A 57,671-nucleotide genomic window follows, 5' to 3' on the forward strand; every position below is an offset into this window, starting at 1 on the left:
ACCAGTTTGTCAAGCACTTTTTTCAAAGTTTCTTTTTTAACCGTTTCGCCTTCGTTTTCAGAAGCGATGATTCTTTTCTGTTTTCGTGTCGCTCAGCGGCGACTTGTATATAATAGCACAGCAGACTCACTTATGTCAACACTTTTATTCCTCTTTAATTACATATTTTTATCATCTAATTTGCAATGATATATGCAACACTTAGTGAGAGACTTGGCAATGAATGAAATGAGAAGTCCTTTAGTCTACTTACCATTACTTCCCTCGCCAGCAGAGTTTCCTGAGTTAGAAGAACCAAGCAGACCTGCCTCACTTAACATAGGCAGCGGAATTTGTACATATGTTCCAGGTACATCGCCAACCACTACATACTCGGCAATCGGAACTTGTGTATTCACACTCACGCTTTTACTTACAAGCGGTACTACAATCCGGACCTGTGTTGTAGTCATCAAATAAACCATATGACGTGTTTGATTAATACCGGCTTGTTCAAATTTATCAACAACCTGAACCTGAACCGTTCCCATGGGAATAACAATAACTGTAATCTTTGGTCCCATACTAGCCAAAAGCTGGCTGCCTAAAACCTGTCCGATCGGGATAGATATTTTCTCCTCAGTAATTTTTTGCAAAGCATCTTGCACTTTAATCGTTGTATCAGCAGCCAAACGGTTAAACTCAATCGTATTCGGTTGAATCAACGCAACTCGTCCTTTATTGTCTAAATGAACCTGCACCAAATTTTGCGGATCAATATTCAAACTCGTTCGGTCATTAATAACGCCATTAATCACCTGCGTTGCAATCATGGTTGCTTTTGCTTCGGCAATGGCTAACAAAGTTGGTTTTAAGTGCACCTCGATGAGTCCCACAGTAGCGCCTGACAATAGCAATAAAATAAAGATAACCGCTGGAATAGAAGAAATCCGCTTGCGTCTGGCAAGAGAAAACCGCATTCTTTCTTCCTCCTATTTTTTCTCCCGTTTTCATCCAAAAACCTTTTGCTACTATATATATGGAAATTTGCAATAAAGGTGTTCTTTTTTATAAACAAAAACTGTCAGATTGTTTTTATAGAAATAGGTCATGCTATCTTTAGAAAGAAAAATTGGTTTTATACTTGGTAAAGGAGGTTAAGCTATGAACTATACAACAGATAAATCAGAAAATAATCCCCAAACAACACAAAGCCTAACAAAAACGAATCAAGAAAAGTTAGTTTCTGCTTATACCAACACGCTAAACAACGCCACTGGGCCTCACCATAACAAAGAACAGCAACAAAGTTCCCAGCTTACAACTTTATCACAAGCCTCGAAGTCCAATGAAAATATCTATCTATCGCGAAGCGAACTAATTACTGCCGCCGAATCGCAAATGGCGCCTGTTGTGCCGGAAGCTTCTCTCAGTAAGGAACAAATAAGAAATTACGGACCGCCTCCCACTTGATAAAACAAGCGATTCATTTTGTCCCTTTAGACGAAGCAGCTAAACACTGCTTCTTTTTTTGCCGTTTTTCGGAAAGAGGAAATTCCCTTCTATTTATGTCTCCCTGCTATTTTTTATGATATAATATCTTACAGATTGGCAAATTAGGAGGAAACACATGAGTACTGGCCAAAACGGCGGTTCCCGTTCGGATACACGCCGAAAGAAAAACTATAAACCAAAATATTTCATTATTGGCATTATTGTCTTCGTTGTTATGCTGGCAGGCGCCGGTCTCGGCTTTCTTACAGCAAGCATTAATTCTATGCCTGATCTCAAACATGAGATGCGCCCACCAGCCTCGTCACAAATCTTTGATGCCCACGGTAAATTAATTGCAACAACTCGTTCCGTAGAAAACCGAATTCCCGTACCTTTAAGCAAAATTCCGAAGGATTTGCAAAACTCCTTCATTGCCGCAGAAGATGCCCGTTTTTATAACCATATCGGCATTGATCCGCGCGGAATTTTGCGAGCAGTTTGGGCCAATTTAACCAATCATGCCGTTGCAGAAGGCGGCAGCACAATTACCCAGCAGCTCGCCAAAAATGCCTTGCTCACGCAGGAGCAGACTTTAAAACGAAAAATTCAAGAAGCTGTATTGGCTCTACAAATCGAACGCCAATACACCAAATCGGAAATTCTTGAACTGTATTTAAATCAGATTTATTTTGGCCAAGGCGCCTACGGCGTCCAAGCAGCTGCTCAGGTCTATTTCGGCAAAAATGTCGATGAACTCAACATGGCTGAATGTGCCATGCTTGCTGGCATACCGAAAAGTCCAAACTATTATTCTCCCGCTACAAATTTGAAAGCAGCGAAAGAAAGACAAAATACGGTACTGGATCAGCTTATAAAGTATGAATATATTGATTCAGCTACAGCTAACAAGGCTCGTCAAACAGAAATAAAAATTGTTACTAAAAAACAAGATGACGTGGATGATTTAGCTCCCTATTTTGTCGATTATGTCATTCAACAGCTTATTGATAAATACGGTGCTGATGCGGTCTATAAAGACGGTTTGAAAATTTATACGACCCTGGATTTATCAATGCAAAAAGCGGCAGAGCAGGCCATGACAAAACTGCCAACGTATCGGACTGATAGTTCCGGCATCAAACAGCCGCAAGGCGCTCTTGTAGCCCTTGAACCACAAACTGGCTATATTAAAGCTATGGTTGGCGGCAGAGGCAACGATCAATTCAATCGTGCTGTTTTGGCCGAGCGCCAACCAGGTTCTGCTTTTAAACCTTTTGTGTATGTAGCAGCCATCGAAAATGGCATGACAGCTGGTTCAACCATCGAAGATAAGGCCGTAACCTATGGCAACTGGTCACCACAAAATTATGATCGACGTTTTCATGGCACAGTAACGCTTCGTGCTGCCCTTGCTCACTCTCTCAATGTACCGACTGTAAAACTTGCCAATCAAGTCGGTGTAGAAAAACCGCTCTATTACGCTCAACAGTTAGGAATTTCAACACTCGTTTTAAATGGTTCTGTAAATGATCAAAATCTGGCCATGGCTCTCGGCGGTTTAACCCGTGGTGTTAAACCGATAGAAATTGCTAGCGCCTACGGTGTATTTGCCAATCATGGCATTCACGCTGAGCCCATTGCTATTATGAAAATTGTTGATCGCAATGGGAAAGTCATTGAAGAAAACATTCCAAAAGAAAAAGTAGTCCTTAACGAAAAAAGCGCTTACATTATCACCGATATATTAAAAACAGCAATCACTAGCGGTACTGGCGCTGGCGCTAACATTGGTCGACCAGCAGCAGGTAAAACCGGTACCACCAGCGACTATAAAGATGCTTGGTTTGTTGGTTACACCCCTGATCTCGTTGCTGCTGTATGGATGGGAATGGATAACGACGGCACCTTATCAGGAATTACGGGCGGCGATTTGCCAGCAACAATCTGGCGTGCTTTTATGACAACAGCCGCGGCCAGCTATCCTTCCCGTGATTTCCCAAGACCGAGCGGCGTCAGTGACGGACAGTTAGCCGCTGACAGCTCCTTACGAGAAGAAAGCACAGATCCAAATCAACAAAAGCAACCGGAAAAACCGGGACAAACCACGCCGGGAAAAGATCCTAATGGCTCGCCTAATGCTAATGCGGAAGGAAAATCTTCTTCTAGCACCAATGGAAAATCCGAAAAAGTTCCTGCACCTAATCTGCCGCCACCGCCCGCAAGGCCAGAAGCGCCGAAAAAAGAATAAAAGAAAACACGCGTTTTTACGCGTGTTTTTTTTCTGTTTTGCATATACATTATAAAGTAACCGACGTATCATCCTCGAAGAAGAAGAACAATAAAAGGATAATCAGGATAATCCAAATTCCATTACCGCCACAGCCAAACCCTCTTGCCATAATTTTATCCTCCTTTCCCTGCAATCCTAAAAAAGCTATCCGTTGTATAACAGGCATTTTCACTATATCTTATGATCGCTAAAAATAAAGAGTGCCTACCAAGCAATAACCAAAAAGATTATTCAAATAATTTACGAATATTACGTGGTGCCTCAGCAGCCGACTGCAGTGATCGCATCGTAGAACCAAGAACATCAGTAGCGGTTTTTACTTTCTCGATGGTCGTACTCACATCGGCAATCTGCCGATCAATTCGCATCTGATCCGTATTGGCAAAGGTCATAAGCAACATAAATGCTTGATAGGAAAAATCAGGCTTACGCACGACTTCACGCAGCAACTTAAATGGAGCAAGTCCTTTACGCTTTGGCTTAACTACTGGCTCCGGCTCATAAACTGCGTCCTTCGTCTCTGAAACTAGAGCAGGCAAAAGATTTGCTGTGTCTTCACGGGAAAACTTTTTCTGCCTCCGCCGTCGTATTTTCATCTGAATCCGCCACCTTGCAGTTTCTTTGTTAATCCAATATATGCTGAACTTATTTGAGTGTTCAAAAAAGCTATTTTTTCAACACATAAAAAACATCTTTTGCATAGATTATTTTCATACATAGATATCCATAAGTTTCATTTTCAGAGGAGGAAATCATATGTTTGAGCAGTTCGGTAACCTCATGGAAATGGTGAAAAAGTTACAGCAAAACGTAAATGAAGTGCAAGAAAAGCTGAAAGAAGAACGAATCGTTGTAACAAGCGGCGACGCCCTTACCGTAACGATGAACGGCCAGCAAGATCTCGTAACCATAGAGTTAAACCCCAAATACTTAAGCCCGGAAAATGCACCGTTATTGCAAGATCTGCTTGTCGCTACCATCAATAATGCTGCGGAAAAATCAAGAGAAATCAGTCAATCTGCTGTAGGTCAACTTTCTTCCGATTTAAATATTCCTAAAATCCCCGGACTCTTTTAAAAGAGGTGTTTATCATGCCGACAGGAATCCCCTTTTTCTTGCCGCTCATTGAAAAAATCCTTGATATTGCCGCTGCCGATCCAAAAGACTCGTCCCCCTTAGTAGAACTATTAGCCCTTTCCTGCTTACTTTGTATTATATTGGGCCGCACAGCAAAAAGCGAAAGACTGTCGGCAAAAGAAGAACCGCTCTTAGATCCAGGGGGAAGTACAGCAGCGCCGCTACAAAAAACATTAACTGACTTACTGAAAACAGTGTCTGCATCAGGCGGTTCCCCTGCTTCCAACACAAGCGGCGCCGCCGGACTAGGTAATAACCCAGATCTACTTGGCACACTTTTGCCGCTACTCAGTAATCCACAACTGAAAGCTAAAATGACGCCTACGAATATGGCTGCTATTTTTGGTCTCTTAAATAGTCTCGGCGGCAGTGAAGACCGACCAAAAAAAGAAGAAAAGCCCGCCAAAAAAGAAGCCCCCGATAATCCATCTGACTCTGCTGCCTCTACCACTGAACAATAAAAAAACCAGAGTGGAAAATTTCCGCTCTGGTTTTTTATTGAACAATTCTTTTATTGTTACGACATCAGCCACCGCTTTATTTCAGTTTAACAGCAGTAGCCCCATCGCCGCCTTCATTTAGTTCAGCCACATCGATTTTCTTTACTGATGGATGCTGCTTCAAATATTCTCTCAAGCCTTTACGCAGAGCCCCTGTTCCTTTGCCATGAATGACAAGAACTTCACCAAGTCCAGCCATAATAGCATCATCAATAAATTTATCAATGACCTCTTGCGCTTCTTCCACCGTAGTACCGCGCACATCAATTTGCCGTGCTGCTGCTTGTACAGCAAGACTTACCTTCGGGGGTTTCACGCGGCGCAGCGTCCGACTTTCTCTCGCCGGTTGATTGGTCATGCGACAGTCTGCCAAAGGAACATTCATTTTGAGAATACCTACTTGCAGTAAAAGATCATTGCCATTAATTGCTAAAATAACACCTTTTTGGTTAAGCGATAAAACTTTCACAGTCATCCCTACAGCCAGAGCGGCAGAATCCAAGGGCGGCAAATCAGTTTCATCACTGCTAAAATCATTGACGAGACCTAATCCTTCCGCTAACTTTTGCCGCGACTTATGAATATTTTTCTGCCTAGCATGCTGCTCTTTTTCCGAAAACTGCTTTTTAATTTCTTCAATTACTTCCTCAGCAGTACGACGGGCTTGCCGTAAAATAGCTGCCGCTTCTTTCTTACTCTTATCGAGCGTATCTTTGCGACGTACTGCCAAAGCTGTCCGCTCTTGATCCAGCGTATGCTTTAAAGTATTAATCTCCCGTTCTAACGCAGCCAATTCTTCATTTCGCTGCTCATATTCTACTGTTTTTTGCTCAAGCTTGGCCAAAACAGACTCAAAGTCAGCATGGCTCTGCGTAATAAGCGCTTTAGCCCGGTCAATTAAAACGTCACTTAAGCCCAGTCTGGCGGAAATTGCAAAAGCGTTAGAGCTTCCAGCCCGCCCAATAATCAATCGATAAGTCGGCCTAAGCGTCTCAATATCGAACTCTACACTAGCATTTTCAATTCCCTCGCGGGAAAAAGCAAACGTTTTCAATTCACTATAATGAGTCGTAACAATAGTCCGGCAGTCAAGCTTATGAAGTCGCTCTAATATCGACATGGCCAAAGCAGCACCTTCATCAGGGTCTGTGCCTGCACCAATTTCATCAATTAAAACAAGATCGCCTGGCCTTACCTCATCAAGAATCTTAACTAAATGAGTCATATGCCCGGAAAAAGTACTTAGACTTTGTTCAATACTTTGTTCATCGCCAATGTCAACAAAGATTTGCGGAAAAACCGGCATAGCTGATTCGGCCATAGCCGGAATAAAAAGACCGGCTTGCGTCATCAAAGCAAATAGTCCGACTAATTTTAAGGTAACCGTCTTCCCGCCAGTATTAGGCCCTGTAATTAACAGCGTTTGGAATTCCTGACCTAACCGCACGCTGATTGGCACAACACTATCGCCATCAATTAAAGGATGACGGGCATTGACCAAATTAATATAGCCTTCGCTATTTAATTGTGGTCGATAGGCCTTCATATCAAGACTTAACAACGCTCTCGCAAAAATCGCGTCAAGAGCGGCTGCGGCTTGAGCGCTCTGATAAATCGAATCACTATAGCGCCCGATCTCGCCTGATAATAGTGTTAAAATCCGTTCGATCTCATGCTTTTCAGCAGCTAAGAGCTGTTTGATTTCATTATTAATCGTCACAAGCGCCATGGGCTCAATAAATACGGTAGCACCGCTACCTGACTGATCATGAACAATCCCGGGGAAATGATGACGATATTCCTGTTTTACTGGAATTACATAACGATCTCCCCTGACAGTAACAATGGCGTCCTGAAAATATTTTTGGTATTCAGCGGAACGCAAAATAGCATCAAGGCGACTTTTCACCTGACTTTGCCTTGCCCGCATTTCGCGGCGAATTCGACTCAGTTCACTGCTAGCTTCATCCCGAATTCTCGCCTGCTCATCAAGAACGGCTTCAATTTTCTGTTCAAGCGGCCGCAAGGGAATGAGTTCATCACGGTAGGTAAGCAATGCCTTCACTGGCAGCTCAAGCCGTTCCAAAAAGGCTTTTAGACGACGTAACCCTGATAAAGTATTGCCTACAGCCATAATTTCTTCTGGATCAAGTACCGAGCCCAATCCCGCTCGCCGAACGGCGCTGCGAATATCTAGAATTCCCCCAAAAGGCACCGATGGTTCGCTTACTATGATCGTTCGTGCTTCCTCGGTTTCGTTAAGCCGTTCCTCAACTGTTGCAAAATCAAAAGCTGGCAAAGTCTGCTGCGCCAATTCTTTTCCCCAGGAAAAATGTGTTCTCTGCAGCAGCATGGCCTGAATTTTAGGAAACTCCAAAATTCGTAATATATCTTGATTCATATGACACTCCTTACAAGACACCTCTAAAATAATGCCCCCGTGTAAATTCTTTCGGTTCGAGTGATTCTATCTGCCCATTAAGAAAAGCAGGGTGATTTTCGCCTTGGTCTAAGACCTGCCGATAGAGTTTCGTAATTTTTTCTATCGCATCTGGCGCTAAGTTCTTCGCTTCAAGCCGCACACGATCCACACCAGCAAAAGTAAACTGCGGCAAGTGAGGCAACATACTGAGTTCTTTTGAATTTAAAACATGCATTCGGCAAAATTGATCTGTTTCTACCGGAAACAGAGCATTCATGCGATCCTTTAAATAATACTTTCCATTTAAGCAGGCTTGACGGCATTGTTCTTTGCCTAAGCCGCCCAAAAAGCTGCCAATTACGCAATACTCGGAAACCATCATTTCCAAAGGACCATAAACCAGACATTCGATAGCTGTTGCTTTTTGTCTGGCTAACTTCTCAATCTGGCTAAAGCTAAGTTCCGGCGATAAAGTGACGACTTCAATACCTTGACTTTGCCAAAAATCAAGTGACAATTTATTAAATACATTTAACCCATAATCAGCCATAAGACTAAATTTATGAGGCCGTAGCAGCTCTACTGTTCCGAGATTATTAACAGCGACAGCATCGGGAGCCAAGTCATCAAATAAGAACAACTGTGCTTTAAAAGCAGCGATCTGCCACTCTTTGATAATCCGCGGCGTATTAAAGGTAATTTTCTTACCGGCTTCGCGAACAAGCTTGATGGCCGAACGATAGTCATCGGCGGTTAGGCCTTGATGTCCGTAACACTCGCCGCCAAAGAGAATATGATCAGCGCCCCCAGCCAGAGCTGCTTTTACCTTCGCCACACGATCTACATTGACCGTTAATAGTGGGATCTTTTTCTTGCTTGGTTGCGCTGGTAAATAGAGCGACGGAACACTTTTCACGGCTGCTGCAAGCGGTTCTCGTTGAAATACATTTAGCCGTTCTTGTTCTAACGCTTCAATGGCTTTTCGCCTAGCTTCATTGATTTCACTGACAGGAACCATTACTTCGCCTTGAATATCACAAGTCAGTTCCTGTAGCGAAAACATGGTATTACCAAGACGTTCCACTTGTTTAAAAATCGTCTCCTCCGTTAAGGGACGATTGCGTGCCGCTTGGCCGATAAAGTTTGTTACAGCTTCCCCGCTATAGCCATCTTCATCTGTTAGCATGATCTTTAGCGGTTCTCCCACTGCAGCCCGTACCGTTCCATAAAGAGCTTTTTTCGGCAAAGCCTCTGGTTTGGCAAAAAAGGCTCTCGCTCGCTCCATTAATTTGACGTCAAAAGTTTTGAAAATCCGGTCGCTGCTGCGAACCGTGGCAGGCATATTGATCGTTACAAGTGACTTAGCCGGCGCTGCTTCGACAGCTTGTCCGTCTAAAATAATCTTGTCTACCGTTACATTCACCCTACCGCCAACTTTTACCCATACGTCAAGAACATCGCCCATGGTCAGTCTCTCATCAAGCTGAATCAACGCCTCTTGCTGACTCCTATCATATTCGACGACACGCCCCGCTCTCGTTCCTCTATTATTCGGCCGACGGTCGCTCATCATGGTTCTTCCGAGCTTCTTTTTTAGATAAGCCGTCGTAAAATCACGGTTAAAAACCTGAGCCAATTCACGTTGCTCTTCTTCCCCAGCGGAGTAATTTTGTCCCGCAATGACGCTGTCAATGGCCCGTCGATACGTATCAACAACAACCGCTACATACTCCGGCCGTTTCATACGGCCTTCAATTTTAAATGAGGCTACGCCAGCATCAATGAGCTCTGGTAATAACTCTAATGTATTTAAATCCTTAGGACTTAATAAATACTCGCCAGCATCTTTTCCGGCTAACACATTTTGCCCATTAGCATCAACAAGTTCATAGGGGAGTCGACAAGGCTGGGCACATTTGCCGCGATTGCCGCTGCGCCCGCCGATGAGGCTGCTCATGAGACATTGACCGGAATAACAGACACATAAAGCGCCATGAATAAAAGTTTCGATTTCAACCGGACTATGCTTACAAATATACCGAATGTCCTCTAGCGAAACTTCACGGGATAAAACGACGCGGGAAAAACCATTGCTTGCTAGAAACTCAACACCCGCTAAATTGTGAACTGTCATTTGCGTACTACCATGCAGCGCTAAATGAGGGACAACTTCCTTAGCGATCCTTGCTACAGCAAGATCTTGTACGATAATTGCATCAACCCCAACCTCATAAAGCATACGCAAGTAATCGGCCAATTCTTCTAATTCACCTGTATCAATCAAAATATTCACAGTAACATGCACAGCTACACCGCGTAAATGAGCATAGCGTACAGCTGATCGCATTTCTTCTTCATCAAAGTTCGGTGCATAATGACGAGCGCCAAACATTTTTCCACCTAAATACACCGCTTGCGCGCCGCTTTCTACGGCAGCGACTAAAGCTTCCCAACTCCCTACAGGAGCTAATAATTCAACCATTTTCTCTCTCTCCTTGCATTACAGAAAAAATTGCCTGTGCCACTGACGAAAAATCAGTTATCTGTTCTGCCAGCTTTCGGCTGGCAGGCCCCATAAGCAGCAAAGGAACCTTGTTTATTGTATGGGTTTTCACCGACAAATCTTCAAAGTTTCCGTGGTCACTGACAAGCAACAGGGTACAATCGCCTGCCGCTTCTCGCCAAAATCCCCATAATAGTTCATCTATATATCTTACTATTTTCTCAGCCATCTGCCAATCTTGTTTATGACCATAACGATCTGTTTGAAAATATTCATAAAGTGTAAAATGATGCTGCTGCGTAATCTGCGCCAAATTTCTCCCAGCCTGACAAGGCGATATAATAGGGACATCCGATTCTAAGGCAGCTGCCATTTCATTCGTTATATCTTGATATACGGCTTTTCCTTGTCTCAGTTCCTCAACGGATGCCAGCGGCAATCCAGCGCCTAGCAGCGTCAAAGTCGTTGCAGAATGTCGATATTTTCGGCTGGCAATTAAATTTTCATAATTAGAAAGATAAGCATTTGCCCCCTTCACTCGATAACCGGCTTGAACGAGTTTAGCTAACAGCCCTTCGGCAAAAATTAGCTTTTTAAGCTGTGGCCCCGGAAAGGCTTGCACATGATGACCGATAGCTTTAGCGGCATTAATACCGGTAAATAAAGTTGTTTGACCTGTAGCGCTTTGCGGCAAACCTGCTACTCCCAACGTAGCATCAAGCGGCAGTAAACAAACTGTATCATTAATAATAGGCCGCAGTTCCTCCGTTAAGGGCTGCTTCAACCAAGCAGAAAAAAAGCTAGGAGCAAACCGAACCAGAGGATTTATCGCTGGATCGCTCTTACCTAATCCCAGCCCATCAATAAATAAAAATAAGAGCTTCACTAACATCCCCTCTTTTCTATAGAAAGAGAGAGCCCACTTTTAGTGCGCCCCCTTCTTTGTCACAAAATCATGGACTTCATCTAGCGTGTTTTCAAATTTCCTCCACTTAGCGCCAAATGGGCTAAGTGGGTTTTCCATAATATTTTGCAAGTACACTTCTAAATCTCGCTTCGTTAGCGGCTCACACTCAGGATCTTTAATCACACTAAAAGTGCCACAACTTTCAATTCTTGCCGTCTTAATTACAGGTAGATTCGTAAAATCCATTCCTTGCTTATGAAGTTCCTGGCGAAGATCATCATAGTTAAATTGCGTTTTCACTAAATTCGCTTGTTGAATCTTCCCTTTGTCAATAAGAACAACAGGAGCTCCTTCAAACCATTTCCGCAGCCGCTTGCTCTTTAAAGCAAGCCGTGCTAGAAGTTGTTGCAAGAGCAAAAAAGACACCAAACCTTCAATTCCAGCCAAAACACTTTTATTCGTCTCCATCGCAATAGTTGTAAGCATATCGCCGATTCCAACCATAATGACAAAATCAAAGGGAGACAATTGGCCAACAGCACGATTTCCCATAAGCCGTACTACAATCAAAGAACAAGTAAAGAGAATTACGATCCGCAGAAAATACACTCCAAGTTCATCATAGTCCATGCTACCACTCCTGTCGGAATTAGTATTCCCTGCTATGACAAAGCTATGCGAGTCTTTAACGGTCTTCTTTGATCAGTTCCATAAGCTCTTCATAATCTTCCTTTAAACGCAAATATTCATCAAGCGTATTTAGCGCTGTTAAAACAGCTACCATTTCAGTCGAAAGACGATAATTGCTCTGGGCCAGTTTACGCATGCGATCATCAAGCATTTCTGTAATCATTTTTAGTCTAGTCGGATCGATATCGCCTTTAATGTGATAAGCCCGCCCTAATAATAGAACAGACGTTTTATTTGTTTTTCCGTCCATATACTCACCCTTATTGTAACAAATATTCTAAAGTATATTCGACTAGGAAAAAGCCTTTTCCTGCCCCCGTTTTCAAGGAAAAAAAGAGGAGCCAGCAAAATGCCGCTCCCCACTTTTTCTCAACTTACTCTTCATTCGTCGCTATAGCACCCTTATTTAAAGTACTGTTACGATAGCTATAGCCAAAATATACGACAAAGCCAATGGCGCTCCAGATAAAGAACCGTTCCCAAGTCTCCGCCGGCAAATTATACATTAAATAACCGCAGGAGAAAACAGCTAATGGAGCCACAATCGAAACAGCTGGGCAACGGAAAGGACGCTCTAAATCAGGCCGTACATGCCGCAATACCCACACACCGATAGCGGCAACAACAAAGGCAAAGAGAGTGCCGATATTGGTAAGCTCAGCAATAATACCGATTGGCGTAAAGCCAGCAATCAAAGCAACGACGACACCGGCAACCATGGTAATGATATGAGGCGTACCATATTTAGGATGAACTTTGCAAATGGAAGCAGGAATTAAACCGTCACGTGACATCGCGAAGAAAACGCGCGTCTGTCCATACATCAAAACTAACAATACTGTAGTAATCCCACAGATTGCGCCAGTTCCCACTAAAGCAGATCCCAAATTATAGCCAATTGCGCGTAGTGCATAGGCAACAGGCTCTGCATTATTAAGTTCACTATAAGGAACAACACCTGTTAAAACTGCCGCTACCGCAATGTAAAGCACGGTGCAAACAATTAAAGAACCAATAATTCCAATTGGCAGATCACGATTCGGATTCTTACATTCTTCTGCTGCTGTAGCTACAGCATCAAAGCCGATATAAGCAAAGAAAATAATAGCAGCGCCACCAGCTACGCCAGCAAAACCGAAAGGCATAAAGGGTGACCAGTTTGCCGTATTTACATGAGGACCGGCTAATAGAAGAAATAAGAATACAGCAATAAGCTTCACACCAACAAGAATTCTGTTTAAAGTTGCACTTTCTTTCGTACCGCGCACAAGTAATAAACTAAGAAAAATAGCAATAATCATCGCTGGCAGATTTACGATACCGCCATCAGCCGGTACAGCTGTAAAGGCTTTCGGCAACTCAATGCCGCCAGACTTCAAAAGACCTACTACATAACCAGACCATCCCGCAGCCACAGCACTAGAGCCAACAGAATATTCTAGAACCAGATTCCAACCAACAATCCAGGCAATAATTTCACCAAGCGCCGCATAGGAATAGGTGTAGGCGCTACCAGCAATTGGCACAATCGCTGCCAATTCGGCATAAGCAAGAGCCGCAAAAGCACAAGCGAGGCCCGATAAAACAAAAGAAAGCATGATTCCTGGTCCGGCGTACTTTGCCGCTGCAACCCCGGTAAGTACAAAAATACCGGTCCCAATAATACAGCCAATACCTAAAAGAACAAGATCAAAAGCGGTCAAGCTCTTTTTCAGCCCATTTGCCGCCGCCCCTTCTTTTAGTACGTCAATACTCTTTGTCCGCAAAATGTTCATACGCGTCTCCCCTACCTCCAATAAGTACAGATTGATTCTTCTTGATCGTATCGACAGAGCGGACAAAGGCCAGCTTCGTCCGCTACAGGTAACAGTTTAACACAATCATATAGAAAGGTAAAGAGGAAAATGTGTTTTAGGAATGAACACTTGTGACTATATTCTTGTTTTCGCTTGTAAGGTTTCTTTAAGCGCCGCAACAAGTTTATTGTATTCTGGCTCTACCTCAGCATCAGTAAGGGTTCTTTCATTGCTACGATATACCAGGGAAAAAGCTAGGCTCTTGGCTCCCTGTTCCACTTGCTCGCCAGTGTATACGTCAAAAAGACTAACTTCTTCCAATAAAGGACTCTTTGTTTTACCTATCACATCAAGAACACTCTTTGCTTCTGTAGACTCAGGCAATACAAGCGCCAAGTCACGTGAAATAGCCGGAAATTTCGGCAAGGGAGAATATTTCTTAACTTCACCCATACCCAGTAAAGCTTTCATAACATCCTCTTGACTTAAAGCCGTAAAGTTCAAATCAAATACATAGACTTTCCGGTTAAGACCATAGGCCTGTTGCACTGTAGGATGAATTTCTCCTACATAGCCAATAATCTCTCCGGCATATAAAACAGCGGCGCATTTTCCGGGATGAAAGGAAGCAGTTTGTGCTGCCTCAAAAGAAAAATCTTGAATACCTAAACTGGCAAAAATCGTTTCAACAACGCCCTTGGCATCATAAAAATCGACTTCTTCTTTTCCTTGATTCCACGCTGTAAGTTGTCGTTTCCCCGTTAGAGCCCCTGCTAAACGCTGCGGTTCTTCCGGCAAAACATCTTGTTCTGCCTGCGGCAAATAAATCGCACCTAACTCAAAAATCTTTACATCAAGATTCTTGCGAGACACATTACGCGCTACGGTTTCCAAAAGATTCGGCAACAAAGTAGTTCGTAAATCAGAGAATTCTTCCACGATCGGATTTAATAACGGTACCGTATTTCGCAGCGGATCAGCCGCGTCCAAACCAATTTTGTCAAAAGCGCCAGGATGAATGAAACTATAAGTAATAATTTCGCTGAAACCGTTCGCTGTCAACGAATTTTTTACTTTATCTGCGATCAAAGCCTCATAGCTTTGCCCACCTTGTACCACAGTCCCTTGTGGCGTCGTAGCAGGAACTTGGTCGTATCCCTTGAGCCGTGCTACTTCCTCGGCAATATCAGCCATCCCCGTCACATCAGAACGCCAGGAAGGAACCGTAACAGTAATATCGCCATCACTATCAGGACCGACAACGGCAAAGTCAAGCTTTTGCAAAAGATCTACCATATCACCTACGAGAAAATCAGTGCCAAGATAGTCATTAATTTGCTTGCCTGTAAAGCTAAACTTACTTGGCATAGTAACATTCGGGTAGATATCGACAATGCCAGTACATACTTTAGCCGCCCCCATATCAACAAGAAGCTGAGCCGCCCGGTCGAGTGCCGCCGTAACAGCGCTTACATCAACCCCTCGTTCAAAACGACCTGATGCTTCGGAACGAAGTCCCAGTTTTCTAGCTGTCTTACGAATTCTAGCACTATGAAACGCGGCTGCTTCCAGCACAATTGTACGGCTCTGATTCGTCACTTCACTCAGTAATCCACCCATAACACCAGCAACGCCTACAGGCTGCAGGGCATCGGCAATAACAATCATTTCATCCGTTAATTCTCGTTTCGTATCATCAAGAGTCGTAATCGTTTCACCCTGGTTTGCCAAACGTACTGTAATCTGCTGTTTCGATAGCATAGCATGGTCATAGGCATGCATAGGCTGGCCAAATTCCAACATGACAAAATTTGTGACATCAACAATATTGTTGATGGAACGAATGCCGGCGGAACGAAGGCGCATTTTGAGCCATTCTGGCGACGGGCCAACTTTTACGTCTTCCAGAACCCTAGCAGCAAAACGGGCGCACAGCGACGGGTCAGCAATCGAAATCGAAATTTTATCACTGGCCTTCCCTTCCCCAGTTTCTTTTACATTTAACAACGGCTTTTTCAACGTGCCGCCCGTAAGTACAGCAATCTCTCTGGCTAAGCCAATCATGCTGAAACAATCAGCCCGGTTCGGTGTTAATTCAAATTCCAAAATCACATCATCAAGGCCTAAGACTGTGTGAATGTCTTCCCCAATAGGCGTATCAGCACTTAACAGAAAGATTCCATCTTTTTCTTCGGGCAACAGCGTCTTTTCATCAAGAGCCATCTCTTTGGCTGAACAAAGCATGCCGTAAGAAGGCAGCCCACGAAGCTTACTTTCTTTGATTTTCATACCAGTAGGCAATTTTGCCCCAATTTTTGCTACGGGAACTACTGCGCCTTTTGTTACGTTTTTAGCGCCTGTGATAATAGTAAGAATCTCAGTTTTTACATCTATTTTACAAATACTGAGCTTATCGGCGTCAGGATGAGGATAAATATCAAGTACCTTGCCTGTTACTACGTTTGTAAGATTCTCTCCTAAGTGTTGAACTGCTTCTACCGGAATTCCCGCCATAGTAAGCTGTTCTCCTAGCACATCAGGATCAACCGTAAAATCGACATATTCTTTAAGCCATTTAATCGAAGCCTGCATAATCTTCCTCCTGTTACTTTCTCTTAATACTGTCCTAAAAAGCGCACATCATTTTCAAAGAAGAGTCTCATATCGTCAATTCCATACAAAAGCATGGCAATTCGTTCTACACCCATGCCAAAGGCAAAACCACTGACTACAGCCAGATCATAATTATTTAATGTAAGTACATTAGGATGAACCATACCTGATCCTAGGATTTCTAGCCAGCCCGTTCCCGAGCATACCCGACAGCCCTTGCCGCCGCACATTACACAAGAAATATCTACCTCAGCACTAGGTTCGGTAAACGGAAAAAAGCTGGGACGAAACCGTACAGCTACAGAATTACCAAAAATCTCATGAATAAAGAGCTCTAAGGTTCCTTTTAAATCAGAGAACCGGATATTTTTATCAACAACAAGCCCTTCTACCTGATGGAACATGGGCGAATGAGTCGCATCATAGTCACTGCGATATACTTTGCCTGGAGCAATAATCCGCACTGGCGAATTCGGTTCCTTCGATTGCAGCGTGCGGGCTTGTACTGGTGAAGTGTGAGTCCGCAGCAAAATACTTTCGGTTATATAAAAAGAATCTTGCATGTCCCGTGCTGGGTGTTCCTTAGGAAAATTGAGCATTTCAAAATTATAATAATCCTGCTCGACTTCTGGCCCCTCAGCAATTTGAAAGCCCATTTTCATGAAAATATCTTTAATCCGCGTAAGCGTAAGCGTTAATGGATGTAAATGCCCTTGTAGCGCCTTGCGCCCTGGCAGTGTTACATCAATCTTTTCTGAGGTCAGCCGCGCTGCCAGCGCCGCATTCTTCAATTCGGCTGTTTTTTGATCGAGAATTCCTTCTAATTCGGTGCGAATCTCATTGACGACTTGTCCCATCTTCGGCCGCAATTCAGCACTTAAAGAGCCAAGGCCGCGCAACATTGATGTAAGACTGCCCTTTTTCCCTAAGTATTTCACACGTAGATCCTGCAACAATTCGAGACTATCCGCAGCATGAATCGCTGCTAAAGCCTCTTGTCGCAAATTTTGCAATTGCTGTTCCATATAATACCTCCAAAAATAAATTAGGGTAAAAAAAAAGCCTTCACCCCACCAAGGGGCGAAAGTCTGACTTCCGCGGTACCACCCAAATTACCTCTTTGCTTTCAATAACGCCGAAACCGCGTCTGGCCTAATCTCAGTTCAGCCAAAATGCTCCAAAGTGAACTTCAGACAGCCTGCTTGAGAATTGCTTTCAATCTACGGCAAATTCCTCCCTGTACAAGCACAAGCTTCCTACTCTCTTTATCATCGCATATAAAACTATTGAAGCCGCATTTTTCGATACCATAAATAAGCTACGATAGAACCTGTCTGTTTAAAGACGCTCCAAAAGACTTCAGCGGGGACCATGTGTAACCACACCTTCCTTGCTAGCTTTAGGAATAAATACGATTCGTTATCAGTATAGCATAGGAAAAAGCAAAGTTCAAGACGAGAAGCGGCGCTGCCTGAGGGCTTCATACAAAATTACCGCTGCTGAAATGGACACATTTAAAGATTCCGCTTTGCCAATCAAAGGAATATGGACAAAACCGTCGCAATATTCTTTTACGAAAGAACTCATTCCCTGCCCTTCATTTCCAAAAGCAATACAGCAACTAGGGCGCCAATCTACATTATAATAGGAAACGGCATTTTCTACAGATGTGCCATATAAGGAAATTTTTTCTGCTTGCAGCCATTGCAAAATCAAATCTGCTTCCGCTGATAATACCGAAAGATGAAATAACGATCCCATCGACGCCCTCACGACTTTCGGATTATAAACATCTACGCTCTGAATTAAGAGAACGCCGTCACACCCTGCTGCATCGGCCGTCCGAATCAGAGTACCTAAATTCCCCGGATCTTGTATGCCATCGGCAAGCACCCAAAAGGGATTTGATCCAGCCTTTGGCAAAGCTTGCTCTTTCTGTTTGACTATTGCCACTATTCCCTGGGGTTCACGAGTATCGCTGATTTTAGCCAGCAAGGCTTCCGAAACTTCATAAACATGACTACATTCTTCGGCCTGCTTCAGCAAAGCGGCGCTACGCTCTTGTCCGCCAAAGCTATCGGCAACAAAAATACTCTCACAAAACCAGTCAGAAGCTAAAACCTCTTCCACTAAGCGAACGCCTTCCACAAGAAAAAGGCCCGTTTCTTCCCGATATTTTTTTTGTTTCAACGAAGCAGCAAGTTTTATATTTTGATTTTGAGGACTTTGTATTTTTTCACGCATAGACCTCATGCCTCCTTTAAAAATAGGTTAATCCATCCTAAAAAAAACAAAAGATTGACAAATTTTTCAGACTATATTAGCATAAAAGTAAGAAGAAGTATCTTCTTTACATGGTTTGGACTAAAAAAGTATAAGGAGGGTGTTACTATGGTTCATGTACCCAATACACTTCAAACTGGAATCTATTATGAAGTACAAAAAACGGTTGATGCTGCCGATGTAGCTGCGAACTACGGTTCGCACGAACTCCAAAATCTCCTTGCAACTCCTGCTTATGTCGCCATGATGATTGAAGCAGCTACCCAAGCTGTTGATCCCCTACTCCCTGATGGATTGGTCACCGTGGGACAGTCCATGGAATTTATCCACCAAGCTCCTACCGTTTTAGGAATGAATATTACCGTGCGAGCTACCTTAAACAAATTGGAAGACAATAAACTGTCTTTCATTATCACAGCTCATGATGAGATCGGTGAAATCGGCCATGGAAAACATGTTCGTCTGATCGTAAATCGAGATTCTCTGTTAAAACGTGCTTATGAACGCGCCGGTGTTTACGGCGTTAAGTAAAATCTTGCGACAAAAAAGGGCTTGCTAAGCAAGCCCTTTTCCTTTTATTCTGCTAAGTCTTACCGATTTTCTTTAGCGGTAGCAACAAGCTGAGCAAAAGCAGTCATGTCGTTTACAGCTAAATCAGCAAGCATTTTACGGTTTACTTCTACACCAGCTTTTTTTAGTCCGCTGATCATTTGGCTATAAGAAATACCGTTCATGCGGGCTGCTGCATTGATACGAGCAATCCACAATTTACGGAAATCACCTTTTTTCGCGCGACGGTCACGGCGAGCATAGTAAAGAGCTTTCATTACTGTTTCATTTGCTTTTTTGAACAGTTTGCTCTTGGAACCTCTAAAACCTTTTGCTAATTTTAAAATCTTTTTATGACGACGATGTGCAGTCACGCCTTTTTTTACTCTCGGCATCTGCGATCCCCCATTTCGATTATAAGTTTATTATGCGTACGGCAACATTTTTACTACGCGGTTATGATCGGATTTGCTAATAAGCGTAGCTTTACGCAAATTGCGTTTCCGAGATGGAGACTTTTTCTCCAAAATGTGGCTTTTAAAAGCTTTAGCACGTTTAAATTCGCCAGTTCCGGTTACTTTAAACCGTTTGGCTGCACTTCTCCGTGTTTTCATCTTAGGCATACTGAGAATCCCCCTTAGGTTAATTATGTTGCTTTGGAGCAAGAATCATAATCATATTTTTCCCTTCAAGTTTCGGGTCACGCTCCACATTGACCGTCTCTTTTAATATACCGGCCATTTTGACAAGCAATTGACGGCCGAGTTCAGGGTGAGAAAGTTCACGACCACGGAACATGATCGTCACTTTCACTTTATCTCCGTCAGCTAAAAAGCGCTGCGCATTTTTTAGTTTGACTTCAAAATCATGATCTTCAATGCCTGGGCGAAGTTTTACTTCTTTTACGGTAACAGTCTTCTGCTTTTTCTTTGTTTCTTTATCGCGCTTTTGCTGCTCATATTTAAATTTACCAAAATCCATAATACGGCAGACCGGCGGTTTCGCAGTCGGTGCTACTTCTACAAGATCCAACTGTTGTTCGGAAGCAAGACGGACAGCCTCTCTCGTAAGCATAATTCCTAACTGATCGCCAGTACTACTTACAACACGAACTTCTCTGACTCGAATCTCCTCATTCACCCTCAAAGTATCTTTGCTAATCACCATTCACCTCTTTCAATTCAAATAAAAAACGGGCGGCATAACCCACCCGTTCCACGACGACATTCATCTATGAAATCAACTACCTTACGAACAGTTCGTTGTAAGGTGAGAAGCGGATGGCCTCTGCTTAGTTATTCTCGTTTTGACTTATTTAGTTTACCACTCTTATTTTACACTGTCAACAGTTTTATTGAATTTGTTACCAAGCTTTCTTAGCCGCAATATCAGCCTGAAGGGCCGCGATAAACGCATCGACTTCCTGGGTGCCAATATCGCCTTCGCCCCGTTTTCTGACAGCAACTAGACCACTTTCCATTTCCTTATCACCAAGAACTAGCATATAAGGCGTTTTCTGCAATTGCGCTTCCCTGATTTTATAGCCAATCTTTTCACTACGGACATCAACAGCAGTGCGAATACCTGCTTTCTTCATCTTTGCCGCCAATTCTTTCGCATAAGCAGCCTGGCGATCTGTAATTGGCAGGATTTTCACCTGTACTGGTGAGAGCCATAAAGGGAAAGCCCCAGCATAATGTTCAATCAAAATTCCCATAAAACGTTCCATACTGCCGTAAGCAACGCGATGAATCATAACCGGACGATGTTTTTGCCCATCTTCGCCGATATAAGTTAGATCAAATTTTTCCGGCATCTGCATATCTAACTGAATCGTACCACATTGCCAAGTTCTGCCGATGGAATCAGTAAGATGGAAATCAATTTTCGGACCATAGAAAGCGCCATCGCCTTCATTCACCTTATAGGTCATTTTCCGATCTTCTAAGGCATCACGCAGTGCGTTCGTTGCCACTTCCCATACTTCATCAGATCCCATAGAATCTTCCGGCCGTGTACTAAGTTCCGCATGATAAGTAAGGCCGAAAACGCTATAAACAGTATTGAAGAGATCAATGACTTTTTGAATTTCTTCTTTAATCTGCGACGGCAACATAAAGATATGAGCATCATCTTGCGTAAAGCTTCTTACGCGCATCAAGCCGTGCAAAGCGCCGGAAAGCTCATGGCGATGAACCAGACCGAGTTCACAAGTGCGAAGCGGCAGATCACGATAACTATGATGCTGCGTCCGATATACAAGAATACCACCAGGGCAGTTCATGGGTTTTACGGCATAGCCTTCCCCATCAATCTGCGTAAAGTACATATTTTCCCGATAGTGATCCCAGTGACCGGACTGCTGCCAAAGCGCCTGATTTAAGATGATCGGCGTTTTAATTTCCTGATAATCATATTCATTATGAATCTCACGCCAGAAAGTTTCCAATTCGTTGCGAATAATCATGCCATTGGGATGGAGGAACGGAAAGCCCGGGCCCTCTTCTTGAATACTGAATAAATCAAGTTCCTTGCCAAGTTTACGATGATCCCGTTTGGCGGCTTCTTCGAGCATTGTCAGATAGGCGTCAAGTTCTGCTTTCTTTTCAAAAACAGTGCCATAAATACGCTGCAACATTTTACGTTTTTCATCACCGCGCCAGTAAGCACCAGCCAAGCTCTGCAGCTTTACCGCTTTCAATCGGCCGGTAGAAGGCACATGGGGGCCAGCGCAAAGATCCACAAAATCCCCTTGACGATACAGTGAAATCTGTACATCAGGCGGTAAATCATTGATTAGTTCTAATTTATAGGTTTCACCAAGCTCTTTAAAAATTTGGATCGCTTCTTTACGGCTTACGACTTGCCGCTCGATTGCTAAGTTTTCTTTAACAATCTTCTCCATCTCAGCCTGAATTTTGGCAAGATCTTCGGGCGTAAAGGTATGAGTTGTATCAAAATCATAATAAAAGCCATTAGCAATAGCTGGTCCAATACCAAGTTTTACATCAGGAAACAGGTGTTTTACCGCTTGTGCTAAAAGATGTGAGCCACTATGACGGAGTGCATCCTTGCCTGCCTGGTCTTCAAAGGTAAAAAACTCAATCTTGCCGCCTTTATCTAACTTATGCATTAAGTCCACAGTCTCACCATCAAGCTTGGCTACAAGAACTGCTTTTCCCAAGCCGCGGCTAATCGATTGGGCAGCCGCTAATACGGTTGTACCTGCTTCAAATTCTCTCGCTTGTCCATCTTTCAAAATGAGTTCAATCATTGTTTTTCTACCTCCTAATCAAATACCCTCAGAGACCTTCAGACAAAACAAAAAAACCCTCTATCCCTGTAGGGACGAGAGTTGTTGCCCGTGGTTCCACCCTGATTCTGCGTACCAAAACGCAGGCTCTTCGATTTTGTAACGAAAATCACTCGGCTTCTTATACTCGTTAGGTTCCAAGAAGCAGTTTAGAGGTGGTAATCGCCAAGAAGTCCTGCGAAGATGGTTTCAGCCAAGCCATCTCTCTCTGCACGCGGCGCTTTCTGTGATCATGTCCTCGTCATTACTATTCGTAGCTTTATACTGTAAATTCTAATTTAGTAATTATTATAAAACGCGTAGCCGCAAAAGTCAATGATTTCCCCTACTAGGACGACATAAACTGCAGCCATCACATAAAATCACTCTTCCCTCAAAAACACTTTGAATCGTACTAATAATTTCAAAATTAGCCAAAGCTCCGGCAAAGTGAACCATAACGGTGTATGGCGCGAGTGTCACCAATGCACTAATTAAAGCATCTTGATCGTTCATGGCGCCCGTGTCGCCAACCATATCCAAAAATGTTTCTTCTAAACTTTCGCCCGCTTCATTTAAAATCTGAAAATGCTGATTTTCTAGGACAATAACATGAATCTCTTCGTGTTTCGGCTGTTGGGATTCTACAAAGTACCGCAGTACGCGAATAAACTCCTGATATTCCAATTCCATCATAAAATCGTCCACCGTGCGGTCAATGACCTGAGCCAGCTTTTCGTAGTAAGACTTCAGACGAAAATGCATAAACCCTTCTAGAATTAAATCATGACCATACTCTAAGTACTCAGTCATTTTATCAGCAATATATTGAAACCGAACTGTAGAGGGATAGCTGGTATCGGCAGTCGTGGGGACTTCAATGCGCTTTAACACTTTTTGCAACAAACTTTGCCGTTCAGAGCTGCTAAAATACTCATAGCGTCGTTCAATCATTCGCTGCAATAGCGGCTGCTCAGCAACTGTTACGATATATCTAGCCAAAAGCGCCGTAATTTCTTGTTTCACGAGCCGCTTTACCCGTTCATAGTTACGAAAAGACAATTCCCCTTCGTTGACATGACAGCTAATAAATTGATAGCTTCCTTTCACCTCATTATGGACAGCTACCTTATAACCTTTATAGGCTAAATTAGCACAGACTGCCTCAATTTCGACATTTAAGCTTCGATCACTATCATCAGAATGACGAAGCCCAATTGTCAGTAATTTCACCTCTGCCACCTCCTTCGCTGCTATTATTATATGTCTTTTGCCACGAATGCATACGAAGGAAGAAGGGTCTTTCTACTTTAAGCTTGTTGTTCGGTCTGCTGAATCGCCGCTTCAATAGCATCATACCAGGAATCGCGTTTTCCTATCCCTACGCGCCATACTACATCTTGAATACTACGAATGACTAATACATTAGGAATAATATAAAAAGTTTTTTCTTTTTGTAGTTCGGCAATATGATACAATGACAAATCTGTAGAAAATTTATTCTCAGCATTTTCCAATAAATATCCGACAAATACTAGCCGCTCTGTTGTTAAGTACATAGCACCGTTTAGGACGGAATCTTCTATCGTGAGGTTGCCCAGTCCCTTTTTTACAACCTTTTCACCTTCAAGCAACTTAAAAGAATACATATAAGCGCTCCTTTCTCCATTGACTTTCTATTTTATCATTAAATATATCTTCTTATTCTCTTCGATTTTAACAAAAAAACCGCCGCAAAGAAACCTTGCAGCGGTTTAAAAAATTTTATTTTCCTGATAACGCAGCAAGCTGCTGTACCAAAATATCCTCAAAGCGTTCTGTTTTCTTCTTTTTGCCACTTTCTAGGTTATGAGGAAGATTCGGCTTTTGAAATTCCACTTTCTGAATTGGCAATACTCTTACTAAAGCATCCATTCCTATCGCCCTCCTTGGCTAGGTAATAAATCCCTTTTTAATAGTATCGAAGTCCCAGAAAAAAACTTAAGCTTTTTTTAACCACTTTTTAACTATTTTTTAATTATTTTTCAATTTTTGTTTTAACAGCCATTTTTCCGCAGCCGCTAACAACACATTTTTTTCGTTCACAAGCTCACCGTCTTGAACACGCTGCAGCAATATTTTTAAGCAAGAACCGATTGACTGCGGCTCAGGCGCCCATTTGCAAATCTCTTTACCACGTATAACCAAATCACTCGTATGAACAGGCATCTTACAAGTAACCTCTTCTAGGACCGTCAAAAAATGCTTGGAAAAACGAGCTTGATCCTTGCTGCTCTTTCCTGTCGCAATCGCATCAGCAAAGCAAAGTTGCGCTAATTCTACAAAAGCTCGCTTCAACTCAGCTTGATCACGAAACCGTCCGCTGCGTGCCTCCTCTCGAAGCCAATGCACTAAACTGCGAGAATCATTTTCGACAACAGTACGATAAAAAATCACATGAAACCGCATATGCTTTGCTACCAGCCAAGAAATACGGACGACAAATTTAGGTGCAAACTCCAATCTAGTCAAAATAGCTTTCGCTATAGTAGCCCCCGCTTTATCGTGACCATAATCCGTAATTCGCCCTTCAGCTGTGATGCTTCTCACGCCAACGCTTCCTTTGGCAACATCATGAAGCAAGGCCGCCCAGCGTACCGTAATATCGGTGGATGAAGCAACGACAGCTGCCACCGTATGATACCATACATCAAAAGAATGGAATGCCGGATTCTGTGGGACTCCCAACAAATCTCTTAATTCAGGCAACAGCGCAATCTCATAGACTTGACCTTGCCGCTTGACTTGGCAAGTACACTGAGCCAAGCCGGAATGAACCAAATAATCAAGTCCCACTGCGACCTGACCAGATAGCAACAGCTTATTGATCTCCGCCTTCACGCGCTCTAATGATAACCCTTTCACACGCTCTAAACAACGAGTCATAGCCTCATACGTTTTATCTTCAAGGCGAAAACCTAATTGTGCTGCAAACCGACAGGCGCGAAACAGGCGCAAGGCATCTTCTTGAAACCGTTTTACGGGATCTCCTACCGTTCGCAGTAGTGCCAAGTCCAAATCGTTTCGACCGCCAAAATAGTCAATAATTTTACCGGTCCTAGTAAGAGCCATAGCATTGATTGTAAAATCACGCCTTGCTAAATCCTCTTGTAGCGAATCTGTATACCTTACAGTTTCCGGACGATGGGCATCGTCGCCATAGCACTCTGTGCGAAAAGTAGCAACTTCCCACGTTTTATGTTCAAATACCAAAGCAACAACACCGAAATTCGCCCCAAGCTTTTCAACAATCCGCCAGCCCCTGCGATGGCAAAGCGCCAGCACCTCCTCCGGCTGAGCATTTGTAGCCACATCAAAATCCTTTGGCACAATGCCAAGCAAAAGATCACGTACAGCGCCACCGACAATATAAGCAGCAAAACCAGCCTCTGACAAGCTTTCAACTATAGCTAAAGCCTCTGATGGTATTTTTGCTGGCGAAATAACAGAAACATCTACAAAGCCCATCGGCTGTACCTCCTTTTTCAAAAGGATGTGCTGAATAAGAAAAAAGGAACCATTTAAATGGCCCCTAAAAACGTCCTATTCTGCTGATTTCTTTTTAAAATACCAGAAAGCGGCAATCGCGACAAGGGCAATTGCTGTAATTACACTGGCTTGATGACCATAGCGATTCATAATTTCCCAATTGTAGCCAAGCATCTTACCAATATAAATGAGCGCCACCGTCCAAGGAAAAGAACCGACTACTGTATAAATAACAAATTTGACAAAGGGAACCTGCGCGAACCCGGCTGGTAATGAAATAAAGGTTCTTACTACAGGCATAAGTCTAGCAAAAAATACTGCGGCCAGACCATAACGGTCAAACCAGCGTTGCGCTTGGTCCAAACGCTTCGTTGTAACGAAAAAGTATTTTCCATAGCGAAACACAAAAGGCCGTCCGCCATAATAACCAATACCGTAAGAAACAATCGAGCCAGCCAAACCGCCTAAAACACCGTATATGGTAGCAGGCCAAAACTCTAATCGACCTAAATAGACCAAATATCCGGCAAAACCAAAAATTAACTCGCTGGGTATCGGGATATTGGCGCTTTCCAAAGCCATTCCGAGAAAAATAGCCCAATAACCCCAAATATCAATAAAATAAGTTACCGATGAAAAGAACTGTTCCACTCACTCAACTCCTAACAAAACTTAGACAATCATCACAAGAATTGTATCATAGGATTGAGAGGTGTGTAAATAAATTCACTCTAAGGCAAATTTTTAATAATCAACACTTCATTACCGCGTTGACTATAAAGGACTTTATCGGTCCAAGCCGCCATAATTCCTAAACCCCGGCCGCATTCCGCATCTAGTTTTGTTTCAAACAGCTCTGGGATCGACTGATTGCCAAGTGATTCTATTGCTGCATTACCAAGAAAACCAGGGCCATCATCTTTCACTCGTATCACGAGACGCTGGCCAATCTTCTGGATCGTAACTTTTACTTTTGTACCATAGGCCAGCGCATTATTGAGCGCTTCCCCTAACACAATTTCGAGCTTAGGCCCCTCGCTTCCCGCCAACTTATAAAGCCTTTCCTTCACTTGATCGCGACGCAAGGCCGTATATTCATCTTGAGAAAAATTAAAATGCTGCTTTTTCTCAGGCCAAGCTCTAACTTCAATACATAAAGCGGAGCAATCATCAAAGCGCTGTCCATCCTGACTCAGTCGTTTTAAAGCTTCAACCGTTTCAGAAAACTGGCATATGCCGTTAAAAAAGGAATCTGGCAGTCGCTCATAAATTCCATCGGTCATAAAATAGAACAAATCACCATGCTGCAAAGGAATTGTGACAAATTCAAAATCAGGATCGCTAGTAATCCCAAGATACAAGCCACGCAAAGGCATTAAACCAATATCCGATTGCGTACAAGCAATAATATAATTGATTCCCCCTGTGATATAAGTGAGGGTTTGTTTGGCGAAGTCAAAAGTAAAGGCAATCATGGCTACAAAAGCATTTTCCGGGAAGTATTCTAGACAATACCGATTCAGTTCCAAAAAAGCAGTCGGCGTCCATCCCTGCTCCTTTTCCATCGTTTCATTTAACAAACTGCTGATTGACGCAGTATGAAGCGCCGTAGCAATTCCGTGTCCTGTCACATCAATGATATAACCATGCAATTGCTGCTTTGATCGCGACCATTTATACCCATAATAATCGCCGCTAACAAAATGCAGCGGTTGAAAAACAGTTCGAATCGCTACTAGCTCATTGTTAAACTCTGCTGGCAACAACGATTTTTGCATAGTTCCCGCCAGTTCTAATTCCCCCTGCAAAATCGCTTGTAATTTTTGCTGTTCTGTTACATCGCGATAAGAGATCAAAATAAGGCGTTTCCCGCTATATTCAATTAAAGAAGCAACCCGTTCCAGCTGGATTTTACTGCCGTCTTTGCGACGGCATGAGCGAATCGCAGCAGGCAGTCCGCCAAAACGAGCTAGCATAGCCACAAGACTTTGGAGAGAATCTTCACTAATCATAAGTAAATCAGACAGAGGCATTGACAAAAGTTCTTCACGCTCATAACCAAATACACGGAGCGAAGCATTATTGGCTTCCGTAATGATCTTGGAATTAAAATCTACAACAAGAACCGCTTCCGACGACTGCATCATAAGCGCTTCATAGCGGCGGCGATTTTCTTCTACTTCCGCCGTTATCCGCCTTTGCTCCGTAATATCAGTAATTAAAGTAGCCACATAATAAGGTTCAGGACTATAGGCGGAAATTTGATAGCATTTGTCACCCACTTCCAGAATTCGCTCAAAACTCAAACTTGTCGGCTGCAAAACTTGCGAACCATACTCTTTCAAGCAATCAAAAACCAGCTTCAGTTCATTGCAAGATACCTCGGAAATTTTCCGTCCGCTCCAAGAAAAGCCTGGCACGAGACGACAAAACTGTTCAATAAAAGAATGGTTTACATCGAGAATCTCTCCGTCAATCACTGCTCCATCGCGATCTAACAAAAGCTTACAATAGATAAACGCCTTTTTCATATGATCAAAGAGACCACGGTAGCGATTTTCACTCACCAGAAGCGCTTGATGATTTTCCAAAAGTAAGTCCTCGGCTGCCTGACGTTCACTCACTTCTTCTTCAAGCATGGCATTCATATCAGATAAAGCAATAGTTCGCTCATAGACTTTTCGTTCTAAACCTTCATTTAATTCTTTTAACGTGTCTTCCTTGCGCTTTCTCGCCTTTAGGTCTAGCACTAAAGCTGGAATAATAACAGCAAGCAAACCCAGACTTAAAAAACCTCCAGCAATTAACATCTGTCGCAGACGATTCTTACTTTCTTCCAAAATCAAAGATCGGTCAGCTAGTATTTGCCGTTGATCAGCCGTAATGGCCTGCAAAAGGGCGCGCATTTCATCCATCTGGCGCTTCCGCTCAAACATCATATCATTATCAGATACTTTACCTGGCAAAAGTATTTTCTGATTCCAGTCTGTTTCCAGTCTTTCTAGTTCCGTAATACGACTCTGCAACAAAGGGTCGTCTATCACAAGACTTTTTATGTCCATTAAATGCTCTTCAAATTCAGCTTTTCCTTGTTGATAAGGGCTTAAAAAAAGCGGTTCCTCCGTCACTAGGTAGCCGCGAATTCCTGTTTCCATATTGATTAGGCTCACCAAAAGCCCATCAGTGTGCTGCATAATTTGATAAGTATGTCGATTGCAGTCAAGTATTTTCGACTCTTCTTGACTATTGTGATAGGCATAACCGATCATAACTACAATCGAAAAAATAACACCAGCAAAACCAATATAAAGTTTTCGCACAACCGATGTATTAACAACAATATAGCGAAATGGCGACATACAAGCCCCTCCTCTAAAGCTATTTTTCGCTATATCTAGGAAAAAACCTCTTTATTATACAAGATTCTACAAACAAGAAAAGCTATCAGCTAGAATGCCTTAAAAGACGCGGCAATACTAGGCTGACAGCTCTTTATCAAAATGTCTACATCATGAAAACACTACCTTAACCAAGAACTTCTGCCAACGAAAAATAAGGGAGATTCAGCCCCTTAGCCACTGCTTCATAGGTGACTTTTCCTTGATACACATTGAGTCCTTTCGCTAAAAAAGCATCCTCTGAGAGCGCCTGCTCTAATCCTTTACCAGCAATAGATAAAGCAAAAGGTAGGGTAGCATTCGTCAAAGCTAAAGTCGATGTTCTGGCCACAGCCCCCGGCATATTCGCCACGGAATAATGTAAAACGCCATATTTACTATATACGGGCTCGCTATGGGTCGTCACCCTGTCAATTGTAGCAATCGATCCGCCTTGATCAATTGCCACATCAACAATCACAGATCCTTCGGCCATTGTCTGAACCATTTCTTCGCTAACGAGTTTCGGCGCTTTAGCACCAGGAATCAATACGGCCCCAACGAGAAGATCAGCCTGTTTCACCCACTGAGCAATGTTATAGCTATTTGACATAACAGTAACAATTCGACTGCCGAAAATATCATCAAGATAACGGAGGCGATCTAGCGAGCGATCAATGATTGTTACTTTAGCTCCCATACCAACGGCAATTTTTGCCGCATTCGTACCAACAATCCCGCCGCCGATAATCACAACTTGGCCAGGGGCCACACCAGCTACCCCGCCTAATAAAAGCCCTTTACCGCCATAGTGTTTTTCTAAAAATTGCGCACCGACTTGAATCGACATCCGTCCGGCAATTTCGCTCATTGGTGATAACAGCGGCAGCGTACGATTAGGTCCCTCAATGGTCTCATAGGCGACTCCAGCAACTTTTTTTGCCAATAATGCTCGCGTCAATTCTGGTTCTGGCGCCAAATGAAGGTACGTATAAAGGATCTGCCCTTCATGAAAGAGCTCATATTCCGGTGCTAAAGGTTCCTTAACTTTAATAATCATTTCCGCATCATCAAAAAGCTGCTGTTTATTCTTATAAATAACAGCGCCAGCTTTTACATATTCTTCGTCGGCAAAACCGCTGCCGACTCCTGCACTTACTTCCACCAGTACTTTGTGGCCAGCTTCCTGCAGTGCTACCGCTCCTGCTGGCGTCAAGCCCACGCGATTTTCATTATTCTTGATTTCTTTTGCTACTCCAATGATCATCGTAAAACCTCCCTTATGATTAAAACGTCAAGCTCCCCATCTACCTATATTAAATATTCGCAAAAACCATGCCAAAAAAAGTAGCCGTTTCTAATAGACAAAAAAAGCCTTTGTAAGGAAAAGTTTCCAGACTCCGGAACTAAAAAATTCCACTGGAATTTTTAGTTTCCAAAAAGGACTTTTGCTATGATTTAGCTAATTAGCACCTTAACGTAAAAGAAAAGAGTGATATCCTTGCGCTTAAAGCTGCCAAATATCGACCGTGTCGGCTTGATTCTTGATTTATCGCGTTGTCTCGCCGAAGAGCATATCAATATCATTTCCATGGAAGTTGAATTAAAAACAATTTATTTAGAGGTGGATATCACAAACCCTGACGAAAAAGAGAAAATCATGGCCAGACTACAAGAAATCGAGGGTATTTTAACAGTCAGCGAAATTGATCTTATGCCGCACCAACTAAAAGCGGAAGAAATACGCGCCGTCCTTACGGCCATTGGCGATGGCATTTTAAGCATTGATCAGCAGGGACGCGTTACCCAATATAACCCAGCCGCAGAACGCATTCTCCGTGTACCAGCCCACAAAGTAATCGGTCACCCCTTAAGCAATTTTCTACCAAAAGATATGGCCATTTTTGCGGCACTGCGCGCCGGCCATGTTTACAACAATCAGGAAGTCATCTTAGAAAAAACGAACAGTCATTATCTAACAAGCGGTCGACCCATTTTCGATCAGTCAGGACGCATTATTGGCGCTGTGGCTATTTTAAAAGATATCAGTGATGTTCGAGCCCTCGTCCAAACCGTAACCGCGCAACTCCCCTTGACCTTCGAGGAAATTACCTATAGCAGCACAGAAATGCAGCAAGTCATTACCTTAGCAAAAACCTATGCCCGCAGCGATTCGACCGTATTAATCCGTGGGGAAACAGGTACAGGCAAAGAGCTCTTTGCCAGAGCTCTTCATGCCGCTTCACCGCGCAGCCATAAAATTTTTATTCCCGTCAACTGCGCCGCGATTCCTGATACGCTCTTAGAAAGCGAATTATTCGGTTATGAAGAAGGCGCTTTTACTGGCGCCAGTAAAGGCGGCAAGCAAGGGCTGTTTGAATTAGCCCAAGATGGAACCTTATTTCTTGATGAAATTGGGGAAATATCCACCCATCTTCAGGCAAAGTTACTCCGTGTGCTTCAGGATAAAAAAGTCCGCCGACTAGGAAGCCCTCGCGAAAATTCAGTAAATGTACGAATTTTAGCGGCCACCAACCGGAATTTAGAAGAAATGATTCAAAAAAACCAATTTCGTGAAGACCTTTATTACCGCTTAAACGTAATTCCCTTATTTATTCCACCGCTGCGTGCCCGCCCTGAAGACATTCCTCAGTTAGCGCAAGTATTTTTAGATCGTTTTTCAACTCGTCTGCAAAAACAAGTAGACACCATTAGCGAAACAGCTCTCCAAAAGCTTCTTGCTTATAATTGGCCTGGCAACATCCGAGAATTAGAAAATGTAATAGAACGAGCGATCAACATTGTGACAGGAAATATTATCTTATCTGATCATATTATTCTCCACCATACACTTCCACCGGTATATGCAGCAGCAAATCAAGCAAAGAAAAAAAACAAGCTGCTAAAAGCCCAGCTTGACGAAACAGAAAAAGAAGTGTTACAGCTTGCCCTGAAGGAACATCATACTTCTCGACAGCTCGGCCTCGCACTAGGCTTATCCCATACAGCTGTATTAAAAAAATTGCGTAAACATAACTTAATACCCCTTAAAGAATAAACCGGCAGAGAGATCTCTCTGCCGGTTTATTACCACACTACTATTCGTTGCCGCTAAAAGAGCGGATATAAGGCGCAATGAAAGCATAATCCATTGCTTTCATCGTCACAGGCACCTTATCAATCCCAATAACACTGGCTAACTTAAATCTCGCACAAGATTCAAACGACGCTTTATAAAGCTGCGCCGGACACTGTTCCCAACATTGATCTTGATAGGGGCACATCGTCATCCCTCCAACTAAAACCACCTGTATAGCTTACTTTGGTCACAGGGAAAACAGTGATGTCCTATTGCTAGTATATGCGCCATTGTAAAAAATAATCAAAAACAAAAAAACTTCCCTATATAAGAGAAGTTTTTCTGCATTCATTCATGATTTGTAACACCGCTCGGCACATGGCCTGTCGGTACAACACGCGCTGCATTCACACAGTAAGTATGTTGATCATCAAAGAAAATATGTGGTGCAAAACTTTCTAATATATCAGCCTTATCAAGACCGCCAAGGAAGAAAGCCTCATCAACACTAATTCCCCAGGCACGCAGCGTTTTTATCGCCCGCTTATGAGCAGGCGCGCTCCGCGCTGTTACGAGAGCCGTTCGAATCGGTCGCTTATGAAACGGCTTATAAGCAGCCTGCAGACGATTCAAAGCCGCTAGAAAGGCTTTAAACGGACCTGGCGCTAACGGAATTTCTGATTTTTCCGCTTCGCTTTTTTTAAACTCTTCCAACCCCTGCTCCACATTGACACGTTCCGCTTCATCACTAAAAATTACGGCGTCACCATCAAAAGCGATACGAATTTCCCCATCGTCAGCGCCGTTTTTTTCTTTTTGCTGTAAATAGCCGCCGGAAAAAATCGTCGCACTGGCATAACCGTTTTGCAAAGCCAGCTTTACGTCCTCTGAATTCGCTGATAAAAACAGATCGGCTTTAAAAGCCTTTAAATACTTGTAAGGCGGGCGCCCTCGCGTAAAGGCGGCACGGGTAATATCTAATGAGCGCGTTTCAATGGAATTAAATACCCTAAGACCTGTATTCGGATCATTTTTCGAAAGCAAAATAATCTCAACCATATTTTGGCCTGTCTGCGGGTCTTTCAAGGCTAACAGTCGTTCAATCAGCGGAAAAGCTACGCCGCAGGCAAGTAATTCATTCTCGCGATCCATTTGAAATTTAGCATAGGCTTCTTCGCCCTTCTCTTCAAAGACCCGATTGCTTTCATCAAGGTCAAAAAGGGCGCGCGAAGAAATTGCAATCACTAATTTTCCTTCAAGCGTAACTGCCATACTGATCTCCCCTGCTGTAATAAATTACAATTGACGAGCTACCTGTTCAACCTGAGTAGCTGATGAGGCTAGCGATTGCATCGAAGCGGCAATTTCCTCTGTTGCAGCTGCCTGGCGTTCCGCTACTGTCACATTTTGATCAACTGTATGTTTCAAATTTTCGCCTTCAGCTTTAATTTTATTTAATATCACTTTAATATCCTTAACTGCATCAGCACTATTTACAGCCATCTTACGAATTTCCTCTGCTACGACGGCAAAGCCTCGGCCGTGTTCACCAGCTCTAGCAGCCTCAATGGCGGCATTTAAGCCAAGCAAATTCGAATTTGCTGCCACATCGCTAACAAATCGTAAAATTTCATCAGTATTTTTTACTTCTGTCGCTACTTTTTCGCCGATCTGTCCAATCGTTGCCAAGCCTTGCGACAAATGAGTGGCCGTCGCAGCAAGTTCTTGCGTTGTTGCTGTCATTTGTTCTGACGTCGAAGCAATGGTTTCCGCTACTTCCATTAAACCTTGCTGATTTTTTAAGCTAATGCCAAGAGCAATGCCCCCAACTAACTTTCCGGCTTCAAGAATTGGAAAAGCCGTTGCCTTAATCGGCACTCCATAAAGGTCTTTCGGAACAATCTTGCTAACAGGTCTCCCTGTATTCATGCAATCGCCCAAAGCTCCGCCTTTAGCAGCGCCAGTCCCTTCTTTTACCTGCATATCAAAGGTTTCTGCTGGAACAAATTTTACAATAACACCTTCGGAATTACAAACCATAACACAGCAGTCTAAAGGAATGATTTTTTGCATCATTTCCGCTGCTCCCACTAATGCGTCAAACTCTGATATGCCTGCCATTTTTCCACCTCATAGAGTAATAGATTTCTACTTCATTATAACATAAAGGCATACTAAATTTTACTTTACTGCTAAAATTTGCAGAAATACAACTTATGGAAAATGACTAGATATAGAGCAAAATAAAAAGGCCTCCGAAGATCGGAAGCCTTTTCTTTGAATAAATTATAACTGACGAGCTACCTGCTCGACCTGAGTAGCTGATGAGGTTAGCGATTGCATGGAGGCGGCAATTTCCTCTGTTGCCGCTGCCTGCCGTTCCGCCACCGTCACATTTTGATCGACCGTATGCTTCAAATTTTCGCCTTCTGCTTTAATTTTATTTAATATGACTTTAATATCCTTAACAGCATCTGCGCTATTTACAGCCATCTTGCGAATTTCTTCCGCTACGACAGCAAAACCACGGCCATGTTCGCCAGCTCTAGCAGCCTCAATGGCGGCATTTAAGCCAAGTAAATTCGAATTTGCTGCTACTTCACTGACAAACCGCAAAATTTCATCAGTATTTTTCACTTCTGTCGCTACTTTTTCGCCAATCTGTCCAATCGCTGCTAAGCCTTGCGACAAATGAGTAGCCGTAGCAGCAAGTTCTTGCGTTGTTGCTGTCATTTGTTCTGACGTCTCAGCAATTGTTCCCGCCGCTTCCATTAAGCCTTGTTGAGTTTTTAAGCTAATGCCGAGAGCAAAGCCTCCGACTAGTTTTCCAGCTTCTAAAATGGGAAAAGAGATTGACTTAATTGGCACACCATAAAGTTCTTTCGGAACAATCTTAGTGATAGGCTTCCCTGTGCTCATGCACTCTCCCATAGATCCGCCTTTAGCAATGCTAGTCCCTTCTTTTACCTGCATATCAAAGGTTTCTGCCGGAACAAATTTAACAATCATTCCACCAGAATCACAAACCATAAGACCGCAATCTAAAGGAATGATTTTTTGTATCATTTCTGCTGATTTCACTAATGCATCAAACTCTGATATGCCTGCCATATTTGCACCTCGCAAAGTAATAAATTTTGCCTTTATTATAACATAAAGGTATACTAATTTTTACTTTACTACTAAAATTTACAAAAATATAATTTATAGAAAATAGTCGTGTAAAGCAAAGAGACTTTCAGATAAAAATCTGAAAGTCTCTTCTTTGTTGGTGGGATTAACTGGACTCGAACCAGTGACCCCCACGATGTCAACGTGGTACTCTAACCAACTGAGCTATAATCCCATAATATTCACTTGTGTCAGAACACTTTTATATTATAAAGGATCTACCTCATAAAAAGCAAGCATTTTTTATGTAAATTTTATAAAAGGAAAACCCCTGCCGCAGCAAGGGTTTCTTATAAGCTTAGTATAAAATTTGGTTGGCAATAACAAGACGTTGAATCTGGTTTGTACCTTCATAAATCTGCATGATTTTAGCATCACGCATATAGCGTTCTACAGGATATTCTTTAGAATAGCCATAACCGCCAACAATTTGTACGGCATCTGTCGTAATCTTCATCGCTGCATCGGCGGCAAAACATTTTGCCATCGCCGCTTCTTTCGAAAAAGGCATATTTTGATCTTTCAGCCAGCAGGCTTTGTAAACCATTAATCTAGCGCCTTCAAGCTGCATAGCCATATCGGCAACCATAGCTTGTACTAATTGGAAAGATGCAATGGCTTTGCCAAACTGTTGCCGTTCTCTAGCATATTTCACAGCAAAATCAAGAGCGGCCTGAGCAATTCCTACAGACACAGCACCTACAAACGGACGAGCAGCATCTAACGTTTTCATCGCAATTTTAAAGCCCTGACCTTCTTTACCTAAACGGCGGGAAGCAGGTACTCTAACATTATCAAGAATCAGTTCACATGTATTGGAAGAACGAATTCCCATTTTTTCTTCGTGCTTGCCAACGGAAAAACCAGGCGTATCGCGGTCAACAATAAAAGCAGTAAGTCCACGAATCCCTGCTGATTTACGGGCATTCGCAAAAATAACAAAAATATCAGCAATGCCGCCGTTAGTAATAAAACACTTCGTACCATTTAAAATATAATCATCGCCATCTTTGGTAGCAGATGTTGCTACACTACCGGCGTCAGAGCCTGCTCCAGGTTCTGTTAAAGCAAAAGCAGCAAGTCTTCCCGAATTTAAAAAATCAAAGAAGTATTTTTTCTGCTCATCATTACCATGAATTAAAACTGGATACGACGCTAAGGCATTAGCAGCGATTGATGTTGCCACACCAGCATCGCCCCGGCCGAGTTCTTCATAAAGCATTGCAATCGTAAGCGCATCAAGACCTGGTCCATCAAACTCTTCTGGAACTGTTAAATTTAATAAACCAGCGTCATTCAGTGTCTGAATCAGTTCAGGTCTCAGTTCTGCTTTTTCGTCCATTTCCCGGGCGTAAGGAATAATTTCTTGAGCAACAACATCCTGCACCATACGCAGTAAGGCTGTTTGATCTGACGAAAGCTCAAAATTCATAGGAAACCTCCTAAATCGTAATCATACGGAATATGTAAATAAGCCAATATGCTTTATTGTAACAAAAGTTTACCGCCTATGGCAAGTAAAACCAGGCCGACTCCTTGGCGGATCACAAAGTGATTTTCTTCTAACCCAAATAGTCCAAAATGATCGATCACTAAAGCGGTCAAAACTTGCCCGACTATAATCGCTGTCGTTGCCGTTCCTACGCCAACGTTCGGAATACTTGCAGCCACAAGATAAACAATAAGTACCCCAAGCAAACCACCCAAGTATAAGTACCAAGGTACATTAGGCAGAGAAAAAGCTCCCTTACCAAGACGAAGGCCAAAAAGAGCTACACTTAGCACGATAAGACCAGTAGCATGAACAATGAAAGCCGCCTCTAACAGACCAACGACTTTACCTAAAGCTGCATTTAACGATCCCTGCACCGCCATTAGAATGCCTGATAAAAACGCAAGTATCATAAAGCGTCCACACTCCTACCATTTCTTACGAAATAGTATAGAAGCTTGGTAAACTTTCTATTCAGCTTATTCTAACCCTTTCAACCACTGGACCACAGCAACTCTAGCTTGGTCGGCTACTTCTTTAAACTGATGATCACCAGAGCGAATAATAACCAACTTTTTCGGCTCTAAGGCCGTTTCGTACATTTTATGAGCCTGCTGGACTGGTACGACTTGATCTTGATTTCCATGCAGCACAAGTACAGGTACCTCTCCCAATTCTTGCACATAACGAAATAAAGGATAATTGACAAAATCCTGTATAAAATCAGGCGTCAAGGTAAGTGAGCCGGTATCATCGCTTACTGTAATATTTTCACCCGCTGCTAATTTATTGTAGTCATCACCTAAAGCAAGGCGAAAGGTTTCCGGTAGATCGCCTGGCGTTGCCCACAGACACAACGCTTCAATCGCTTGATCTTGATGAGCAAAAGCTAACGAAGCGCTGCCGCCCATGCTGCGGCCTAAAAGATATAGTTTAGACCCAAGATTCTGCCGTGCATACAAAGCGGCATATCCGAGTTCCTCAATTTGACAAGACAACTTTTGACAAGGCGTGAATTTATAGCGAAGCACATGAAACCCGAGCTGAGCAACGGCTTCCGCTAATAGTTCAGCCCGACTTGTCCCATCAATCGACCCGTTAAAACCGTGAGAAATGATAAATACTTTCTCAGTTTTCGCCGAAGCTTCGTGCCAAATTCCAGCGAGTTCCCCAGTGTCGGTAGGAATCACAATTTCCTTCAATCCAGTTCATCCTCCTCAATGAATCTGCCTACGACAAAAAAAGTTCCGCGGCTTTTCGCTAACAGCTTGCCTTCTTCGCTAAAAATACCAGCGTCTACTACAATGGTGCTTTTCCCATGATGGAGCACTTCCGCCTTTGCCGAAATAGTCCCCCCTGGCCTAGCTCCCTGCATTAAGTTAATATTCATATCGACAGTAACGACTTTACTACCAAGGGTACCGCAGGCAACACCCATTGCTGTATCTGCTAGCGACGCCAATGCTCCACCATGAGCAATTCCATGCAGATTCGTATGTTTATCCATTACGACAGGCATGGTCAAGACCGCTTTACCACTTTCCAGTTGAACAAGCCGCATCTCTAACAACTGTACAAAGGGGTTTCGATCATAAATAAATTCCAAGTTTTCTTTCAAGCGGTCCATATACGCGTTCAAAGGGAATCCTCCTTATAAAATGGTGAAATGATAAAAAAAGAAACAGGCAAAATGCCTGTCAGTCACAAATGTATACAGTCACAATCTGCCTTCCAAAGGAAAGAGCTTCACCATGACTATCAAAAGCCAAATCAATAAAATTACCTCTTATGCTGCCGCCTGTATCATCAGCCACAGCAAAACCATATCCTGGTATATAAAGACGAGTTCCCAGCGGAATCACATTCGGATCCACTGCTACAAGGCCTCGCCGCAGTAAATGCCCCTGCGAGGTGTAGCTTCCGTTTCCGGGATCATAAGCTGAATAGCCTGTAGCATTCATTACTATCGATCGGTTATATCGGCTAATATCTGTACCTGCACGTTGTAAATAAAGAATCGTATCACGATTGATGACTCCATTTGCCGGTAAGTTGACACTGCGCTGAAAAGCAATCACTGCGTGAAGCGTCATGCCGCCAAAAACCCCATCAATCTCTCCCGTGTAGTAACCGGTTTCGGCAAGTAACTTTTGCGCATAATGCACATCATTGCCCCGCATTCCCCGTATAAGCGGCGTATCGCCAGGAGCGGCGAAAGTTACTGTCGACGAAACGAAAAGGACCAGGAATACCCATAGTACCACTAAAGCGTTTCTCATCGATTCACCTCTCTTTTTGCGCCCTCCAAAGTATTTCCATCTAAAAAAATGAAAAAACTTCAAAAGCGTCTAGCCTCCGAAGTTAGCTGTCGTGCATTGCCATGCATAAAAACTAACTGGGGCTGCTGCCTCCGGGGTTAGCTGTCGGATTCGGGCAAAAGAGAATAGTCAGAACGCCCTACCGCATATACGCGGATTCACCCCTATCTATATCGGTTCCCCCGTACTTATTTTTTAAAATAAGATTCGGCTTTTATTATTTTACTATAAAATTGTAAATTAGTCAATTTTCCCGCTATTGGAATCCCATTTTTTTCCTAAATACCTAGTTTTTCTGCTAAATTTTTATCCACAATTCCATTAGAAAGAAAACCGTTAGCTTCTTGATATTGTTTGACAGCGTCTTCTGTAGACCGTCCAAAAATCCCGTCGGCTCGTGATAATAGATAGCCCATACTTTGCAATTTAAGTTGCAAAATTGCCACATCAGGGCCTGTCATTTGATATTTTAGAACACGGTTGACTTTTTTGCGTCGATCTTCAATCCGTACAGTTGTGCCAATCGGGACTTTTTCAAAAAGCTCTTCCACATCTTTATTGCGCATACGAATGCAGCCGTGGCTCGTGAATTGACCGATAGACCAGGGTTGATTCGTTCCGTGAATGCCATAGGTACCCCAAGGTACATTCAGTCCCATCCAACGTGTCCCGAAACCGCTGCCCCAATTATAATCCTTCCAAACAACAACCCATTCGCCAATCGGCGTCGGCGTGGAGCTTTTCCCCACAGCAATGCGGTATTTTTTGATAAGCTGGCCATTATCATAAACTTCTAAAATCCGTTCCGCCACTTTAATTACTAAACTGACGGAACCGCTTGGTTCGATCGGCCCTGTCTGATCTTCCAAGGTAAAATCTAGCTCATCGAAATAGTCATAGCTTACAATCCCTAGCGCAAAGGTTACTAGCAGTAATAAAACCGTTCCATAAAATAGAGTCGGTCTTGTCAAACGAACTGTCATTGCCCTCACTTGGATGCCCCCTTGAAATTGCTATTCAAAAGATCATATGCCAAAAGACAATGCCATATCCCCATAAAAAAAGAAGCCGGTATAAATACCGACTACTTCAATACATAAATTTGTACATTTTTGATGCCATAATCTAAGGCATCCTGACGATTCGGGAAAAATAAGTCAATATGGTTGCCCTTGATTGCACTTCCCTGGTCATTGGCAATTCCATAGCCATAGCCTGGAATCCAAAGTTTGGTTCCCATCGGAATGACCGCAGGGTCGACAGCAACGATTCCCTGATGCAAAGGATTGCCAAAATAATCATAATTTCCCCAATGCCCATTATCAAGCGTACCGGGACCATAGGCCGTAGTCATCACCGAAAGAACCTTACTGTAATCGCTCGGCGCGCCAACAGGTGCTGAAGTAGACGATCCTGTTGCAATAGACGGCTCCAGTTTGGTTTGCCCAAAAAGCTGTGTCAAAGCTTGAATACTATCTTTATAAGGAGCTAAAACGCTACTGACTTCCTTAATAAGTTCGGTTTGGACCGATTGCTGCAAGACCTCGCTCACTTTATTGCCGCTTACTACCTGAGGTAAAGCAGCAGCCGCTTGGCCGCTCGGGATTTGACTTGCCGCAACAGTTTGCGCGAGAGTCGTAAGAATATCTGCCTTTTTACCTTGCTCCAGCTTTTGTTTTAAATTTAGGATCTGTTCAATGCTCTGCACGGTCTGATTGGAAGCCTGCCCAGCCAATAAAGCCACAAGCTGATCCGCTGGAGCGCTTGCCTGAGCCTGCTCTAGGGCCAGCACAGAAGTAGAACAATAGACCATAGCAGTAACTAAAATAACATGTATAGTTCGTTTCATTCAGGCACTCCTTTCACACAAATTTAATACCATCATACCATTGAGTTTACATAAATACTAGACGGTAATATTTCTCATGTGTAAAAGGAGTGCTTGTTTTTTAGCTGTTCAAACTATTTCGCTTGTTCATATAGCGCTTCTGTCAAAATCTCTACGCCATATAAGATATCTTCGGTTGCGGCGTATTCTGCCGGATTATGGCTGATCCCTTCTTTGCAGGGAATAAAAATCATAGCGGTCGGCGTAAGTTTTGCCATATGCATGGCATCATGACCAGCGCCGCTGTGCATTTGACGATAGGCCGCTTTTTTGCGGCGGCAGATTCCCTCTAACAGACCAATCATTTTTTTGTCAAGCTGTACAGGTCGATCAGACGTAAGCACATCAATCGCCACAGGCGTCTCCTCTTCTTCTGCCAAGTTGCTGATAAAATCTTTCAAATCCTGAATTGAAGTAAGAATACTTTCCGAATCAACGCCGCGAATATCAATTCCCAGTTCCACTTTTCCTGGCACAATATTCATTGCACCAGGTAAAACCGTTGCCATCCCTACTGTTCCAACCGTCCCGCAATAAGACTGTTCTAACGCAATTTCCCGCACAGCTAATATAATTTTCGCCGCACTAACTAAGGCATCACGACGACATTCCATAGGTGTCGCCCCAGAATGGGCCGCTTGCCCCTCGATGGTTACTTTAAGACGCGTTGGTGCTGCAATGGCCGTAACAAGACCAATCTTTTCCTTGGCCGTTTCTAAGATAGCGCCCTGTTCAATGTGAAGCTCTAAAAAGCATTTAAATTCATCACGGCTTCGGGCAGCACTGCCTAGATTCTCAATAGAAAGCCCTTGTGTAGCGAGAGCCTCTGGCAAAGTAATACCTTGCTTATCTACAGCCTTTTTCCAAGTATGTATCGGCAGAGATCCAGTCATTACTTTACTGCCAATTGTGGCAAACCCAAAGCGTCCGGCTTCTTCACAAGCAAAGACAATCACTTCTACTGGATGGGTAAGTTGACCTTTCGCCTGAAGTTTCTTCACGGCCAACAGCGAAGCAACAACCCCCGCTACGCCATCATACTTTCCGCCTGCTGGGACAGTATCAATATGGGATCCTGTAGCTACGACTGGAGCCGTTGCATCGCTCCCTTCTAGCCGGCCAATAATATTACCGGCAGCGTCACGGCGAATCGTTAATCCTAAATTCTGCATTTCTTTTATAATATACGCGCTAGCTGCTTGATCGTGCTGTGTATAAGCCAGACGAGTCACGCCTTCTCCCGGTTCACTAAAACCAGCCAAAGCCTCTATGCGTTCTTCTACCCAAGCTTTATCCATATAAGCGCCTCCTTGCATTAATGCCTTTCTTTTATTATAAACTGAGAAACATAGTATAAGCAAAATAAAAGATACCGATTAAGCCAAACGCGCCGCCCATATACCAATAAGCAGCCGTCTTATTGATGGACGCCAGTGATGTTAATAAAATTCCGACTTGCAAAAAAATCAAAGCTTGTCCAAACATACTGTTAAAAACTTTGGCCTGATCGCGCTCTTGTTCAAACTTTTTGGCATCAGCCATGATCTCGTCTTTTTCTTTTGAATAACGCTGAACTGTCTTATCATATTCAGCTATTTTTTGCTGCAGTGCTTCATTCGAAAATTGCCCCAACACTAACAGCATCATATCACGTTGTGTCTGATATTCCGTCTCTTTAATTCCCTTAGCTTGATAAAAATTCCACTGATCTGACGCTTGATTTTGCATGAGAACCATTTTATTACCATACCCAGCCGCTTTGAACGATGCCAGAGTAGCTACTACGGCTAATATAACGGTAGTAATAGCAATAAGCGTTGTCAGTTTCTCTTTTACATAATATTGATGCCATTTTCCTAGGTTCATACCTATCGCCCCTTTCTACCACTTTTATTTATTCTACCATAGCTAAAGCGCTTCTTTAAGCGCATGAAGCTGACTTTGATGGAGCCGTGCATAAAAACCTTCTAGTTGCAACAATTCTTGATGCGAGCCGGATTCTACAATCTCCCCTTGGTCCATAACGAGGATTTTATCAGCTTGTTCAATCGTAGATAGTCGATGCGCCACTACGAGCATCGTCCGTTCCTTAGACAACCGCGCAAAAGCTTCTTGGACTAGTTTTTCTGTTTCACTATCAATACTTGATGTCGCTTCATCAAGAGCTAAAATTTGAATTGGCCGCAATAAAACCCTTGCTAGCGATATAAGCTGTCGCTGGCCTGCTGATAACAACGCGCCTTGATAACCAATCAACGTTTCATAAGAATCGGGCAGTCGTGCAATAAAGGCATGGGCATTGGCCTGTTTCGCCGCTTCGACAGCTGCCTCGCGGGAAATCGCATTATCATATAGCGCAAGATTTTCATAAACAGTTCCTTTAAATAACCGAACTTCTTGAAAGACAATACCAATCGTTCTTCTGAGCACTGCCAAGGGAATATGGCGAATATCCACCTCATCCAAGTAAATAGCGCCTCGCTGCGGTTCATAAAAGCGAGCCAGCAAGTTAACTAAAGTTGATTTGCCGGAACCGGAAAACCCGGCAATACCGACAAACTCTCCTGCTTCCAGTGAAAAGCTCACATCTTTTAACACCCACTCTTCGCCCTCATAAGCGAACCATACATTTTCAAAACGAATGCGTCCTTGAAAATAGCAATCCGGAGACTCATCTTCATGATTTTCTGCCGGTTTATCCCCTTCAAGCAAAGCCGCAACTCGCTCTGCCGCCGCTAACGCCGATTGCAACAGATTATATTTTTCCGCAATATCTTTTATCGGCCAGAAAAACATTTCCACATAGCGTAAAAAAGCAACAAGAACTCCCACTTCCAGAGGACCTTTCTTATGGAGGAAGCCGCCATAAGCCAACACACATAAGACAACAGCCGTATAAATGAGATCAACTAGCGGACGAAACAAGGCAAACGTACGAACTTCCTGCAATCCAGCCTGTACATAGTCTTCACTAACAGACTCAAATTCCTGCTTCGTGCGTCGGAAGCGGGCAAAAGCCTTCACGATCATAATATTGGCGCTATATTCCTGCAAAAAACCATTTAACGCTCCGGTTTTCGCTCGTACCTGGCGATAGGCGGCCCTAGCATACTTTTGATAAGTTAGCGCCAACACAGCCATAATTGGCAGGGCAATCACAGCTACACTAGCAAGCTGCCAATTCATCCAGAACATAGCAATTAAGATACCAGCTAAAATCAATATATCGCTGATAAACGCAACAATAACATCCGTATAGAGGTCACGAATGGCATCGGTATCATTTGTAACTCGTGTTACAAGTTGCCCCACCTTTTGTCGTTCTAGTTCACTAAACTTCTCATAAATCAGATGACAGAATACTTTTTGCCTAATCTGATAAATAATAAGCTGACCAATATACTGCAAAATATAGTTTTCACCATAGGAAAGAACCACACTACCAACAATTGTCAAACCATAAAGCAGTGCGGTTTCCTGTAAACCAGCCAAATTCAGACTCGTAATTTGACTATCAATCGCTAATTTCAGTAAGTAAGGGCGGTAAAGTTCTAAGGCTGTTCCCGCCAAAATCAACAAAACAGCTAAAATAATCCAGCCAGTAAAGGGCGCGGCAAAACGCGACAAAATGGCAATCATTTTTCGATCGCTAAAGGTCTTCACAGACTTTCACCATCCCCGACAGCGAGTTCTTCCGTTAACAGCTGCTGCTCATAAATTTCATAGTAAAGACCGCGCCGCGCCACAAGTTCTTCGTGCGTTCCTTGCTCTTTAATTTCACCTTGGTCCAAAACTACAATACGGTCACAGCGTCTTACAGCAGCAATCCGCTGCGAAACAATCAATGTAGTCCTGCCCGCTGTAAACAAGTTCATATTTTTCAGCAGTCTGGCCTCGTGTTCATAGTCAAGCGCTGAAAAAGCGTCATCTAAAAGTAAGAAAGGCGCATCCTTAATAATAGCTCTAGCAATTGCCACTCGCTGCTGCTGTCCGCCTGAAAGCTGCTTTCCTCTTTCACCAAGCTCTGTATCGACGCCTTCTGGCTTGCTGTCAATATCCTCCGTAACGACAGCTAACTCGGCAGCGCGCAAAATATCAGCTTTACCATGTTCTCGATCAAAAGCAATATTTTCGCCGATCGTTTTAGAAAAGAGGCTATTGTCTTGTGGTACATAAGCAAAAAAATTTCTAAGATCACTAAAGGAATAACTATGAATTTCTTTGTCGCCCAAAAATATGGTTTCTGCTGGCGGCTCGTAAAGGCGAAGCAGCAGTCGAAATAAGGTGGACTTTCCCGCACCAGTCCGACCAACTATTCCTACCTTCTCACCAGGCAGGATCGTAAGATTTACATTTTTCAAAATAAGATGCGGCGACTGTTCATAGGCAAAGCTTACATTTTGCAAGGTAAGAATGGGCGCCGAACGATTCTCACTTGCGCCAGAACTGGTTGGTAATGGTGGTTCCGTTTCCATCTGGCCCAAAGCCTCTAAGAGGCACTTTTCTTCTGCTTCATAGACTGGCTGATCTAAAAAATCACTAATTCTTTCCATGGAAGCCAACCCGCGTTGCGCCATATTAATCAAAAATCCCAAGCCCATAACTGGCCAGATAATAAGTCCAAGATACCCAATAAAGGCTGTCAAATCACCGACAGTGAGCTCACCCGCCATAATTAGACGTCCGCCAAAATACAAGGCGATAGCAAAACAGACAAAAGGCAGAACATGCGTAACAGGCACATAGGCTGCCTGAATATTTGTTAAGCTCATACTGGCGGCAACAAACGAACGATTCTTGTCAGCAAACCGTTCGGTCATATTTTTTTCAACAGCAAAGCCTTTTACGACTTTAAAGCCTGCGAAAATTTCTTGTGAAAAGTCTGTTATGTCACTAAAAGATTCTTGCACACGACGAAAACGTTGATGCACTGACTTTCCCATATACGTAGCAATACATAAAATCACAGGTAGAGGTAAAATCGACCATAGCGAAAGTTCAAAATGTATTACTTTTGCCATTACGACAAACGAAGCAAACCCCATAATAACGGCATCGACAAACAAGATACTGCCAAGTCCCAGAGCGACACGAATCGCTGTAATATCATTCGTCATAAGCGCCATAATATTGCCAGGACCCTTTTGATCATAATACGCTAAAGGCAAACACAGTCCGTGGAGGAAAATCCTCTGACGCAGATAGGCCTCCAATCGCCGCGTTGTCCCTAAAAGCAGCTGCCTGTAGCAATAACGCCCCACAAACATCAGTAGAGCTGTCACTGTAAGCCACATAATATAGACTGAAAGTTCCCCTGAGTTCGTAAGAAATGTATCGATACTTTTGCCAATAAACCGCGGTATAGCCAGTTGCAAAATATCAACACCGATTAGCAGTAGTAAGCCAAAGGAATAAGGCAGCCACTTAGAGCGATAGAACGGTTGCAGCAAATGAAAGGCTTTTGTATATTTCATATTTTTATCCATATAAAAACAATTAGGCGATTCTAAAAGGAATCCTCTTTTATCGCCTAAGAAAAACACTGCTTTGATTACAAAATAGTCTCCAAGCAAAAACTTCGCCTTAATAACAATTATCGTTTACACATTCCTATTATTATGCTAAACTATGAAATATGGATATAAAATACAATTCTGGAGGTTTTCATAATGGAAAAACGTACAGGAATTATTACATTTGCAAAAAATCCCTTAACCCTTGTTGGCACGCCTGTAGCTGTCGGCGCAAAAGCACCTGACTTTACGGCCTTAGCACCAGATCTTTCCCCCGTTTCGTTGAGTGCTTTTAAAGGCAAAGTTGTTATCATTAGCAGCGTCCCTTCCATTGATACGCCAGTTTGCGATATGCAGACCCGCCGTTTTAATGAAGAAGCTGGAAAACTTTCCGATGCAGTTATCATCACAATCAGCAACGATCTTCCCTTCGCACAAGCTCGCTATTGCGGCGATAAAGGCATCGACAATGTGAAAACCCTCTCGGATCACCGTGATCTCAGCTTTGGCTTACAATATGGCCTCGTTGTTGAAGAACTGCGCCTGCTTGCTCGTGCCGTTACGATCATTGATAAAGACGGCGTTGTCCGCTATAGCGAAGTCGTACCAGAAATGACAAATCATCCTGACTATGATGCCGCCTTGGCAGCAGCAAAAAAACTTCTATAATTTTTAAAAACACAGAATAAAAATCAAAAAAACTATTGCCATCTATAGTTCACTATGTTATAATACTTTTTGTTGATGTGATGCGGAAGTAGCTCAGTGGTAGAGCATCGCCTTGCCAAGGCGAGGGTCGCGAGTTCGAATCTCGTTTTCCGCTCCAATGAAAATAATGCCTGATACTTATGTATCAGGTTTTTTTATGTCTAAAATTCTTATTTATTCCTCCCTAAAAAAACGTACAGATACAAAAAAAAGAAGCCCGCAGGCTTCTTTTTTATTACTCATTTTTAATTAAAAAGCGTCAACTTACAGTTGGTTTGCTTTATAAGAAGCGTAAAGATCTTTTAATTCTTCAATCAAAGCTCCAATCTCAATCTGCAAATCAGAAGCAGTCTGATAATCGCCGTCAGCCATAGCTTCTTTCATACGAGTAAAGAGGCATTTCTGAGCTAAGCTGTCTTTCGCCAAGCTGGTACGCATCGTTTTAATTTGTTCCCAGTAGTAAAGGTCCATATCATTTGCAGTCTCAGCTGTATGAAGACAGGTAAAGGATTGGATTAGCGTCAAATATTCCGGAATAATGCGGTTCAGAATTTCGGTCTTCCAACGAGTCAATGCGCCAGCAACAAACGCATCAATAATTGCCTGAGATAAAATATCGCCTTGTTTCAATACAGCTACTTTATCAGGATACTGTTTCAAAGCTTCGAGATTTTCCCATACAGTAGCAGGCGGTTTGCTAAAGAGACGATCTCTTTCTTCTGGCGTATAATCTTCGAATACGTCATGTTCGCTGCGATATGCACGGTCTTTTTCCAGATAGAAGCCTTCGGTGCCAGCATCTTTGGAAAGTTCCGCCAAAATTCCTTCTGTCGTTTTGCCACTTGTTACACAAGCTTTAATGCCGTCAAACATACTCAGATAGAATGCAGCCATTGCTACATAGGAGTTCGTGTAAGGATTTGGGGCGCGAACTTCAAAGCGAGTTGCCAACGGATTATCAGTACGAACAAGACCAGCAAGAATTGTACGGTTACGCGAAGGAACAGCCGGGCTGTGACCCAAAGAAGTTACGATGCAAACAGGTGCTTCGAAACCAGGTTTCAAACGGTTCAAGGAATCGTTTGTGGAGGAAACGAAAGGATTGATTACTTCGTAGTTTTTCAAGATACCCATGATAGCGCCATAACCAACTGCGCTGAGGAAGTCTTTTTTCATATCTTCCGGAGCGTAGAGATTTACGAATTTACCGGATTTCAGTTTTGCACCAATGCCAAGGTGAGTATGTTCCCCACTACCAGCAACGCCAATGATTGGTTTTGCTTTGAATGTAACTTCCAAACCGTTTTCACGGAATACTTCTTTTACAATAATACGAGCTTGCAGTTCATTGTCAGCTGCCTGAAGCGCCGTAGAGAATTTCCAGTCGATTTCAAGCTGTTCTAAAACATAAGCCAGATGGCCCGTTTCATCAATTTTAGCTTTAATGCCGCCAACTTCTTTATGGCCCATTTCTGGTTCCATACCATATTTAGCCAACATATCCATCGCTTGCTCTAAAGCAGTGCGGACTTCACCACGAGTTCTCTGCCAATATTGTTCCTGCATAACCTGAGAAGCCGACATTTCCTGTACATCAGCGCGGTTAGCCGGAGTTTTTACCCAAAATTCAAGTTCAGTACCAGCGGTGAATACAATTTCCTCAATATCGGCCAAGTTAACATGGCTTAAGCCTGCAACATTAGGATATTTTTTGAAAAGATCCATCATGCCTTCTCTTACGTATTCCATGGAAAGAGCTAAAATAGAACGAGAATCAACACGTTTGCCTTCATGCACTAAGAAGGAAGGAATGCGAAGCGTACCAATCGGTTTGCCTGTTTCTTCATCAATGTGTTCAAAGTTGTAATCAACAAACCAGTTTACATCACGGTCAGCGATCATATCAACTTTCGCATTATTTAAAGTAGCAATGCCTGTAAGTACCACGGAAGAACCGTCAGTCTGTACAGCCGTGCCTGCAAAAAAGTCAGCAATATCTTTTTGGAAAGTTGACATAGGAATTTTTTCGTCAGTGTCATTACCGGCAAGGTCGACACCAACAAGAGATGCAAATTGAATTTCCGGATGATTCTTCAGAAGTGCAACTAAATCTTCATTACTGTACTGGCTTGGTTTGATTACATAGAGTAAATCTTTAAGCATTTCCTTCACCTCTTCAAAATTTTATCAAACTAAAAAGACAGAAATCCCCCTTGCATCAATACAAGGGGGTCGCCATTGACCAAAAAATATTTTTCTTATCAATGATTATACCACAAATAAGCATTTTGTCTAGCTATAAGCAAGTATTTTTTATCTTTTTGATAAAAATAGTTGTTATTTTTTCGTAAAATGCAGACAGTCTTCGCCGGAAGAAAGCTTTACTTCGATGCAAGGCTTATTGCGCGTTTTAAAGCGAAAAGCCCGGCAGCCGTAGGGAAAATGCTTATCGTAAGTAATATAATAGTGACAGCAATAACGGCAGTCAACAACTTCCTCAGTCATCTTTTCCCCTCCAGTCGCCTTTTATTGTATCATATCAACACTCATAATCACATAAGTATATGTTGAGTTTTAAATACAGAGACCATTAGCTTGTCGCTATAATATAAATTTATAATAGTAATCGTTTTATTCTGTTATACAAAGTAAATTTTTAAAGCTATAATGTGGAAACACAAGCACCAAATAACGCCACAAGCTCGCAGGTATTGTGGCGAATTGGTTAAGATAGGATTATAAGTTTCGGGGTGATTCGCAATGAAAGCAGCAGGCATTGCATTTTTTGAAAAGCATGCAATAAAAAACTTATTTGAAAAGTTAGAGCATGGTGGGATACGGTTGCGGTTTTGGGATGGTGAAGAAACGATTTATGGTGATGTCCTGCCGAAAGTTACCATACAATTTAATCGGCCACTTGATAATCTAAGTTCGCTTCATGATCCAGCGATGACGTTTGGCGAGGCCTACATGGATGGCGTTTGGGATTATGAAGGGGATTTTGATGAATTATTACGCTTGCTGAAAAATTCGTCGTTATTTACTCCAAAGAACAAGGTCATGGCCAAGGGCTTACGCCTGGCTGGAAAAATGGTAGAGCGTACACAGGCAAAACAGAATATTGCACACCACTATGATTTAGGCAATGACTTTTTTTCTTTATGGCTTGATAAGAGCATGAGCTATTCGTGCGCGTATTTTAAACAGAGTACGGATTCTTTAGAGCAGGCGCAAATGCAAAAAATCGAACATATATTAAAAAAAATAAATTTAAAACCCGGTGAAAAACTCTTAGATATTGGTTGTGGCTGGGGCTGGCTAATTATTAAGGCAGCGCAGCTGTATCAAGTGAATGCGCTCGGTATTACACTTAGCGAAGAACAATACTGCAAAGTACAAGAACGAATCAACCAGCTTGGGCTGGAAAAACTAGTCAAAGTGGAGCTGGTGAACTATTTAGATCTTGATGAAACAAGATACCAGTTTGATAAAATCGTTAGTGTTGGGATGTTTGAACATGTAGGAAAAGAAAATATTCCCTTGTATCTTAATAAAGTCAATCGTCTATTAGTGGACGGCGGCCTATCTTTACTGCACTCAATTACTTCTTTTGAAGAATCACAAGAAAATAGCTGGATAAAAAAATATATCTTTCCTGGTGGTTATGTACCATCTGTACGAGAAATTTTGCAGCAATTTCCAGAAAGAGATTTTCACTTACTGCATACCGAAAGCTTGCGGCTACACTACGCATTAACGTTAGATCACTGGTATGCTAGGTTCTCTGAGCACACGGAAGAAATACAAAACCAATTTGGTGAACGGTTTGTCCGGATGTGGCGCTTGTATTTAAAAGGCTGTGCAGCGGCATTTCGCGTAGATGGACTGGATATTCATCAATTTCTATTTTCTAAAGGGTTAAATAATAATTTGCCATTAACGTATTCTCGTTTAGGGTAAAACAAAAAAGTTCTATTTGATGATTAAGGGACTATCGCATGATCAGATCGATACATGCGATAGTCCTTTTTTGCTATTACCGATGTTTTAACGCGCAGCAAGGATTTATCATAGACAAGCCGAATTCATTACCAATAAGCAGATGACACGACTAGCAGCTTTGTGCCAATAGGGGGAAATCATGGCAGAATTACCTAGCATTCAACAATTGGAGAATTTTATTATTTACGGCAAAGTTAGAAATTTTACCGCTGCCGCAAAGCAGGCCAATATTACCCAATCCGCCTTTAGTTCCCAAATAAAAAAACTGGAAGAGCTTGTGGGCATTCAACTTATCACCCGCTCGAACAAGGGCAGTGATTTAACCGAAGCTGGCGAACTATTTTTAGTACAAGTACAGAAAATAATGGGTGAACTATTTGACTGTATGTATGATATGAAAAAATTGAGCGGTACCAAGGTCACGTTGGCAATTGGCGCCTTAATCGCACTTGGTGATGTTTTAATGAATCAGCATTTGGCGTACTTTCAGCAGCATAATCTAAATATCACAATGAATGTATATAATTTAGAAGCGCATGAGCTGTTTAGATACTTAGCTGAAGGTAAGCTTGATATTGTATCGACCTTTCTTTTGCCGGAAAACAATATGGGGAAATTCGAAAAAGTTTTCTTCTGTAATGATAAAATGGTCTTTTATGCACCTAACATTAAGACTGCGCACCAGAATATTTCCGTAGAGTCGATAGCGTCATACCCATTAGTACAGTATTCACCGCACTATTTAATGAATTCATTTGTAGAAAATTATTTTCAGATGCATCACTTTTCCCCCATGGTTAGAGCATGGCTGTCAACGCCTTATGCCATTATGAATTATTGTGAACAAAATGAAATGGGAGCCCTTTTATCCGAGCGATTATTGAATGCCATGGGGATTTTTAATGGTTATTATGAATTGGCAGAGCCGTTTAATCTGCAGTGTTATTTATTGTATAAAAAGAATAACCCTAAACATAAGGCAATTAAAGTATTTATTGATTATATTCTAGACTTTTACAAAGTAAAGTAAGACTCACTAGCAAAAAACCAGGCCAGTAAGGGTCTGCTGAACGCGCAAAACGGCAAGGCCGGAATTCTCCAAAGCCTTGCCGTTTTTGTATATAGTTGGTGCACCAGAGAGACTCGCTCCCCCTCATGACGCGGTTTAGAAAGTATGATTTTTTTCTATTTGCTCTCTACCTTTTTACTGAAGTTTAATAAAATCAGCATTTTCCCATTTGTCATTTTCTCTATTTTACATATCTGCCAATTTCTAATTTTAGGAACCATGGGCATCTAAGCTTCGCTGTTTGTCCATTCGCTCCTGTATTTATTTTTCCGCTACGAGATCCGCCAAAATTTGTTCGATTCTCGTCCATGCTTTATCTGCCGATTCTTTATGGTAGCTTTTAGAAAACGGATTAGCAAAACCATGCTGACCAGCTAGCTTTTCCGCTTGAACATTTTTGATGGTGCGTAAACATACAAGCAGATCATCAACAACAAATGATTTCTCTATTTCAGGAAAAAATAATACCATATCACATTTAGGCTGCACTCTAAGATAATCACGAATTCTCGAACCATAAAAAGCAATACATAAATCGCACAAACCCGTTTGCGCTGCCAGCCATGCAAGCGTTGCACCAATGCTATAGCCTAACACATATACATTTTTATAATAAGGCCTAACACTAGTAAGAACCCTATTTACTTCTTTAAATGCCTCTTCAAAACCAATACTGCTCATAAAGTAATTATATGCTGCCTGCTCTTCCTCTGTAGCATATGCTTCTCTACCATTAAGAAGATTAGGTGCAATAGTATCAACCCCATAACTTTGCAGCTTTTCACATACATCAATTATATGTTTATTGACTCCGTAAACTTCATGGAGAACAACAATAATGGTATCCTCAGTATTATGATTATGACTTTTCATAACTATATAAAGCTCCCTTATCTTTTTGAAAACTATCTTTAAAATGCTGTTTCATTTTTGTCTTATATTGCAAGGAGAAGCACTGTAAAAAAACGCCCCAACTACATAATTAAATTATATCATTAGAAATATAAGAATAAAGGCTGCTTAATTCGGCACTAATGAGAAAAAGTATGATCCTCACATTGATATCAACTTGGGCAGCAAAGATAAAAAAACTCCAAGGATTTTCCTTGGAGCCGTCGATGTATCTATGTTCCACATTATGCAAATCATGTTTTTAGAAAACCGCGCCTCAAAAAGCAAGGCGCGGTTAAAATTAAAACTATTAAAATTCACTGAATCATAGCTTATAAAGTTTCGGTACCAAACAGCGGCGTTGACAAGTAGCGTTCGCCCGTATCTGGCAACAAAACTACAATCGTTTTGCCGCGATTGGCTTCTTCTTTTGCCAACTGGGTTGCCGCAAAGAGAGCGGCGGCGCTAGAAATTCCAACAAGAACGCCTTCCGTCTTAGCAAGGTCACGCGCTGCCTGGAAAGCCTCTTCCGTTTTAATCGGAACAATTTGATCTACGATCTTGAGGTTCATTACACTCGGCACAAAGCCAGCGCCAATACCTTGAATTTTATGCGGCCCCGGTTTATTACCTGCTAATACTTGGCTGTCAAAAGGTTCTACGGCAACAACTTTAATCTGGGGATTCTGTTCTTTTAATACTTCGCCTACACCGGTAATTGTACCGCCCGTACCAACACCAGCCACGAAAAAGTCTAACTGACCATCTGTATCAGCTAAAATTTCTTTGCCTGTCGTTTTGCGGTGAATTTCTGGATTTGCCGGATTTTCAAACTGTTGCGGAATATAGGAGCCTTCAATGGATTCACCCAATTCCAAAGCTTTATTAATAGCGCCTTTCATGCCTTCTGCGCCGGGAGTTAAAACAAGCTGCGCGCCTAATGCTTTTAACAAGTTGCGCCGTTCCACACTCATGGTATCAGGCATAGTTAAAATCACTTTATACCCTTTTGCCGCACCCACGAAGGCTAAACCAATTCCGGTGTTGCCGCTAGTCGGTTCTACAATCGTCGCGCCTGGTTTTAATTTGCCGCTTTGTTCCGCTGTTTCAATCATGGCTAAAGCGATGCGGTCTTTCACGCTGCTTAGCGGATTAAAGTATTCCAATTTAGCTAGAATCCGTCCAGCAAGACCTTTTTCAGCGTCATAATTTTTCAATTCTAATAAGGGCGTATTCCCAATCAGTTCTGTAATATTCTGAGCAATTTTTGACATAAGAAACAACCTCCTAAAATTTAAACTTTACATTTCATGAGTTTACATAAGAAAAACAGCTTGCGATCAACGGCTTTCGTAATAAATAAAAGGCTAAGGATAGACCTACTCATCAAGTAGATAATTCCTTAGCCTTCAGTCTTCTGATCAGCTATTCTTATTATGTATTTTTACTTATCATACTATGAAACAATCGCTTTGTCAATTAAATTCCATCGCCATAAAGGTTTTCCCAGGAAGCATAGCGTTGCTTTTCTGTCCGTTCTACCTGCACAACCTTGCCAGCCTTTACGACAATTACAATCTGTCCGAACTGCATACTCGCTACAGCCTCGCAAATTTTCTCCCTAAGCTTCTCATTGCGTACCTTTGGTTTTACTTCTTTCATATTACGCCCCTCCTTAGGAGTGTAAGCGGATCTTATCTAGTTTATCCATTTGAATTACACGGCCATCCTGTACAATCAACGTCAGCGAGCCAAATTCAATATCTTCAATGGCCGCTTCAATCCGATCTAAAGATTCTTCTGATAAAGCCGTACTTTTTATATCGCTGGCGACCGCTTTCGTCTCTTTTCGTTTAGCCATGGTTTCTCTCCTCTACTTTGGGCGCCTCATCTAATCCTAGTAATAATTCGCCGTCTCTCGTATCAAGTTCCTCTATTTTACTGAGTTTACGATTAATCAGTTCCGAGCGGCTCTTGACATTTTCCACGGTTGTCTGCGCCTCATTTAACTTCTTTAGCGATTTATTCAACAAATCATTGAAGATTCCGTACTGAGACTTAATCGCCCTTAGCAGCTTCCAGACCTCGCTCGATTTTTTCTCTATCGCTAGAGTAGCAAAACCTAAACGCAAACTGTTTAAAAGCGCCGTCAAGGTAGTCGGACCAGCCAGCATTACCCGATAATGGGTTTGGCAGTATTCTGCAAGCCCGGGGCGACGCAAGACCTCCGCATAAAGCCCTTCCGTTGGCAAAAACATAATTGCAAAATCCGTCGTATCTGGTGGCGAAACGTACTTGTCATGGATCGTCTTAGCATCAAGCTTTACACGATTTTCCAACGCTTTGGCGGCTTCTTCCACAGCAACTGCATCCGCTCTTTCTGAGGCCTCCACCAGCTTTAAATAATCTTCTTGGCTAAATTTAGCATCAATGGGCAGCCAGATAGCTTCATCACCGTCAGCTTTACCAGGAAGTTTAATGGCAAACTCCACACGAGCATCACTATTTTTCTTCGTTGCCACATTTTTAGCATACTGCTCGGCGGACATAGTCTGTTCCAATAAATTGCCTAGTTGTACCTCGCCCCAAGTTCCTCGAGCCTTTACATTATTCAATACTCGGCTTAAATCATTGACACCACTGGCTAAAGACTGCATTTCCCCCATGCTTTTATAAAGAAGCTGCAATTGATCGCCAACTTGTTTAAACGAAGCATCAAGTCGGGTTGCTAAAGTAGCTTGTAGCTTTTCATCCACAGTCTGACGCATCAAATCCAGCTTTTGCTCGTTGGAATTTTGTAATTCCTTCATCTGTATTTCTAAAGTCGAGCGAATCCGCTCCTGCTGCTCATAGTTTGTTTTAAGCAGTTCATTCATTCCTCCGACAACACGTTCCATCTGCCGTGACTGACTCTCAGCAATACCAGATAGCTGCGCACTCATTAGAGTGCTAATCCGCTCAAAATTACTGCCAACTTCTTCACGCAGGCCCTTATGCTGAGCTTCCCGCTCCTGCCGCAACAGAACTTTCTCATCATTTTCCAGCTTACTATAAGTCTCAAACCGCATGGCTAATTCTTGAAGTCGTTGCTGCATCTGTCGCTGCGCTCGGCTCGAACCGCTTGTCATGACGAGAAAAATAAGAAATAGTAAGAGAAGCAAGTTGGCCCCTAACAGCCCTAGTATCATTGTATCCATTCTGTCTCTCACCGCTCCTTTGTCTACCCATTATATACTAAAAAAGAGTATAAGAAAAGGAGCTCCGCCCTCGGAGCTCCCTAACCTACAGCAATACTTCAACGAAACAATCAGCCTCTTTCGCTAGCAGCTAGCTTCATGCTCTGCGTCTTACGCCAGTAACCAAAGGCAACTACAAAAGCCGTCAGCCCTACTTTGAGCATAATATGGTAATGCGCTAAAAGTACGCCCACCCGCTTATCGCCTAAAATCATTTCAGCCGCTGCATAGCCAAGAATCGCAGCACCCACATAAATAATAACTGGGTAGCGGTCCATAAGTTTCATAAGCAGTTGAGATCCAAATACAATCATCGGAATGCTGGCCAGAATGCCGAAAATGATTAAGAGATATTTGCCGTGAGGCGCTGCCTGCGCCATTGCAGCCAAGGCCAGCACGTTATCAAGACTCATAATCACATCAGCGATCAGTATAGCTTTAATCGCCGCTATAACACCTTGCACTTTTGCCGTACCTTCTGGTACTTTTTTATCGGTCTTCCCAGCTAAGTGAACCGCAATCCACAGCAAAGCCAAACCGCCTAAAAACTGGAGATAGGGAATTTCCAGCAAAAAAGAAGCGACAAAGACAAGGAAAATACGAGCAAAAATGGCGCCAACACTGCCCCACAAAATAACCTTCTTGCGTTGTTCCTCTGACAAGTTTTTACTTGCCATAGCAATCAAAACAGCATTATCGCCACCAAGCAACACATCAATTAAAATAATGCCGCCAAGAGCCAGCAGCCATTCGCTTGAAAAAAACATTACATCCATAGCCATGTCCTCCTAAAATAAATTTAAACAATACAAAAAGCCAGACTTTTGCCTTACGGCAAAGGTCTGGCTAAACATACTCATGTCAGTAAAGCCGGTGGCTAACGCCACGTAATGACGACTTTACTTCAGGTTTCCCTGAAAGCTACTCCCCTTTGGGGTAATGTA

54 protein-coding genes, 2 tRNA genes, 2 riboswitches and 3 other annotated features are annotated in these 57,671 nt (G+C 42.7%); of the genes, 10 read left to right on the forward strand and 46 right to left on the reverse strand.

Annotation, left to right across the window (positions count from 1 at the left end):
- Window positions 1-245: 245 nt before the first annotated feature.
- Window positions 246-959 (reverse strand): sporulation protein YunB, encoded by a 714-nt coding sequence (yunB, locus tag AC0MXB_RS14640; RefSeq protein WP_474040467.1) that lies wholly within the window; start codon window positions 957-959, stop codon window positions 246-248.
- Between the two features lie 184 nt (window positions 960-1,143).
- On the opposite strand from yunB, the gene AC0MXB_RS14645 reads away from it, so the two are divergent.
- Together AC0MXB_RS14645 and AC0MXB_RS14650 are read left to right on the forward strand one after the other, a co-directional pair.
- Window positions 1,144-1,452, forward strand: coding sequence for a hypothetical protein (locus tag AC0MXB_RS14645; RefSeq protein ID WP_474040468.1), 309 nt, complete (start codon window positions 1,144-1,146; stop codon window positions 1,450-1,452).
- Window positions 1,453-1,609: 157 nt separating this feature from the next.
- Entirely contained in the window at window positions 1,610-3,721 is a 2,112-nt protein-coding gene (locus AC0MXB_RS14650; protein ID WP_474040469.1) for a transglycosylase domain-containing protein, read from the forward strand.
- A gap of 269 nt (window positions 3,722-3,990) precedes the next feature.
- Here the strand turns inward: AC0MXB_RS14650 and AC0MXB_RS14655 are convergent, their stop codons facing one another.
- Window positions 3,991-4,359, reverse strand: a complete 369-nt coding sequence (locus AC0MXB_RS14655; RefSeq protein ID WP_474040470.1) for a hypothetical protein — start codon at window positions 4,357-4,359, stop codon at window positions 3,991-3,993.
- 160 nt (window positions 4,360-4,519) lie between these two features.
- Here AC0MXB_RS14655 and AC0MXB_RS14660 point away from each other — a divergent pair, with 160 nt between their 5' ends.
- Together AC0MXB_RS14660 and AC0MXB_RS14665 are read left to right on the forward strand one after the other, a co-directional pair.
- Window positions 4,520-4,840, forward strand: coding sequence for a YbaB/EbfC family nucleoid-associated protein (locus AC0MXB_RS14660; protein WP_474040471.1), 321 nt, complete (start codon window positions 4,520-4,522; stop codon window positions 4,838-4,840).
- A 14-nt stretch (window positions 4,841-4,854) separates the two neighbouring features.
- The gene (locus AC0MXB_RS14665) at window positions 4,855-5,361 is read left to right on the forward strand and encodes a hypothetical protein (RefSeq protein WP_474040472.1); all 507 of its coding nucleotides are present in this window, start codon (window positions 4,855-4,857) and stop codon (window positions 5,359-5,361) included.
- Window positions 5,362-5,437: 76 nt separating this feature from the next.
- Here the strand turns inward: AC0MXB_RS14665 and AC0MXB_RS14670 are convergent, their stop codons facing one another.
- The 9 genes from AC0MXB_RS14670 to AC0MXB_RS14710 all read right to left on the reverse strand — a co-directional run bounded on the left by AC0MXB_RS14670 (window position 5,438) and on the right by AC0MXB_RS14710 (window position 18,575).
- Window positions 5,438-7,801 (reverse strand): endonuclease MutS2, encoded by a 2,364-nt coding sequence (locus AC0MXB_RS14670; protein WP_474040473.1) that lies wholly within the window; start codon window positions 7,799-7,801, stop codon window positions 5,438-5,440.
- Window positions 7,802-7,811: 10 nt separating this feature from the next.
- On the reverse strand, window positions 7,812-10,304 hold the full coding sequence (locus AC0MXB_RS14675) for a U32 family peptidase (RefSeq protein WP_474040474.1): 2,493 nt from the start codon (window positions 10,302-10,304) through the stop codon (window positions 7,812-7,814).
- Window positions 10,297-11,211: a metalloenzyme gene (locus tag AC0MXB_RS14680; RefSeq protein ID WP_474040475.1), complete on the reverse strand. Its 915-nt coding sequence runs from the start codon at window positions 11,209-11,211 to the stop codon at window positions 10,297-10,299. Before AC0MXB_RS14680 ends, AC0MXB_RS14675 begins: the two co-directional genes overlap by 8 nt.
- 39 nt (window positions 11,212-11,250) lie before the next feature.
- The gene (locus AC0MXB_RS14685; protein ID WP_474040476.1) at window positions 11,251-11,862 is read right to left on the reverse strand and encodes a DUF421 domain-containing protein; all 612 of its coding nucleotides are present in this window, start codon (window positions 11,860-11,862) and stop codon (window positions 11,251-11,253) included.
- Window positions 11,863-11,917: 55 nt separating this feature from the next.
- Window positions 11,918-12,172 (reverse strand): cell division protein ZapA, encoded by a 255-nt coding sequence (locus AC0MXB_RS14690; RefSeq protein WP_474040477.1) that lies wholly within the window; start codon window positions 12,170-12,172, stop codon window positions 11,918-11,920.
- A gap of 124 nt (window positions 12,173-12,296) precedes the next feature.
- A complete protein-coding gene (locus tag AC0MXB_RS14695; RefSeq protein ID WP_474040478.1) occupies window positions 12,297-13,697 on the reverse strand; it encodes an amino acid permease in 1,401 nt (466 codons plus the stop codon).
- A 156-nt stretch (window positions 13,698-13,853) separates the two neighbouring features.
- The gene (pheT, locus tag AC0MXB_RS14700) at window positions 13,854-16,310 is read right to left on the reverse strand and encodes a phenylalanine--tRNA ligase subunit beta (RefSeq protein WP_474040479.1); all 2,457 of its coding nucleotides are present in this window, start codon (window positions 16,308-16,310) and stop codon (window positions 13,854-13,856) included.
- Window positions 16,311-16,333: 23 nt separating this feature from the next.
- Window positions 16,334-17,356, reverse strand: coding sequence for a phenylalanine--tRNA ligase subunit alpha (pheS, locus tag AC0MXB_RS14705; protein ID WP_474040480.1), 1,023 nt, complete (start codon window positions 17,354-17,356; stop codon window positions 16,334-16,336).
- A gap of 48 nt (window positions 17,357-17,404) precedes the next feature.
- Window positions 17,405-17,612, reverse strand: a binding site (T-box leader).
- Between the two features lie 168 nt (window positions 17,613-17,780).
- A complete protein-coding gene (locus AC0MXB_RS14710) occupies window positions 17,781-18,575 on the reverse strand; it encodes a TrmH family RNA methyltransferase (RefSeq protein ID WP_474040481.1) in 795 nt (264 codons plus the stop codon).
- 147 nt (window positions 18,576-18,722) lie between these two features.
- Here AC0MXB_RS14710 and AC0MXB_RS14715 point away from each other — a divergent pair, with 147 nt between their 5' ends.
- Complete coding sequence (locus tag AC0MXB_RS14715) at window positions 18,723-19,145, forward strand: thioesterase family protein (RefSeq protein ID WP_474040482.1); 423 nt, start codon at window positions 18,723-18,725, stop codon at window positions 19,143-19,145.
- Window positions 19,146-19,204: 59 nt separating this feature from the next.
- Here the strand turns inward: AC0MXB_RS14715 and rplT are convergent, their stop codons facing one another.
- The 11 genes from rplT to ald form a co-directional block, all read right to left on the reverse strand.
- Window positions 19,205-19,558 carry a 50S ribosomal protein L20 gene (rplT, locus tag AC0MXB_RS14720; protein WP_474040483.1) on the reverse strand — a complete coding sequence of 118 codons (354 nt, stop codon included), beginning with the start codon at window positions 19,556-19,558 and terminating at the stop codon, window positions 19,205-19,207.
- Window positions 19,559-19,588: 30 nt separating this feature from the next.
- Window positions 19,589-19,786, reverse strand: a complete 198-nt coding sequence (gene rpmI, locus AC0MXB_RS14725) for a 50S ribosomal protein L35 (protein WP_474040484.1) — start codon at window positions 19,784-19,786, stop codon at window positions 19,589-19,591.
- 19 nt (window positions 19,787-19,805) lie between these two features.
- The gene (infC, locus tag AC0MXB_RS14730; protein ID WP_474040718.1) at window positions 19,806-20,309 is read right to left on the reverse strand and encodes a translation initiation factor IF-3; all 504 of its coding nucleotides are present in this window, start codon (window positions 20,307-20,309) and stop codon (window positions 19,806-19,808) included.
- A gap of 32 nt (window positions 20,310-20,341) precedes the next feature.
- Window positions 20,342-20,462: a sequence feature (ribosomal protein L20 leader region), on the reverse strand.
- Window positions 20,463-20,526: 64 nt separating this feature from the next.
- Window positions 20,527-22,437, reverse strand: a complete 1,911-nt coding sequence (gene thrS, locus AC0MXB_RS14735) for a threonine--tRNA ligase (protein ID WP_474040485.1) — start codon at window positions 22,435-22,437, stop codon at window positions 20,527-20,529.
- A gap of 67 nt (window positions 22,438-22,504) precedes the next feature.
- Window positions 22,505-22,730, reverse strand: a binding site (T-box leader).
- A 58-nt stretch (window positions 22,731-22,788) separates the two neighbouring features.
- The gene (ytxC, locus tag AC0MXB_RS14740; protein WP_474040486.1) at window positions 22,789-23,688 is read right to left on the reverse strand and encodes a sporulation protein YtxC; all 900 of its coding nucleotides are present in this window, start codon (window positions 23,686-23,688) and stop codon (window positions 22,789-22,791) included.
- A gap of 77 nt (window positions 23,689-23,765) precedes the next feature.
- Complete coding sequence (locus tag AC0MXB_RS14745; RefSeq protein ID WP_474040487.1) at window positions 23,766-24,104, reverse strand: GRAM domain-containing protein; 339 nt, start codon at window positions 24,102-24,104, stop codon at window positions 23,766-23,768.
- Window positions 24,105-24,219: 115 nt separating this feature from the next.
- Entirely contained in the window at window positions 24,220-24,369 is a 150-nt protein-coding gene (locus AC0MXB_RS14750) for a hypothetical protein (RefSeq protein WP_474040488.1), read from the reverse strand.
- A 99-nt stretch (window positions 24,370-24,468) separates the two neighbouring features.
- Entirely contained in the window at window positions 24,469-25,962 is a 1,494-nt protein-coding gene (locus AC0MXB_RS14755; RefSeq protein ID WP_474040489.1) for a CCA tRNA nucleotidyltransferase, read from the reverse strand.
- 75 nt (window positions 25,963-26,037) lie between these two features.
- The gene (locus AC0MXB_RS14760; protein WP_474040490.1) at window positions 26,038-26,634 is read right to left on the reverse strand and encodes a DedA family protein; all 597 of its coding nucleotides are present in this window, start codon (window positions 26,632-26,634) and stop codon (window positions 26,038-26,040) included.
- Window positions 26,635-26,714: 80 nt separating this feature from the next.
- The gene (locus tag AC0MXB_RS14765) at window positions 26,715-29,342 is read right to left on the reverse strand and encodes a CHASE3 domain-containing protein (RefSeq protein WP_474040491.1); all 2,628 of its coding nucleotides are present in this window, start codon (window positions 29,340-29,342) and stop codon (window positions 26,715-26,717) included.
- 166 nt (window positions 29,343-29,508) lie between these two features.
- Window positions 29,509-30,627 (reverse strand): alanine dehydrogenase, encoded by a 1,119-nt coding sequence (gene ald, locus AC0MXB_RS14770; RefSeq protein WP_474040492.1) that lies wholly within the window; start codon window positions 30,625-30,627, stop codon window positions 29,509-29,511.
- 225 nt (window positions 30,628-30,852) lie between these two features.
- Here ald and AC0MXB_RS14775 point away from each other — a divergent pair, with 225 nt between their 5' ends.
- Window positions 30,853-32,418: a sigma 54-interacting transcriptional regulator gene (locus AC0MXB_RS14775; protein ID WP_474040493.1), complete on the forward strand. Its 1,566-nt coding sequence runs from the start codon at window positions 30,853-30,855 to the stop codon at window positions 32,416-32,418.
- Between the two features lie 40 nt (window positions 32,419-32,458).
- On the opposite strand, the gene AC0MXB_RS14780 is transcribed toward AC0MXB_RS14775, so the two are convergent.
- The 16 genes from AC0MXB_RS14780 to AC0MXB_RS14855 all read right to left on the reverse strand — a co-directional run bounded on the left by AC0MXB_RS14780 (window position 32,459) and on the right by AC0MXB_RS14855 (window position 46,782).
- Window positions 32,459-32,644 carry a hypothetical protein gene (locus tag AC0MXB_RS14780; RefSeq protein WP_474040494.1) on the reverse strand — a complete coding sequence of 62 codons (186 nt, stop codon included), beginning with the start codon at window positions 32,642-32,644 and terminating at the stop codon, window positions 32,459-32,461.
- Window positions 32,645-32,787: 143 nt separating this feature from the next.
- Window positions 32,788-33,711, reverse strand: a complete 924-nt coding sequence (locus AC0MXB_RS14785; protein WP_474040495.1) for a 5'-nucleotidase — start codon at window positions 33,709-33,711, stop codon at window positions 32,788-32,790.
- 24 nt (window positions 33,712-33,735) lie between these two features.
- Entirely contained in the window at window positions 33,736-34,560 is an 825-nt protein-coding gene (locus AC0MXB_RS14790; protein WP_474040496.1) for a methyl-accepting chemotaxis protein, read from the reverse strand.
- Window positions 34,561-34,725: 165 nt separating this feature from the next.
- Window positions 34,726-35,550, reverse strand: coding sequence for a methyl-accepting chemotaxis protein (locus AC0MXB_RS14795; protein ID WP_474040497.1), 825 nt, complete (start codon window positions 35,548-35,550; stop codon window positions 34,726-34,728).
- Between the two features lie 158 nt (window positions 35,551-35,708).
- Window positions 35,709-35,785: transfer RNA gene (locus AC0MXB_RS14800), tRNA-Val, on the reverse strand.
- A 123-nt stretch (window positions 35,786-35,908) separates the two neighbouring features.
- On the reverse strand, window positions 35,909-37,042 hold the full coding sequence (locus AC0MXB_RS14805; protein WP_474040498.1) for an acyl-CoA dehydrogenase family protein: 1,134 nt from the start codon (window positions 37,040-37,042) through the stop codon (window positions 35,909-35,911).
- 53 nt (window positions 37,043-37,095) lie between these two features.
- Entirely contained in the window at window positions 37,096-37,515 is a 420-nt protein-coding gene (locus AC0MXB_RS14810; protein ID WP_474040499.1) for a DMT family transporter, read from the reverse strand.
- 66 nt (window positions 37,516-37,581) lie between these two features.
- Entirely contained in the window at window positions 37,582-38,304 is a 723-nt protein-coding gene (locus AC0MXB_RS14815; protein WP_474040500.1) for an alpha/beta hydrolase, read from the reverse strand.
- Entirely contained in the window at window positions 38,301-38,741 is a 441-nt protein-coding gene (locus AC0MXB_RS14820) for a PaaI family thioesterase (protein WP_474040501.1), read from the reverse strand. The genes AC0MXB_RS14815 and AC0MXB_RS14820 overlap by 4 nt, the downstream gene beginning before the upstream one ends.
- Before the next feature lie 58 nt (window positions 38,742-38,799).
- Complete coding sequence (locus AC0MXB_RS14825) at window positions 38,800-39,381, reverse strand: 3D domain-containing protein (RefSeq protein WP_474040502.1); 582 nt, start codon at window positions 39,379-39,381, stop codon at window positions 38,800-38,802.
- Window positions 39,382-39,492: 111 nt separating this feature from the next.
- Window positions 39,493-39,643, reverse strand: a riboswitch (cyclic di-AMP (ydaO/yuaA leader).
- Window positions 39,644-39,698: 55 nt separating this feature from the next.
- Window positions 39,699-40,403 (reverse strand): L,D-transpeptidase family protein, encoded by a 705-nt coding sequence (locus tag AC0MXB_RS14830; RefSeq protein ID WP_474040719.1) that lies wholly within the window; start codon window positions 40,401-40,403, stop codon window positions 39,699-39,701.
- A 101-nt stretch (window positions 40,404-40,504) separates the two neighbouring features.
- The gene (locus AC0MXB_RS14835; protein WP_474040503.1) at window positions 40,505-41,269 is read right to left on the reverse strand and encodes a 3D domain-containing protein; all 765 of its coding nucleotides are present in this window, start codon (window positions 41,267-41,269) and stop codon (window positions 40,505-40,507) included.
- A 113-nt stretch (window positions 41,270-41,382) separates the two neighbouring features.
- Window positions 41,383-42,606, reverse strand: coding sequence for a M20 family metallo-hydrolase (locus AC0MXB_RS14840; RefSeq protein ID WP_474040504.1), 1,224 nt, complete (start codon window positions 42,604-42,606; stop codon window positions 41,383-41,385).
- A gap of 34 nt (window positions 42,607-42,640) precedes the next feature.
- The gene (locus tag AC0MXB_RS14845) at window positions 42,641-43,174 is read right to left on the reverse strand and encodes a DUF4337 domain-containing protein (RefSeq protein WP_474040505.1); all 534 of its coding nucleotides are present in this window, start codon (window positions 43,172-43,174) and stop codon (window positions 42,641-42,643) included.
- A gap of 42 nt (window positions 43,175-43,216) precedes the next feature.
- Entirely contained in the window at window positions 43,217-44,971 is a 1,755-nt protein-coding gene (locus AC0MXB_RS14850; RefSeq protein WP_474040506.1) for an ABC transporter ATP-binding protein, read from the reverse strand.
- Entirely contained in the window at window positions 44,968-46,782 is a 1,815-nt protein-coding gene (locus AC0MXB_RS14855) for an ABC transporter ATP-binding protein (RefSeq protein WP_474040507.1), read from the reverse strand. The genes AC0MXB_RS14850 and AC0MXB_RS14855 overlap by 4 nt, the downstream gene beginning before the upstream one ends.
- A gap of 195 nt (window positions 46,783-46,977) precedes the next feature.
- Here AC0MXB_RS14855 and tpx point away from each other — a divergent pair, with 195 nt between their 5' ends.
- The gene (tpx, locus tag AC0MXB_RS14860; RefSeq protein ID WP_474040508.1) at window positions 46,978-47,490 is read left to right on the forward strand and encodes a thiol peroxidase; all 513 of its coding nucleotides are present in this window, start codon (window positions 46,978-46,980) and stop codon (window positions 47,488-47,490) included.
- Window positions 47,491-47,572: 82 nt separating this feature from the next.
- Window positions 47,573-47,647: transfer RNA gene (locus AC0MXB_RS14865), tRNA-Gly, on the forward strand.
- Between the two features lie 146 nt (window positions 47,648-47,793).
- Here AC0MXB_RS14865 and AC0MXB_RS14870 read toward each other — a convergent pair.
- Window positions 47,794-49,692, reverse strand: a complete 1,899-nt coding sequence (locus AC0MXB_RS14870) for a glutamine synthetase (protein ID WP_474040509.1) — start codon at window positions 49,690-49,692, stop codon at window positions 47,794-47,796.
- Between the two features lie 174 nt (window positions 49,693-49,866).
- Window positions 49,867-50,034 (reverse strand): uracil-DNA glycosylase, encoded by a 168-nt coding sequence (locus tag AC0MXB_RS14875; RefSeq protein WP_474040510.1) that lies wholly within the window; start codon window positions 50,032-50,034, stop codon window positions 49,867-49,869.
- Between the two features lie 255 nt (window positions 50,035-50,289).
- On the opposite strand from AC0MXB_RS14875, the gene AC0MXB_RS14880 reads away from it, so the two are divergent.
- Window positions 50,290-51,489 (forward strand): class I SAM-dependent methyltransferase, encoded by a 1,200-nt coding sequence (locus tag AC0MXB_RS14880; RefSeq protein WP_474040511.1) that lies wholly within the window; start codon window positions 50,290-50,292, stop codon window positions 51,487-51,489.
- Window positions 51,490-51,670: 181 nt separating this feature from the next.
- On the forward strand, window positions 51,671-52,561 hold the full coding sequence (locus AC0MXB_RS14885; RefSeq protein WP_474040512.1) for a LysR family transcriptional regulator: 891 nt from the start codon (window positions 51,671-51,673) through the stop codon (window positions 52,559-52,561).
- 300 nt (window positions 52,562-52,861) lie between these two features.
- On the opposite strand, the gene AC0MXB_RS14890 is transcribed toward AC0MXB_RS14885, so the two are convergent.
- The 6 genes from AC0MXB_RS14890 to AC0MXB_RS14915 form a co-directional block, all read right to left on the reverse strand.
- Window positions 52,862-53,473 carry a dienelactone hydrolase family protein gene (locus tag AC0MXB_RS14890; RefSeq protein WP_474040513.1) on the reverse strand — a complete coding sequence of 204 codons (612 nt, stop codon included), beginning with the start codon at window positions 53,471-53,473 and terminating at the stop codon, window positions 52,862-52,864.
- 350 nt (window positions 53,474-53,823) lie between these two features.
- On the reverse strand, window positions 53,824-54,765 hold the full coding sequence (gene cysK, locus AC0MXB_RS14895; RefSeq protein ID WP_474040514.1) for a cysteine synthase A: 942 nt from the start codon (window positions 54,763-54,765) through the stop codon (window positions 53,824-53,826).
- Between the two features lie 205 nt (window positions 54,766-54,970).
- A complete protein-coding gene (locus tag AC0MXB_RS14900; RefSeq protein ID WP_474040515.1) occupies window positions 54,971-55,153 on the reverse strand; it encodes a DUF2292 domain-containing protein in 183 nt (60 codons plus the stop codon).
- Window positions 55,154-55,166: 13 nt separating this feature from the next.
- Window positions 55,167-55,352: a YezD family protein gene (locus tag AC0MXB_RS14905; protein ID WP_474040516.1), complete on the reverse strand. Its 186-nt coding sequence runs from the start codon at window positions 55,350-55,352 to the stop codon at window positions 55,167-55,169.
- Window positions 55,345-56,688, reverse strand: a complete 1,344-nt coding sequence (locus tag AC0MXB_RS14910) for a DNA recombination protein RmuC (RefSeq protein ID WP_474040517.1) — start codon at window positions 56,686-56,688, stop codon at window positions 55,345-55,347. The genes AC0MXB_RS14905 and AC0MXB_RS14910 overlap by 8 nt, the downstream gene beginning before the upstream one ends.
- A gap of 110 nt (window positions 56,689-56,798) precedes the next feature.
- Window positions 56,799-57,503 (reverse strand): TerC family protein, encoded by a 705-nt coding sequence (locus tag AC0MXB_RS14915; protein ID WP_474040518.1) that lies wholly within the window; start codon window positions 57,501-57,503, stop codon window positions 56,799-56,801.
- Window positions 57,489-57,669, reverse strand: a riboswitch (yybP-ykoY riboswitch). (Overlaps the previous gene by 15 nt.)
- Between the last annotated feature and the right edge of the window lie 2 nt (window positions 57,670-57,671).

It is taken from the genome of Pelorhabdus sp. sgz311001 (assembly GCF_055901755.1).

Excerpts from the sequence above, each read along its gene's own strand:
- AC0MXB_RS14790 (WP_474040496.1), bottom strand. The coding sequence starts at position 34,560 with ATGGCAGGCATATCAGAGTTTGACGCATTAGTGGGAGCAGCGGAAATG.
- AC0MXB_RS14785 (WP_474040495.1), bottom strand. The coding sequence starts at position 33,711 with ATGGCAGTTACGCTTGAAGGAAAATTAGTGATTGCAATTTCTTCGCGC.
- AC0MXB_RS14690 (WP_474040477.1), bottom strand. The coding sequence starts at position 12,172 with ATGGACGGAAAAACAAATAAAACGTCTGTTCTATTATTAGGGCGGGCT.
- AC0MXB_RS14890 (WP_474040513.1), bottom strand. The coding sequence starts at position 53,473 with ATGAAAAGTCATAATCATAATACTGAGGATACCATTATTGTTGTTCTC.
- AC0MXB_RS14650 (WP_474040469.1), top strand. The coding sequence starts at position 1,610 with ATGAGTACTGGCCAAAACGGCGGTTCCCGTTCGGATACACGCCGAAAG.
- AC0MXB_RS14795 (WP_474040497.1), bottom strand. The coding sequence starts at position 35,550 with ATGGCAGGCATATCAGAGTTTGATGCATTAGTGAAATCAGCAGAAATG.
- AC0MXB_RS14885 (WP_474040512.1), top strand. The coding sequence starts at position 51,671 with ATGGCAGAATTACCTAGCATTCAACAATTGGAGAATTTTATTATTTAC.
- AC0MXB_RS14655 (WP_474040470.1), bottom strand. The coding sequence starts at position 4,359 with ATGAAAATACGACGGCGGAGGCAGAAAAAGTTTTCCCGTGAAGACACA.
- tpx (WP_474040508.1), top strand. The coding sequence starts at position 46,978 with ATGGAAAAACGTACAGGAATTATTACATTTGCAAAAAATCCCTTAACC.
- AC0MXB_RS14825 (WP_474040502.1), bottom strand. The coding sequence starts at position 39,381 with ATGAGAAACGCTTTAGTGGTACTATGGGTATTCCTGGTCCTTTTCGTT.
- AC0MXB_RS14870 (WP_474040509.1), bottom strand. The coding sequence starts at position 49,692 with ATGCTTAAAGATTTACTCTATGTAATCAAACCAAGCCAGTACAGTAAT.
- cysK (WP_474040514.1), bottom strand. The coding sequence starts at position 54,765 with ATGTCAAAAATTGCTCAGAATATTACAGAACTGATTGGGAATACGCCC.
- AC0MXB_RS14755 (WP_474040489.1), bottom strand. The coding sequence starts at position 25,962 with ATGGGCTTTGTAGATGTTTCTGTTATTTCGCCAGCAAAAATACCATCA.
- rplT (WP_474040483.1), bottom strand. The coding sequence starts at position 19,558 with ATGCCGAGAGTAAAAAAAGGCGTGACTGCACATCGTCGTCATAAAAAG.
- AC0MXB_RS14715 (WP_474040482.1), top strand. The coding sequence starts at position 18,723 with ATGGTTCATGTACCCAATACACTTCAAACTGGAATCTATTATGAAGTA.
- AC0MXB_RS14665 (WP_474040472.1), top strand. The coding sequence starts at position 4,855 with ATGCCGACAGGAATCCCCTTTTTCTTGCCGCTCATTGAAAAAATCCTT.
- AC0MXB_RS14915 (WP_474040518.1), bottom strand. The coding sequence starts at position 57,503 with ATGGATGTAATGTTTTTTTCAAGCGAATGGCTGCTGGCTCTTGGCGGC.
- AC0MXB_RS14695 (WP_474040478.1), bottom strand. The coding sequence starts at position 13,697 with ATGAACATTTTGCGGACAAAGAGTATTGACGTACTAAAAGAAGGGGCG.
- AC0MXB_RS14840 (WP_474040504.1), bottom strand. The coding sequence starts at position 42,606 with ATGGATAAAGCTTGGGTAGAAGAACGCATAGAGGCTTTGGCTGGTTTT.
- pheT (WP_474040479.1), bottom strand. The coding sequence starts at position 16,310 with ATGCAGGCTTCGATTAAATGGCTTAAAGAATATGTCGATTTTACGGTT.
- AC0MXB_RS14900 (WP_474040515.1), bottom strand. The coding sequence starts at position 55,153 with ATGAAAGAAGTAAAACCAAAGGTACGCAATGAGAAGCTTAGGGAGAAA.
- AC0MXB_RS14910 (WP_474040517.1), bottom strand. The coding sequence starts at position 56,688 with ATGGATACAATGATACTAGGGCTGTTAGGGGCCAACTTGCTTCTCTTA.
- AC0MXB_RS14855 (WP_474040507.1), bottom strand. The coding sequence starts at position 46,782 with ATGAAATATACAAAAGCCTTTCATTTGCTGCAACCGTTCTATCGCTCT.
- AC0MXB_RS14675 (WP_474040474.1), bottom strand. The coding sequence starts at position 10,304 with ATGGTTGAATTATTAGCTCCTGTAGGGAGTTGGGAAGCTTTAGTCGCT.
- AC0MXB_RS14845 (WP_474040505.1), bottom strand. The coding sequence starts at position 43,174 with ATGAACCTAGGAAAATGGCATCAATATTATGTAAAAGAGAAACTGACA.
- AC0MXB_RS14830 (WP_474040719.1), bottom strand. The coding sequence starts at position 40,403 with ATGACAGTTCGTTTGACAAGACCGACTCTATTTTATGGAACGGTTTTA.
- AC0MXB_RS14805 (WP_474040498.1), bottom strand. The coding sequence starts at position 37,042 with ATGAATTTTGAGCTTTCGTCAGATCAAACAGCCTTACTGCGTATGGTG.
- ald (WP_474040492.1), bottom strand. The coding sequence starts at position 30,627 with ATGATCATTGGAGTAGCAAAAGAAATCAAGAATAATGAAAATCGCGTG.
- AC0MXB_RS14710 (WP_474040481.1), bottom strand. The coding sequence starts at position 18,575 with ATGCGTGAAAAAATACAAAGTCCTCAAAATCAAAATATAAAACTTGCT.
- AC0MXB_RS14745 (WP_474040487.1), bottom strand. The coding sequence starts at position 24,104 with ATGTATTCTTTTAAGTTGCTTGAAGGTGAAAAGGTTGTAAAAAAGGGA.
- AC0MXB_RS14835 (WP_474040503.1), bottom strand. The coding sequence starts at position 41,269 with ATGAAACGAACTATACATGTTATTTTAGTTACTGCTATGGTCTATTGT.
- AC0MXB_RS14765 (WP_474040491.1), bottom strand. The coding sequence starts at position 29,342 with ATGTCGCCATTTCGCTATATTGTTGTTAATACATCGGTTGTGCGAAAA.
- thrS (WP_474040485.1), bottom strand. The coding sequence starts at position 22,437 with ATGATTGAACTCATTTTGAAAGATGGACAAGCGAGAGAATTTGAAGCA.
- yunB (WP_474040467.1), bottom strand. The coding sequence starts at position 959 with ATGCGGTTTTCTCTTGCCAGACGCAAGCGGATTTCTTCTATTCCAGCG.
- rpmI (WP_474040484.1), bottom strand. The coding sequence starts at position 19,786 with ATGCCTAAGATGAAAACACGGAGAAGTGCAGCCAAACGGTTTAAAGTA.
- AC0MXB_RS14670 (WP_474040473.1), bottom strand. The coding sequence starts at position 7,801 with ATGAATCAAGATATATTACGAATTTTGGAGTTTCCTAAAATTCAGGCC.
- AC0MXB_RS14810 (WP_474040499.1), bottom strand. The coding sequence starts at position 37,515 with ATGATACTTGCGTTTTTATCAGGCATTCTAATGGCGGTGCAGGGATCG.
- AC0MXB_RS14905 (WP_474040516.1), bottom strand. The coding sequence starts at position 55,352 with ATGGCTAAACGAAAAGAGACGAAAGCGGTCGCCAGCGATATAAAAAGT.
- pheS (WP_474040480.1), bottom strand. The coding sequence starts at position 17,356 with ATGGAACAGCAATTGCAAAATTTGCGACAAGAGGCTTTAGCAGCGATT.
- AC0MXB_RS14645 (WP_474040468.1), top strand. The coding sequence starts at position 1,144 with ATGAACTATACAACAGATAAATCAGAAAATAATCCCCAAACAACACAA.
- AC0MXB_RS14880 (WP_474040511.1), top strand. The coding sequence starts at position 50,290 with ATGAAAGCAGCAGGCATTGCATTTTTTGAAAAGCATGCAATAAAAAAC.
- AC0MXB_RS14780 (WP_474040494.1), bottom strand. The coding sequence starts at position 32,644 with ATGTGCCCCTATCAAGATCAATGTTGGGAACAGTGTCCGGCGCAGCTT.
- AC0MXB_RS14660 (WP_474040471.1), top strand. The coding sequence starts at position 4,520 with ATGTTTGAGCAGTTCGGTAACCTCATGGAAATGGTGAAAAAGTTACAG.
- AC0MXB_RS14750 (WP_474040488.1), bottom strand. The coding sequence starts at position 24,369 with ATGGATGCTTTAGTAAGAGTATTGCCAATTCAGAAAGTGGAATTTCAA.
- AC0MXB_RS14875 (WP_474040510.1), bottom strand. The coding sequence starts at position 50,034 with ATGACTGAGGAAGTTGTTGACTGCCGTTATTGCTGTCACTATTATATT.
- AC0MXB_RS14685 (WP_474040476.1), bottom strand. The coding sequence starts at position 11,862 with ATGGACTATGATGAACTTGGAGTGTATTTTCTGCGGATCGTAATTCTC.